General features: G+C 32.2%; 56 protein-coding genes and 1 tRNA gene (2 of these 57 cut by a window edge). 18 read left to right on the forward strand and 39 right to left on the reverse strand.

Going from position 1 to position 57,671, the window contains the following annotated elements; translation table 11 throughout:
* The 5 genes from N4A35_02875 to N4A35_02895 all read right to left on the reverse strand — a co-directional run.
* Positions 1-1,710, reverse strand: partial view of a hypothetical protein gene (locus N4A35_02875; GenBank protein MCT4580335.1) — the 5' portion only. 603 nt of this gene lie to the left of the window's left edge; 1,710 of the gene's 2,313 nt are visible here — the first part of the coding sequence; it begins with the start codon at positions 1,708-1,710; its stop codon lies off the left edge, out of view.
* Between the two features lie 5 nt (positions 1,711-1,715).
* Positions 1,716-1,982, reverse strand: coding sequence for an ATP-binding protein (locus N4A35_02880; GenBank protein ID MCT4580336.1), 267 nt, complete (start codon positions 1,980-1,982; stop codon positions 1,716-1,718).
* 709 nt (positions 1,983-2,691) lie between these two features.
* Positions 2,692-3,477, reverse strand: coding sequence for an SDR family NAD(P)-dependent oxidoreductase (locus N4A35_02885; GenBank protein ID MCT4580337.1), 786 nt, complete (start codon positions 3,475-3,477; stop codon positions 2,692-2,694).
* 110 nt (positions 3,478-3,587) lie between these two features.
* Complete coding sequence (locus N4A35_02890; GenBank protein MCT4580338.1) at positions 3,588-4,550, reverse strand: 2OG-Fe(II) oxygenase; 963 nt, start codon at positions 4,548-4,550, stop codon at positions 3,588-3,590.
* 9 nt (positions 4,551-4,559) lie between these two features.
* Positions 4,560-5,408, reverse strand: a complete 849-nt coding sequence (locus N4A35_02895) for a DUF4437 domain-containing protein (GenBank protein MCT4580339.1) — start codon at positions 5,406-5,408, stop codon at positions 4,560-4,562.
* Between the two features lie 151 nt (positions 5,409-5,559).
* Here N4A35_02895 and N4A35_02900 point away from each other — a divergent pair, with 151 nt between their 5' ends.
* Positions 5,560-6,441 (forward strand): AraC family transcriptional regulator, encoded by an 882-nt coding sequence (locus N4A35_02900; GenBank protein ID MCT4580340.1) that lies wholly within the window; start codon positions 5,560-5,562, stop codon positions 6,439-6,441.
* 1 nt (position 6,442) lies between these two features.
* On the opposite strand, the gene N4A35_02905 is transcribed toward N4A35_02900, so the two are convergent.
* From N4A35_02905 to priA, 9 genes are all read right to left on the reverse strand, one after another.
* Positions 6,443-6,880: an FKBP-type peptidyl-prolyl cis-trans isomerase gene (locus N4A35_02905; protein MCT4580341.1), complete on the reverse strand. Its 438-nt coding sequence runs from the start codon at positions 6,878-6,880 to the stop codon at positions 6,443-6,445.
* Between the two features lie 11 nt (positions 6,881-6,891).
* Entirely contained in the window at positions 6,892-8,115 is a 1,224-nt protein-coding gene (locus tag N4A35_02910; GenBank protein ID MCT4580342.1) for an alpha/beta hydrolase, read from the reverse strand.
* Between the two features lie 4 nt (positions 8,116-8,119).
* Positions 8,120-9,091 (reverse strand): deoxyhypusine synthase family protein, encoded by a 972-nt coding sequence (locus tag N4A35_02915; GenBank protein MCT4580343.1) that lies wholly within the window; start codon positions 9,089-9,091, stop codon positions 8,120-8,122.
* Between the two features lie 6 nt (positions 9,092-9,097).
* Positions 9,098-10,675: a DUF4836 family protein gene (locus tag N4A35_02920; protein MCT4580344.1), complete on the reverse strand. Its 1,578-nt coding sequence runs from the start codon at positions 10,673-10,675 to the stop codon at positions 9,098-9,100.
* Between the two features lie 159 nt (positions 10,676-10,834).
* Entirely contained in the window at positions 10,835-11,434 is a 600-nt protein-coding gene (locus N4A35_02925; protein ID MCT4580345.1) for an alpha-ketoglutarate-dependent dioxygenase AlkB, read from the reverse strand.
* On the reverse strand, positions 11,434-12,279 hold the full coding sequence (locus N4A35_02930; protein MCT4580346.1) for a methylated-DNA--[protein]-cysteine S-methyltransferase: 846 nt from the start codon (positions 12,277-12,279) through the stop codon (positions 11,434-11,436). The genes N4A35_02925 and N4A35_02930 overlap by 1 nt, the downstream gene beginning before the upstream one ends.
* Positions 12,280-12,329: 50 nt before the next feature.
* Positions 12,330-13,010 carry a hypothetical protein gene (locus N4A35_02935; protein MCT4580347.1) on the reverse strand — a complete coding sequence of 227 codons (681 nt, stop codon included), beginning with the start codon at positions 13,008-13,010 and terminating at the stop codon, positions 12,330-12,332.
* Positions 13,011-13,559, reverse strand: coding sequence for a GNAT family N-acetyltransferase (locus N4A35_02940; protein ID MCT4580348.1), 549 nt, complete (start codon positions 13,557-13,559; stop codon positions 13,011-13,013).
* Positions 13,560-13,564: 5 nt separating this feature from the next.
* Positions 13,565-16,042: a primosomal protein N' gene (priA, locus tag N4A35_02945; protein MCT4580349.1), complete on the reverse strand. Its 2,478-nt coding sequence runs from the start codon at positions 16,040-16,042 to the stop codon at positions 13,565-13,567.
* Between the two features lie 170 nt (positions 16,043-16,212).
* Here priA and N4A35_02950 point away from each other — a divergent pair, with 170 nt between their 5' ends.
* The gene (locus N4A35_02950) at positions 16,213-18,060 is read left to right on the forward strand and encodes a tetratricopeptide repeat protein (protein ID MCT4580350.1); all 1,848 of its coding nucleotides are present in this window, start codon (positions 16,213-16,215) and stop codon (positions 18,058-18,060) included.
* Here N4A35_02950 and N4A35_02955 read toward each other — a convergent pair.
* Positions 18,049-19,833: a patatin-like phospholipase family protein gene (locus N4A35_02955; GenBank protein ID MCT4580351.1), complete on the reverse strand. Its 1,785-nt coding sequence runs from the start codon at positions 19,831-19,833 to the stop codon at positions 18,049-18,051. The two genes, N4A35_02950 and N4A35_02955, sit on opposite strands and share 12 nt — an antisense overlap.
* 88 nt (positions 19,834-19,921) lie before the next feature.
* Between N4A35_02955 and N4A35_02960 the strand changes: the two genes are divergently transcribed.
* Genes N4A35_02960 through arsB form a run of 5 tightly spaced genes read left to right on the forward strand, consistent with a single transcriptional unit; the run spans position 19,922 to position 23,385 of the window.
* Entirely contained in the window at positions 19,922-20,800 is an 879-nt protein-coding gene (locus N4A35_02960) for a phosphatidylserine decarboxylase (protein MCT4580352.1), read from the forward strand.
* 60 nt (positions 20,801-20,860) lie between these two features.
* Entirely contained in the window at positions 20,861-21,196 is a 336-nt protein-coding gene (locus N4A35_02965; GenBank protein MCT4580353.1) for a metalloregulator ArsR/SmtB family transcription factor, read from the forward strand.
* A 56-nt stretch (positions 21,197-21,252) separates the two neighbouring features.
* The gene (locus N4A35_02970; protein ID MCT4580354.1) at positions 21,253-21,717 is read left to right on the forward strand and encodes a DUF6428 family protein; all 465 of its coding nucleotides are present in this window, start codon (positions 21,253-21,255) and stop codon (positions 21,715-21,717) included.
* A gap of 10 nt (positions 21,718-21,727) precedes the next feature.
* Positions 21,728-22,339 carry a protein-tyrosine-phosphatase gene (locus N4A35_02975; protein MCT4580355.1) on the forward strand — a complete coding sequence of 204 codons (612 nt, stop codon included), beginning with the start codon at positions 21,728-21,730 and terminating at the stop codon, positions 22,337-22,339.
* The gene (gene arsB, locus N4A35_02980; GenBank protein ID MCT4580356.1) at positions 22,336-23,385 is read left to right on the forward strand and encodes an ACR3 family arsenite efflux transporter; all 1,050 of its coding nucleotides are present in this window, start codon (positions 22,336-22,338) and stop codon (positions 23,383-23,385) included. Before N4A35_02975 ends, arsB begins: the two co-directional genes overlap by 4 nt.
* A gap of 12 nt (positions 23,386-23,397) precedes the next feature.
* Here arsB and N4A35_02985 read toward each other — a convergent pair whose 3' ends face one another.
* The 6 genes from N4A35_02985 to N4A35_03010 form a co-directional block, all read right to left on the reverse strand.
* Entirely contained in the window at positions 23,398-25,716 is a 2,319-nt protein-coding gene (locus tag N4A35_02985) for a PKD domain-containing protein (protein MCT4580357.1), read from the reverse strand.
* Between the two features lie 123 nt (positions 25,717-25,839).
* Positions 25,840-26,874 carry a hypothetical protein gene (locus N4A35_02990; protein ID MCT4580358.1) on the reverse strand — a complete coding sequence of 345 codons (1,035 nt, stop codon included), beginning with the start codon at positions 26,872-26,874 and terminating at the stop codon, positions 25,840-25,842.
* Between the two features lie 99 nt (positions 26,875-26,973).
* The gene (locus N4A35_02995; GenBank protein ID MCT4580359.1) at positions 26,974-27,753 is read right to left on the reverse strand and encodes an SDR family oxidoreductase; all 780 of its coding nucleotides are present in this window, start codon (positions 27,751-27,753) and stop codon (positions 26,974-26,976) included.
* A 12-nt stretch (positions 27,754-27,765) separates the two neighbouring features.
* Positions 27,766-28,827 carry an NAD-dependent epimerase/dehydratase family protein gene (locus N4A35_03000; GenBank protein MCT4580360.1) on the reverse strand — a complete coding sequence of 354 codons (1,062 nt, stop codon included), beginning with the start codon at positions 28,825-28,827 and terminating at the stop codon, positions 27,766-27,768.
* A 91-nt stretch (positions 28,828-28,918) separates the two neighbouring features.
* The gene (locus N4A35_03005; protein MCT4580361.1) at positions 28,919-30,514 is read right to left on the reverse strand and encodes a hypothetical protein; all 1,596 of its coding nucleotides are present in this window, start codon (positions 30,512-30,514) and stop codon (positions 28,919-28,921) included.
* 89 nt (positions 30,515-30,603) lie between these two features.
* Positions 30,604-31,575, reverse strand: a complete 972-nt coding sequence (locus N4A35_03010; protein ID MCT4580362.1) for a helix-turn-helix transcriptional regulator — start codon at positions 31,573-31,575, stop codon at positions 30,604-30,606.
* A gap of 44 nt (positions 31,576-31,619) precedes the next feature.
* Here N4A35_03010 and N4A35_03015 point away from each other — a divergent pair, with 44 nt between their 5' ends.
* Positions 31,620-32,063, forward strand: coding sequence for a redoxin domain-containing protein (locus N4A35_03015; GenBank protein MCT4580363.1), 444 nt, complete (start codon positions 31,620-31,622; stop codon positions 32,061-32,063).
* A 33-nt stretch (positions 32,064-32,096) separates the two neighbouring features.
* Here the strand turns inward: N4A35_03015 and N4A35_03020 are convergent, their stop codons facing one another.
* The 3 genes from N4A35_03020 to N4A35_03030 all read right to left on the reverse strand — a co-directional run bounded on the left by N4A35_03020 (position 32,097) and on the right by N4A35_03030 (position 37,416).
* The gene (locus N4A35_03020; protein ID MCT4580364.1) at positions 32,097-33,146 is read right to left on the reverse strand and encodes a hypothetical protein; all 1,050 of its coding nucleotides are present in this window, start codon (positions 33,144-33,146) and stop codon (positions 32,097-32,099) included.
* A 41-nt stretch (positions 33,147-33,187) separates the two neighbouring features.
* Positions 33,188-34,927: an ABC transporter ATP-binding protein/permease gene (locus N4A35_03025; protein MCT4580365.1), complete on the reverse strand. Its 1,740-nt coding sequence runs from the start codon at positions 34,925-34,927 to the stop codon at positions 33,188-33,190.
* A 116-nt stretch (positions 34,928-35,043) separates the two neighbouring features.
* Positions 35,044-37,416 (reverse strand): TonB-dependent receptor family protein, encoded by a 2,373-nt coding sequence (locus N4A35_03030; GenBank protein MCT4580366.1) that lies wholly within the window; start codon positions 37,414-37,416, stop codon positions 35,044-35,046.
* A 195-nt stretch (positions 37,417-37,611) separates the two neighbouring features.
* Here N4A35_03030 and N4A35_03035 point away from each other — a divergent pair, with 195 nt between their 5' ends.
* Together N4A35_03035 and N4A35_03040 are read left to right on the forward strand one after the other, a co-directional pair.
* A complete protein-coding gene (locus N4A35_03035; protein ID MCT4580367.1) occupies positions 37,612-38,625 on the forward strand; it encodes a histidine kinase in 1,014 nt (337 codons plus the stop codon).
* 1 nt (position 38,626) lies between these two features.
* Complete coding sequence (locus N4A35_03040) at positions 38,627-39,304, forward strand: response regulator transcription factor (GenBank protein ID MCT4580368.1); 678 nt, start codon at positions 38,627-38,629, stop codon at positions 39,302-39,304.
* A 13-nt stretch (positions 39,305-39,317) separates the two neighbouring features.
* Here N4A35_03040 and N4A35_03045 read toward each other — a convergent pair whose 3' ends face one another.
* Complete coding sequence (locus tag N4A35_03045) at positions 39,318-39,944, reverse strand: XRE family transcriptional regulator (GenBank protein ID MCT4580369.1); 627 nt, start codon at positions 39,942-39,944, stop codon at positions 39,318-39,320.
* 98 nt (positions 39,945-40,042) lie between these two features.
* On the opposite strand from N4A35_03045, the gene N4A35_03050 reads away from it, so the two are divergent.
* Positions 40,043-40,321, forward strand: a complete 279-nt coding sequence (locus tag N4A35_03050; GenBank protein MCT4580370.1) for a hypothetical protein — start codon at positions 40,043-40,045, stop codon at positions 40,319-40,321.
* 104 nt (positions 40,322-40,425) lie between these two features.
* On the forward strand, positions 40,426-40,644 hold the full coding sequence (locus tag N4A35_03055; protein ID MCT4580371.1) for a hypothetical protein: 219 nt from the start codon (positions 40,426-40,428) through the stop codon (positions 40,642-40,644).
* Positions 40,645-40,657: 13 nt separating this feature from the next.
* Here the strand turns inward: N4A35_03055 and N4A35_03060 are convergent, their stop codons facing one another.
* From N4A35_03060 to N4A35_03090, 7 genes are all read right to left on the reverse strand, one after another.
* The gene (locus N4A35_03060; protein MCT4580372.1) at positions 40,658-41,287 is read right to left on the reverse strand and encodes a hypothetical protein; all 630 of its coding nucleotides are present in this window, start codon (positions 41,285-41,287) and stop codon (positions 40,658-40,660) included.
* A 2-nt stretch (positions 41,288-41,289) separates the two neighbouring features.
* The gene (locus tag N4A35_03065) at positions 41,290-42,237 is read right to left on the reverse strand and encodes an L-histidine N(alpha)-methyltransferase (protein MCT4580373.1); all 948 of its coding nucleotides are present in this window, start codon (positions 42,235-42,237) and stop codon (positions 41,290-41,292) included.
* Positions 42,234-43,385, reverse strand: a complete 1,152-nt coding sequence (egtB, locus tag N4A35_03070) for an ergothioneine biosynthesis protein EgtB (protein MCT4580374.1) — start codon at positions 43,383-43,385, stop codon at positions 42,234-42,236. Before egtB ends, N4A35_03065 begins: the two co-directional genes overlap by 4 nt.
* Before the next feature lie 6 nt (positions 43,386-43,391).
* Entirely contained in the window at positions 43,392-44,162 is a 771-nt protein-coding gene (locus tag N4A35_03075) for a hypothetical protein (GenBank protein MCT4580375.1), read from the reverse strand.
* A gap of 158 nt (positions 44,163-44,320) precedes the next feature.
* Positions 44,321-44,725, reverse strand: coding sequence for a hypothetical protein (locus tag N4A35_03080; protein ID MCT4580376.1), 405 nt, complete (start codon positions 44,723-44,725; stop codon positions 44,321-44,323).
* Between the two features lie 104 nt (positions 44,726-44,829).
* Entirely contained in the window at positions 44,830-45,693 is an 864-nt protein-coding gene (locus N4A35_03085) for an AraC family transcriptional regulator (protein ID MCT4580377.1), read from the reverse strand.
* 91 nt (positions 45,694-45,784) lie between these two features.
* The gene (locus N4A35_03090) at positions 45,785-46,633 is read right to left on the reverse strand and encodes a hypothetical protein (GenBank protein MCT4580378.1); all 849 of its coding nucleotides are present in this window, start codon (positions 46,631-46,633) and stop codon (positions 45,785-45,787) included.
* 183 nt (positions 46,634-46,816) lie between these two features.
* Between N4A35_03090 and N4A35_03095 the strand changes: the two genes are divergently transcribed.
* Genes N4A35_03095 through N4A35_03105 form a run of 3 tightly spaced genes read left to right on the forward strand, consistent with a single transcriptional unit; the run spans position 46,817 to position 49,200 of the window.
* Positions 46,817-47,767 (forward strand): SDR family oxidoreductase, encoded by a 951-nt coding sequence (locus N4A35_03095; GenBank protein ID MCT4580379.1) that lies wholly within the window; start codon positions 46,817-46,819, stop codon positions 47,765-47,767.
* Positions 47,768-47,777: 10 nt separating this feature from the next.
* Positions 47,778-48,281, forward strand: a complete 504-nt coding sequence (locus N4A35_03100) for a hypothetical protein (protein MCT4580380.1) — start codon at positions 47,778-47,780, stop codon at positions 48,279-48,281.
* Between the two features lie 7 nt (positions 48,282-48,288).
* Positions 48,289-49,200: a helix-turn-helix transcriptional regulator gene (locus tag N4A35_03105; protein ID MCT4580381.1), complete on the forward strand. Its 912-nt coding sequence runs from the start codon at positions 48,289-48,291 to the stop codon at positions 49,198-49,200.
* Here N4A35_03105 and N4A35_03110 read toward each other — a convergent pair whose 3' ends face one another.
* From N4A35_03110 to N4A35_03125, 4 genes are all read right to left on the reverse strand, one after another.
* Entirely contained in the window at positions 49,201-50,853 is a 1,653-nt protein-coding gene (locus tag N4A35_03110; GenBank protein MCT4580382.1) for a beta-lactamase family protein, read from the reverse strand. It abuts the gene before it with no gap.
* Positions 50,854-50,946: 93 nt separating this feature from the next.
* Complete coding sequence (locus tag N4A35_03115; GenBank protein MCT4580383.1) at positions 50,947-51,630, reverse strand: LytTR family DNA-binding domain-containing protein; 684 nt, start codon at positions 51,628-51,630, stop codon at positions 50,947-50,949.
* Positions 51,627-52,628: a histidine kinase gene (locus N4A35_03120; GenBank protein ID MCT4580384.1), complete on the reverse strand. Its 1,002-nt coding sequence runs from the start codon at positions 52,626-52,628 to the stop codon at positions 51,627-51,629. The genes N4A35_03115 and N4A35_03120 overlap by 4 nt, the downstream gene beginning before the upstream one ends.
* A 331-nt stretch (positions 52,629-52,959) precedes the next feature.
* Positions 52,960-53,035 (reverse strand) — tRNA-His (locus N4A35_03125).
* 493 nt (positions 53,036-53,528) lie between these two features.
* Here N4A35_03125 and N4A35_03130 point away from each other — a divergent pair.
* Positions 53,529-54,656 (forward strand): hypothetical protein, encoded by a 1,128-nt coding sequence (locus tag N4A35_03130; GenBank protein ID MCT4580385.1) that lies wholly within the window; start codon positions 53,529-53,531, stop codon positions 54,654-54,656.
* A 7-nt stretch (positions 54,657-54,663) separates the two neighbouring features.
* On the opposite strand, the gene N4A35_03135 is transcribed toward N4A35_03130, so the two are convergent.
* From N4A35_03135 to N4A35_03145, 3 genes are read right to left on the reverse strand one after another with little or no spacing between them, the layout of a single operon-like run.
* Positions 54,664-55,455 (reverse strand): MBL fold metallo-hydrolase, encoded by a 792-nt coding sequence (locus N4A35_03135; protein MCT4580386.1) that lies wholly within the window; start codon positions 55,453-55,455, stop codon positions 54,664-54,666.
* 2 nt (positions 55,456-55,457) lie between these two features.
* A complete protein-coding gene (locus tag N4A35_03140) occupies positions 55,458-55,712 on the reverse strand; it encodes a hypothetical protein (protein MCT4580387.1) in 255 nt (84 codons plus the stop codon).
* A gap of 3 nt (positions 55,713-55,715) precedes the next feature.
* A complete protein-coding gene (locus N4A35_03145) occupies positions 55,716-56,249 on the reverse strand; it encodes a GNAT family N-acetyltransferase (GenBank protein ID MCT4580388.1) in 534 nt (177 codons plus the stop codon).
* An 89-nt stretch (positions 56,250-56,338) separates the two neighbouring features.
* Here N4A35_03145 and N4A35_03150 point away from each other — a divergent pair, with 89 nt between their 5' ends.
* Positions 56,339-56,971, forward strand: coding sequence for a tetratricopeptide repeat protein (locus N4A35_03150; GenBank protein ID MCT4580389.1), 633 nt, complete (start codon positions 56,339-56,341; stop codon positions 56,969-56,971).
* 18 nt (positions 56,972-56,989) lie between these two features.
* Positions 56,990-57,671, forward strand: partial view of a PD-(D/E)XK nuclease family protein gene (locus N4A35_03155; protein MCT4580390.1) — the beginning only. It continues 2,093 nt past the right edge of the window; 682 of the gene's 2,775 nt are visible here — the first part of the coding sequence; its start codon is at positions 56,990-56,992; its stop codon lies beyond the right edge, outside the window.

Here is a 57,671-nt window from a genome sequence, read left to right on the forward strand (position 1 = left end):
AACTTCAACTGTTTCTATTTCAATGATTGATTCCTCAGGAGATTTTAACTCTAGTAATTGGTTATAATTGCCATAAACAAAATTAGTTGACGTGTACCCAATTGGATTGTCATTTGACTTTGATTTCTTTATATTCTCTTCAAAATCATTTTTTATATCTATCGCATCTAATTTACTGAATCTGTGAATTCTTCCTCGATCCAGCATATGACGTGATGAACCATCAGATAAATTAAATTTCAAGCAATAACTATAATCTCTAAACTCCTTATTATCTCCATTCCAAAGAATCATTTTGTTCTTTTCATTAAGAGAGTTTGATTCTCTCAACTGATTCATCATACCTTGGCCCTTCATCATTAATCTCGCCCATTCTTTATAATCAAACTCCTTTAAATACTCACCTCTATTATCTTCAGGTGTTTTAGTTGTTCCCAATACTCTATCCAAAACGCGAACGCACTTTGGATGAACAGCGCCTAAAGCTGGTCTTGTATCTAAATCATCTATTTCAACTATAATACTATTGTTTGGATTCAAGGCCTTATCACAATGCAAACATTTTAAAAGGTCGTGATTTTGTTCTTGAAGATTGATTAGATATTTTCTGTGAAGTTCTGCGGCTACAGTTTCTTCTGCAGTTTCAATTCCATTAGCAGGAATAATTGTTATTTTCTCCTTGGTTAATTTTTCCTCGTTCTCTTTTATGTAGCGCTCAATCCCTGAAAATGTTGCTGCTCTGCTTAAGATAGTCCATGTCTCATCCGTTCCGTGTAATAGAATTTTATTTCCTTTAAATTTGTGTTTAATCTTTCCGTCATCTGTAAATCTATACAGTTCCATTATTAGATAGTTTGTGTCCAGTTCTTGAAGTTCGACAAGTAAAATTTCTTTGGCAACAGGGAAATTCCCCTCCTGAATTACCTCGGTTTTAAATAGTTCTTCTAATTCTGCATTATTATTTGGTATCGTTTCTTTCTCCTGATTTTTATAACGACTTAGAATTTCATCTAACCCCTTTTTATTAATTGATTGCCTATTTCTTGCATATTCAAGAGAGTTTGCAATCATCATTTTCCAAATTAGATTTGCATCAACTAACTGTTGGCTTTTTAACAAAATAATTGCTACTCTTTCATCTGCTCTACCCTGTTCTATATCAATGATGCTTATGTAAATTTTCTTAGTGAAATTAATAAAGTCTGCATCACTGGAAGGTTTACCATTAATTTCACTAAATATGGTCTTGAACATACTTTTATATTTTGTAAAAGTATCTTTCTCTGATTTATTCAGAGGGTTTATTATGAAATTCGTATCATTAAGTCTAACAGATTCAATTATTTTTAATAATTCTTGTGAAATAACTCTAGAGCTTTGAGGAGAAGTCGCAAGAACATAATATGAATTTTTACCTCCATCCAATGAGAATTGAACCAGAAATTGTTTAATTGTTTTGAATAAATCGGAATTTTTCCCTATTTGAAAAGACAAAGACCGTTTTATTTGTAAGAAAATTGTCTTTGTTTTACATAGAATTTTTAAATCATCAATAGGGTCATCCGTTTCAAAATGTACACTTTCTATTAGGAGCTCATCATTTATTCCGAAAATTTGTGATAAATCAAAATCTGTAAATTGAGCTATTAAAGCTAATGAAGCAATTCTTTGTTGGTAATTAATCCCTGAATTTGTAGCTGATCCTCCCATAATTATTAAGTGTTTTTCAATTCCAAATCTTTACCATTAGAATCTTCTACTGCAACATTAATTTCACCTCCAGCTAAATTTGGATGTAAAACATTCTTGAGCTTAGAGTTTTTTTCTGAATTTTTATAAATTGCAGACATTAAAAAATATAGAATTGTTGTTTTACCAGTACCTCTACCTCCCATTATACAGTTCAACTTATTTGAAAAATCTATTTTGATATCTTCAAAGAAATTAGCATTCTGAATTTCTATATACATTATATATTTCACTTATAATCTTATTTATCCCAAAGATATTTTTTTTAACATTTTACAGTTCAGAAAAATCTACATGATATTTCTTGTTATTCCATTCCGCACAGATTATGCTTCCCTTCTAAGTCGTTGCATAAAAAGCATTCAATTATCTTTAGTAAAATAAGTTTTGGTTAATAAAACTTTTAAAAGAAAAATCAGCAAATAAAACTATTGATTTTAGCAAAGCAAAATAACAACAGACACATCAAAAATACACAATATTTAAACTCTAATCACTTACTCAGTATTTAACATAAATAAATAAGACTAAAGACTGAATCGCTGTTTTTTCTCTTAATTCTATTAGGTAATAAATTATGTTTTTCTAAAAAAGGATTAGGTAACCTATTATCTAGTGTAATTATTAAATAAAATAACTTATTAACTTTATACATCATAATCAATAAAAACAAAGGATTCTTGCTAAGTTTTGAAACTAAGTTCATTCCATTTTAATTTATTAAAAAAGTAGGGTTCCATTTTTTAATAAATTTTACTTTTGTTGAATTATGGCTTTTTTAATTATATTGAATCCATTAAATAAAATAACTACCACAAAAAGAAAACTTTATTGTAAAGATTCTAAGATAACTAATCAAAAAGCTAAAAGAATTATTTAACCGCTAAGAAAAAAAATACGACCAAATATTCATCGTTGATATTTGGTCGTAATTTAAGACCACTATAATTTCAAAATTTTAGCAGTAACAGCTATAAGCTCTTGAATTTTAAAATTATCATAAGCATCTGTATGTGCTTTACCAAAAACTCCCTGATCATTGTCAAAGTAAACTCCTGACTGATTTTGATGTTTAGGGTTAATTGCTAAATCAACTAAAATGTCAGCTCCTTTATCAGCTGGTGACCAATGATGTCCATAAGCTTCCTTAACCATATTGGTGTTTAATAAGGATCCTGGATTGACAGCAATAAATTGAATAGCTGGGTATTTTTTAGCCATAGCAAATGTCCACATGGTTAAAGCCAATTTACTTTGTGCATAAGCCTCATTAGTTGATAAACTTTCATGTCCTTTTAATGCTGCTAACGACACTGAAACTTGTGCTGCCGAACTTAAATTAATAACACGTGTCGATTTAGTTTTTTGTAATAATTCTATCAAACTATTCGTTAACAAGACTGGCGATAAATAGTTTACAGTCAGTCGAATATCAACAGTTCTATCTATATTGCTTTTAAACACTCCTGCATTATTAATTAACACATCTAATTGTGGGATTTCATTGATTGACTTTGCAAATTCTTTTACAGTTTCTAAATCAGACAAATCAGCTACAAAACCATTAATTTTATCATTATTAGACTGTGTCTTAATTTCTTGAATAACAGTTTCTAATTTATCCTTATTTCTTCCATGTAAGTAAATCTGATGTCCTTCTTTGGCTAGTTTTAAGGCGGCCAACTTCCCTATTCCATCCGTACTTCCTGTGATTAATATGCTTTTCATCTGTTAATATTTCTTTTAATTTTACTAGTTTACATTTACACCTTTTAAAAGGTGTTGAATAGTTTTCAATCAGGTGCTAATTATTGCAATTTATTCTATTTTACCCCAATTTAAAACGGTGCAGAAGTATCTTTTGGACTTTCAGGTAAACTCCAACGTTGTTGAGCAGTAATGTTTTCTGGTTTAATTACCTCTAATAAATTATTACCTAAGTTTCCATAGCTACTATCACCTCCTCGTGGAATTTGCATGTGATCTCCATAAAGCCACATAACCAAATTGCTACGTTGACCACTGGTAATTGGATGTGTTGCGTGAGGCACATTCCCCCTGTGAATGAAAGCCCTACCCGATTCAAATTTAGTTTGTATTGTTTGGTCTGTGTTTTTATCGTAAAAATCAACCTGTGAACCAGTAAACTCTTCATCTGGTAAATTGATGTTGATATTTAAGGTAGCAGCCGAGGCATCTGTATGCGCATGTAAATCTTTGTCTTTATCAGGATTATACTGAATTGAAAACCCAAAGGTTTGATTATCGTAACCATAAGTACCTAATAATAAACGAGCAATTGGACGCATATAACGGTCTATAATATTGTTATAAAACGTTTGAAAACCAGGATCTGCTAGATATCCTTCAGAACGTGGGTCTAGTAACATACCATAACGATTTAATTGTATTCCATAAGGAGCACGTGTAGGAATTTCTGATTTTACAAGTTCTTCTAAATAATTGCGAAATACTCCTAAACGTTCAGGATCAAAAAACTGAACTGCATAAACTCCAGGGATAATTTCTTCCCATAAATCTGCAACGGCATTTTCTTTTTCAGGGTTTTCCCATGCCTCATTAATCGCTTTCTGTAACTGTGAGTCAAGAAGTGTTTCATCTGGAATTAACAAATTGTCTTTGTTTTCTATTTCCCATTCTTTCCATGCCTCTTCGAGTAATTTTCTATTGCTATTCCAAAACTGTGAGACAGATGCTTCACGTCTTAGTGAAGCTTCACGCGATGGTAATATAAGCTCACGAGTTTTTGCGAGAGCATTATTCTTGGTTATTGTTTTCATGATTTAATTTTAATTTGAGAAGACTTTATAATTACCATTCGTTCTGATGTAAATTAAACTTTCAGCACTTGAATTAATTATATGACTAGCTATTCCTTTAGAAGTAAAACTTGAACCTGGTTTTAATTGGTATTGAATGGAATCATTTGGTATCTGATACTGTAATTCTTCAGTTATTACAACTCCCCTAAAAATACTACCCTCACTATAAATTGTTCCATTATATCCTTTAGGAAGCTTTAATAATGTACCATAAAGACTATCTTTTGTATGTGTTTCCCATAAATATGAAATCTTAGCAGCACCTTTAAGGTTTGAAAGATTTTGTTCTGATAACCAAACTAGATTGGTGATATCGACATTTATAGGCTTTTCACTTGATTCGAAAGCTTCACTTACAGGCTTAACTAAATACGGGCTATTTTCTATTTCGATATAAGCTATGTTTTCTTCTCCTTTTGCAGCTGTGATGTGTTGCTGTCCTTTTGGCTGTGTCCAATAAGAGCCCTTTGGCATCCACATTGCTTGAGCCGACGAATCATCATTATGAACAAGACCTTTTATTACAATTCCTCGATAACTCACATTATGAATATGGGGAGGCGATGAAAAACCATCAATGAATTTTACTAAAAACCCTGTAGGTTCAGCCCCTTTCCTATTTCCCCATATTGTTCCAGCTAATGGACTTTTTTTTCCTCTGGCTGGATTTAACATTTCCCAACGAATATCTTTTGCTAATTTAACTTCATTAGTTACAGGTTGAGTTTCTAAAACTTTTTGCTGGTTACTTTTTTCTTCATTTGAACAAGAAGATAGTATCATTAAAGCAAAGCAAGAGATTATAATTTTATTCATTATTCTAATATTTAATACTACAAAGTTAGCTGTAATAGACTTGTATGAATTGTACATCTACGGGATAATGATGTATAAAAAAAGGTTTTGAAGTGATCTTTTAACTTAATATTCTATTTTTGACGGAAATAAAACCCTAAAGTGATATAAAATGCAAGTTTTAGAGACAAAAAAACCTTTTGAAATACAAGAAATCAAACTCAATGAATGGAAACAGAGACCTGCTAAAAATAATTTTTTTGAACTGGTATTAATAAAGGAAGGCGAAGGAACGCAATGTATTAATTACAATCATTATGAATATCAGAAAGGCAGTATCTTTTTATTACCTCCTTTAAATTGTCATTCTTTCAATATTGGATCGCCTACTTCATTTGTATTTCTAAAGTTTACAGCAGATTTTTTTAAGAATACTTCTCAAACCTTTGAAACTGATGAATGGTTTAGAGAGGCTTCATATATTCTTTCGAATTATAATCAATTACCTGGAGATATCATTAAAAGTGATTTGGATAAAAGTTATATTGAACGTTTGATCATAATGATTTTGGAAGAGGCTAAAAATTATGAGCCGAATTCGATAACATTAATAAAAAGTTTGATGTCTAGCATTTTAGAAATACTTATCCGAAATATAAAAAAAGGGGCGTTATATGAAGTCCCACAGCAAGCGACTGATAGTAAAATCAACCAAATGTTATTGTATATCAATGATCATATAAACAACAATGATTCTTTGAAAATTGAAAGTATAGCTGAAACGTTTTTAATGTCTCCCACTTATGTTAGTGAGTATTTTAAAAAACAAGTAAAGATTTCACTTCGAGAATATATTATTAAAGCTAAACTTAAACTCGTTGAAATTCGTTTAATCAATTCTGATTACACACTTAGCGAAATTGCTGATGAATTGAACTTTACTGACGTCAGTCATTTGTCCAAAACATTTAAAAAGTATACAGGAGTCTCCCTATCTGAGTTTCGAAAGAAAGGAGAATATATGCTTTTAAAAAGAGGAAGTTGTGCTCTATAGCTCATTCTATCAAATGCACATCAAAAATCAAAACTGAATTAGCAGGAACTCCTGGTTGAGCGTTTCTTCCATAACCTAAAGCTGATGGAATTAATAGCATTCCTTTTCCTCCAGGTTTAAAATAAGGAATTCCTTCTTGCCAACCTTCTATTACTGAAGTCAGAGAGAAAGTAATACCAGTGGTATCTGACTCATCAAAAACTGAATCATCAGAAAAATAGCCTTTATAAGCAACGGTCACTGTTGAGTTATTAGTAGGGTGCGCTCCTACTCCAACTTCGTCAATAATATAATAAAGTCCAGATTCAGTTTTTGTAGCATTTAACCCATACTTGGCGATATAACTCGTAATAATATCATCATCTATTTGGGCTTGTTTCTTTTTCTTATTACAAGAAAGTAATCCAACTAACAGAAGTAAATAGATTATTGGTTTCATTGGAATTTAATTTAATGATTAATGACAATTGGAACAGCTGTTTCAGGAGATTTAAAAATATAAACTCCATTCTTATAGTTCGAAACATCTAGTGAAATAATGTTATGATAGGTCTGAACCAAAATTCCATAAATACTATACACCTGAACTGTTTTCAAAGTTTTGGAAAAGTGTAAAATTGATTTTACTGGATTGGGATAAACTGTAAAATCATTCTTTTGTTCAATAATCGAAACCGCTCCTTGGCAATATACTGCTCTTAAGTTTTGTGTAGCACTACAAGGAAACTGATATTTACTTTCAGGATATACAACCATTGGGGAATCAGATTGTTCTATGGCTTTTAGACCTCCTGGCATTGTAATTTGATTGCTACTGCCATTACCTAGAGCAACAGTTTTTCCCGCAGAACTTCCATTAAAGGTATAATCTGCTAAAGCATCAATAAAACGATAATATGCATAATAATCGTAGGCATCAAAAGCATTGGATGTATTAGGAACAATATGATCTGCAAGGTAACTGTATCCATTTATTGTATCACCTTTTAAGGTTAAAAAGTCTTTTTCTGCTATAGGAATGTTTATTGAAGAAAAGATATCGATGGCCATTCGATGGTCATTGGTTTCATCATCGTCAAAAACTTCAATCAATAACTTTGTATCTGATGGGAAATTTTGTAATTCTGTTTGACTAATATTAAAGGAATACCATTGGGCTAAAGCATAGATAAACCGACCATTTTGTCCCCAATTATCTTCAGTGAAACATTGGTATGCATTTCCAAAAGAGGCTCCACCTCCAAATGAATGCCCCATAAAACCAACTTGTGTAGTATCAATAATATTGGAATAATCTCTAGCTGCTTTTCGAAAGCCTTCTAAAAGGTTAGTATAACGTTCCGAAACAGTTGAGCCAACAGTTTTATAGGGAACATAAACTATTGCATACCCTTTTTTGGCAACAAACTCCAACATTCCTGCAATTGCACTTGAATTATTTCCACCATATGCATGGCTATAGAAAATTGTCGGTACTTGGGAAGTCACATCAGTTGGATAGTGAATTTCAATATTCTTTGTTAAAAAGTTGGGGTTAGCAAATGAAATCGTCCCAACAGTATGCGTCCCATCAGCACCATAACCAGTAGTTGGTTTTGATATATTTGGGTCACTGTACTGACTAAAAAGCCAATCAACGGTTACCATACAAAGCAGCAACAATTTAATCTTCATCCAACTACATTTCTAATAAATAAGCAAAAATCAAAGGAGCCACGATTGTTGCATCTGATTCAATAATAAACTTAGGGGTATCTAGATCCAATTTGCCCCAAGTTATCTTTTCATTGGGAACTGCTCCTGAATAACTTCCATAACTTGTTGTAGAATCTGAAATTTGACAAAAATAACTCCAAAAAGGAGTATCCGTTAATTCCATGTCTTGATAAAGCATAGGTACAACACAAATTGGAAAATCTCCTGCTATCCCTCCTCCTATTTGAAAAAAGCCTGTTCCAGTTTTTGAATTTTGAGTATACCAATCTGCTAAATAAGCCATATACTCTACTCCAGATTTCATTGTACTGGGTTTCAACTTCCCTTTCATGACATAAGAGGTAAATATATTGCCTAAAGTAGAATCTTCCCACCCAGGAACTACAATTGGAAGTTTTTTTTCAGCAGCTGCATACATCCAAGAATCTTTCAATGGAATTTCATAATATTCTTCCAATACACCTGACAATAGTAATTGGTATAAAAATTCGTGAGGGAAATAGCGTTCCCCTTTAGCTTCAGCTTCTTTCCAAATCTTATAAATATGCTGTTGTAGCCTCCTAAAAGCTTCTTCTTCTGGAATACAAGTATCTGTTACACGATTTAACCCTTTCTCTAATAAATCCCATTCATCTTGTGGAGTTAAATCTCTATAATTAGGAACTCTTTTATAGTGTGAATGCGCCACTAAATTCATCACATCTTCCTCTAAATTAGCTCCAGTACAGGAAATAAAATGAACTTTATCCTGACGAATCATTTCGGCAAATATTTTACCCAGTTCTGCTGTGCTCATTGCTCCTGCTAAAGACACTAGCATTTTATTACCCTTTTCTAATTGTTCCTGATAACCTTTAGCCGCATCAACCAATGCTGCAGCATTGAAATGTAAAAAATACTTTTCTATAAAGTTTGAAATTGGTTTTTCTACCATAATAGACTAGTCTAGTTTTTCTAACTTATCAAAATTTTCATCTAATGTTTGAATAATCACTTTTAAGCTGTTTTGCTCTTTATCTCGTATTTTTAAACTAAGATTGGTTTTGTTTTTATTTGATAATTTATAATCAATTGACTCTGACAATTGTAATAATACTTTCATCAATTCATTTTCAGCAGTTGTTTGCTCTCGTTCAATTGATTCCCTGATTCCCTTTGATAATTTAGTTTCATCAAGCAACAGATTAATGTATAACCCATTATCGTCAATAGCTGAAGCTATCGGACTATCAGCAAGATTATTACTCACACTTTCGCCAGCTTTAAATGCTTTGATAACTGCTTCTTTGTTACTCAATAAACATACTGAAGAATTAAAAGCCAAATAAGCATTTTCCTTAGCTCCAGTTTTGATTTGATAATAGCCAGATTTTTCTTCAAAAGCTTCTGCTGGTATGATTGACATTAGTTCTTCTAAAAGCTCCTTATCTTTTATATCAAAAACTAACGCCACCGATGGTTTGATATCGTACGAAGCATTTGAGCCTTCAATATTAGATACAACAAACGCAATACTTCCTTCCATATTTTCAAGGAACTCTTGTGGTGTTACTTTACTCATATTCCCCATCGAAACCATTCTGTTGTCTTTAATTCTTTCAAATAATTCAGAGGGATTAATCGACAAAGCAATTAAACCTAAATTATCCTCAGAAAAGTGCGCTAAAATTGCTGTATTAAAATTGTCAGCTAAAACCTTGTTTTCATCTATTAACTCTTCAATAGATTGATTCCCTTTAAATGAAGCATCTAAATCTACTTGTCCTTCATCAAACGTTAAATAGAAAGAAAGATAGTTATCTGAAGCTATAATTTGATATTCTTCTTCAAACTCTTTAAACTCTATTTCGTCTTTAAATAAATTTGAAGATACCCACAAGCTTATATCTTTTTTTTCCTTGTAAAAACTTTTAAACCCATCCTCTTTAATCAATTGATTTTCTGGAGTTAAACCAAATAAATATTCCATTTTAGCTTGAAGACTCTTTTCATCTCCACGATAACTTTCCTCAGCTAGAATTAACAGTTTTTCTTTATCCCATGCAAAAGCAGTTCGTTTATCTGTCAAAGTATATTTATAGTTACCAGCATCTTTAATTTCATAGGCAGCACCTGATACCTCTAAAAATTCATTCATAAAATCAGTTAAAGCCTCTTCTTGAATAACGCTAAGTGCCATCCCAAAATAACGTTCTTCGTTTTCGTCCTCATCCAAATAAAAAGAAAACCAATCTTTTTCATAGTTTAATCCAATTGAAAGTGGCTTTTCAAAAATTCGATCAATCAGTTTAATTTCTTCCTTTTTTAAATCTTTTCGATGACTTCTGACTTTTTGAACTGTTTCCAATTGATTAGCATTAAACAAGTCGCCTTTATTAATGAGTTCAGGAATATTATAAACAGTAACTAAATTAGCTTCTTTCGGAAGTACGGAAATATTCTCTGGAGCTTTAGTACAAGAGGTAATCAAGAGTATAGACAAGCTAATAAATAGTGTTAAATTAATCAGTCTTTTCATTTTATTTTTAGGTTTTATTTTCAAGTTTACAAAGCAAAACTAATTGCTATTTATTCGATACAAACCTACTATTATTTTAGAAATAATAGTTTAGACATCATACGGAATTACTAACAATACAATTAACTTATTAGAGAACAAAATTGGATTCATTTTTTATTACAGCACAATTGTTCTAAAAGTCAAATTGATTCTTGGAGACTTTACATGTGTTGTAGGTGGTAAACGGTGCAACCAATAGGTTTGAGTAACACCTTTCATGACTAATAAACTACCATGTTCTAAGAGTAGCTTCACTTTTTCGTTGGTTTTCTTATGTTTAAAACTAAAATAGCGTTGAGCTCCAAAAGTTAAGGATGCTATTGTTGTATTTTTACCTAATGCTTTTTCATCATCACTATGCCATGCCATTCCTTCATTTCCAGTTGGGTAAAGATTGAGTAAACAAGAATTAAATTGACAATTTAATTTTTGCTCAACAATCGTCTTTAAATCAAGTAATTCCTTAGTCCATGGCAACCCATATTTAGTCGTTCCAGAATAGCGATAAGCAAACGCTTTGTCTCCATACCAAGCTACTTTTCTGGCTGTAACAATATGTTTGTTAAATAATATAGCTTCATCATTTTTCCATGGAATATTTGAGCGTAAATATTGATAATAACGTTGAGCTTGTTCAACAGAAACTATTCTACCGTAATAGTTGACAGTCCCATTATAGGGCAAAAGGTTGGTATTTTCATCAGAAAACAAATCCATTATTCGTGTTTTTTTGATAATTCCCAGGCTAATAAAGCTTGTTTCCTTGTTAGCCCCCACATATACCCTCCTAACTTCCCTGAAGTTTGAATTACTCTGTGGCAGGGAATCAACAAAGCAACAGGGTTTTTCCCAATTGCAGTTCCAATAGCTCTTGAAGCTTTAGGACGTTCTATTTCGTTAGCAATGTTTTGATAGGTAGACAATTCTCCTTGCGGTATTTTTAATAGAGATTCCCAAACCTTTAATTGAAAATCAGAACCTTTTAAATGTAATTTAAGCGCTGTTATTTCTGACCATTCTTGAGTATAAATCGCTCTAGCCTTACGATGAAATACTGTTTCTTGCTCTAGCAATTGAGCTTTTGAAAAATGTTGCTTTAGCAATGCTATTCCTTCTAATTTTGTAGCGATAAAATGCATAAAACAAACACCTTTATGTGTAGAAGCTATCAACATTAATCCAAATTGGGACTCAAAAAAACTATAATCAATTTTCAAGTTTTGACCATCATTTTTATATTCTGCAGGAGTCATTCCCTCTATTTTGATAAACAAATCATGCAATCGACTAGTGCTCGAAAAACCCGATTCAAAGCTAGTGTCAAATAAGGTTAAAGCCTCCTCTTTTAAAAGATATTTAGCATAGTTTAGAGTGACATATCTTAAAAATTGTTTAGGACTAACGCCTACCCACTCTTTAAACAACCGTTGAAAATGATAGGGACTTAAATTAACATAAGCTGCTAGCTCTTCTAAAGAAGGTTGTTGCTGATGGTTTTGATTTATATAAGCTATGACCTTAGCTATTCTCTTGTAGTTGATATCTTGCTGTTCTGCATTCATTGTTTCAAATCTAAGGTATAATTACCTTTGAAAAAATCCGTTTCTTGCTTTTATTTTTTAACTGCTCTATGCAATTTTATTATATCCGTTATATGAGTATAAACAACCACAGGAACAATTAAAGCAGGCAATAATACATACGGAGGATATTCCAATGCTTTATTCGGTTGATCAAAGGCAAATTGTTGAAATGGTAATTCAGCCGATAAAATACCATTGATTAAAATAAACAGCACTAAACCTAAACCAATCCAATTCCAAATCAATAATATTTTATTAGCTATTTTCTGTTTAGCATACAACCAACTCATCAATGGAGCTGTTAAACCAGCTATAATATCAAAATTTCGTCCTTCGAATGTCATCAGTTCGGGGATCATTTGATATTGAAATAAATAGAACAAACAAATTTCAACAGGGACTCTAACAACATGAGACAACGTACTGATTTTAAGGTTTCTGCCCTGTATTATTGCTTCTTTTTGTTTAGGCAACAAACCATAAACAATGGCAAGCGTTGATGGAACCAATACAAATGTGAAATGTGGAGGAAAATCATCTGTATCGTGATAAAACCCAGTAAATGCGATGAGCAATTGTAATAAACTACCAATAATCAAAAGTAACACTGCTTTTTTAGCATTTTTATTTGCTAAATGAAAGAATACAATTGTTATAATTGCTGTACATAAAAACAATGCATTGATAGTATATGGTAGCCCTTCTATCATTTATTTAATATTTTGAAAAGCTTGTTGGGTTAACTGCCAACGTTTTACTTTTTGTCTAAAATTAATTGAGCCTGGAATTGTACTATATTCTTCGATTAATGAAAAACCTAATTTTTCTAACGTTTTATTTGGCGCAGGATTATAAGCATAGGGTTCACAAATCAATTCTTGTAAGTTAAACTTTTGAAAATAGTTAGCTATTGATAATTTTAATAATTCAAGCCCAATTCCTTTTTGTCTATTGGCTTTTTCCCAAATGTGTAAATGCATTTTAGCAGTTTTCCCAAAGTTTATCTCATTAATGTTCGAATGGCCAATTGGTTTACCATCCAGCAACCAAATCAATGCGTAGGACTCCTTAACTTTAATGGGGAGACTTATTTGTTCAGTTAAGTATTTAGTCAACTTTTCTTCTGTAGGTACCTTTTCTAAGTCAACTCCCATAGCAATTAAGTGTTCAGGAGAAGATCTTAACCAATATTGAATGATCAGTGGAATTTCTTTTTCAGTTAATTCTTGTATCCTTATTGAATTATTCTTAACGCTCATTTTCTTTATACTGGATCTACATCAATTTTAACACGTACAGCTTTATAAGCGGAGTTCACTTGCCTTAAATCGGCTATTTTTTCCAAGATATAATCTTTCACTTGTTTAGTAGAAGCTTGGCGTTCATACTTTACTGTAACAACTTTATTGTAGACATTTTTAATTCTCGGTATTGCTCCATATTCAGGGCCTAAAACTCGATTCCCCAATTTCCCTCTTAAAGACTTAGCAAAAACATTACTTGCATCATCGACAACTTGTTTATCACGATGTCTTACCGTTAGGCGAATAATTCGATAATATGGAGGGTATTGAAAGTTCGAACGCTCATACAATTCTTGTGTATACATGCCTTCATAATCATTTTGCATCACTCTTTGGATAATCCAATGATCCGGGTTATGTGTTTGAATAATTACTTTCCCTCTCTTCTTGTTTCTTCCTGCTCTACCACTTACCTGAGCCATCAATTGATAAGCTCTTTCAAAAGCTCTATAATCTGGATAAAACAACATGTCATCAGCATTCAAAACACCTACTAAAGAAACATTATCAAAATCTAACCCTTTGGTGACCATCTGCGTCCCTACCAATATATTGATTTTACGTTGCTCAAAGTCACTAATGATATTTTGATAAGCATGTTTTGAACGTGTTGTATCTAAGTCCATACGTTGAATGACAACTTTAGGCCCTAAATGAACAGCCAACTCCTCCTCTATTTTTTCGGTCCCAAAACCTACCATTTTGATATCAGAACTACCGCACGCACCACATTTATTGGGCGGTCTCAATGTATAGCCACAATAATGACAACTCAATAGTTGAGTATACTTATGGTAAGTTAAACTTACATCGCACTGTGTACACATAGGAATCCAACCACAATCTTCACACATCCATTTGGGAGCATATCCTCTTCTATTCTGGAATAAAATAATTTGTTCCCCTCGTTTTAGTACTTCTTTCATCTCTTCCATTAAAAAGGCTGAAAAAATACCATACATTTCTTTTTTACGCTTAGCCTTTGCTATATCAGCACATTGAATTTCGGGTAATTGCACTCCTCCAAAGCGCTTTTTCATTTCTACTAAGCCAAAATTTCCTTCCCTGGCATTCCACATGGTTTCAATTGCTGGAGTAGCAGAGCCTAATAACACGTCTGATTTAAATGCTCTAGCTAACATTACAGCAGTATCTCTAGCGTTATACCTTGGTGCAGGGTCATGTTGCTTAAATGATGATTCATGTTCTTCATCAACAATGATTAGTCCTAGATTTTTAAAAGGTAAAAACACCGCTGAACGAGCGCCTAGAATCACATCATATTGGTGCAATTTATCGTTAAGAACTGCATTCCAAATCTCAACGCGTTCATGTGGAGAAAACTTTGAGTGATAAACTCCTATTCGATCCCCAAAATACTTTTTTAATCGGGTTATAATTTGGGTCGTTAAGGCTATTTCTGGCAATAAATACAATACTGTTTGTCCTTTAGCAATATATTTATTCATCAATTCTACGTATACTTCCGTTTTACCACTTCCTGTTACTCCATGTAACAAACAAACCGGTTTTTCTAAAAAGCTTGCTTCTATTTCACTTAATGCTCGATGTTGATCTTCGGTTAATTGCTTAACTTCTATTCGATCACCTTCATACTTTTTTAATCGACCTACTTCAACCTCATATTCTTGAAGAATTTGTTTATCGTATAAACTTTTAATAATCGCAGAGGACACTCCTGACTCTTGCAGTAAATCAGCTTTCTTTACTTCATTTTTCACCCCAAAATGATTACTCACTTGAAGATATTTTAATAACAGTTCTTGTTGTTTTACTGCTCGTTTTAGCCCGTCGAAGATTTCTTGTAATTGTTCTTCAACTTGAATTGAATGATGTAAGGTTACATACTTTTCTTTTTTCGGTTTGTATACAGCTTTGATTTCCTCTTCAACAACGATTACCCCTTTATCTATTAAACGCTTAACAATTGGATAAACTGTTTTTCTATCAATTATTTGTGCTATCTCAGCAAGATCTAAAGTCCCTCTAATTGACAAGGCATCTTGAATGATATACTCATTATCTGTAAGTTGAACTGCTTCGCTTTCTTGATAATTATCATTGAGTAAGACTTTTGTTTCACTAGCTAATTTAAAACTACTTGGTAATGCGGCAGTCATTACCTCACCAATATTACACATATAATAATTAGCTATCCATTCCCACAATTTTAATTGAATTTCAGTAACAATAGGAATATCATCTAAAATATAGTCCAGCAGTTTGGTGGTATAAGGAGGGATATTTTCATGCACCTTTCTTATTATTGCTGTATGCAATTTATTACGCCCAAAAGGAACAATAATACGTACACCAGGTTGAACAAACTCATTTAGTTCATAAGGAACTCTGTATGTGTATAGATTGGGAACTGATAAGGGCACAATCGCATCAACAAACAAGGTTTTTCTCTCCATTCTATTTAATTCTCTAAAAACGAGTACAAGGTACAATGAAGGTTGGTCAACTCGAAATTAATTGTAACTTTTTTCTCGTTTCCGTCAAAAAAAGAGACAAAAAATAAATTGTTAACATTTTTAACACAATAAGCTTTCAAATTTCATTGCTAACCACTAGTTTTACTCGCATGCCAACGGATCAAATAGAACAACTACTTTCAGAGATTAGGGAAAGCCCTGAAAATATCAACACGATATTGGCCATTGCTATTGATCTTTTTTTACAAGTTAAACAAGATGAAATCGCTGAATTAATCTTAAAAGCTGTTCCTGTTTTTGAAGAAATAGAACACACTAATGACCTCAGTTATTACATTTCTATTTTTGAAGCATTAGATTTAATCCATTCAGGTAATTATTTTTTAGCTTTAGATAAATTAAATGGTACACTTGTTAGTACAGCAAAAGATGAGAATATAGTTGCAGAAGCTGTTGTATATTGTTTAAACGGTATTTGTTATAGAAGTATTGGAGAGCATGCTTTTTCTTTATTTTATCACCTCAGATCCAATGAACTGATTGAATATAACACTGCTTTTATAAAAGTAAGGCTAATAAACATTTATCAGATTGGTGAGCTACACACCGAAGAGGGCGATTATGAAGCAGCGATAGAGTTTTTGATGAACACGATCAAAACAGCTAAAAAGACAACAGATACAGACCCTATAAAATTTAGAACATACAGTGGTTTGACCAATGTTTTTATTAAGAAAAATAAACTAAGAGAAGCCGAACAATGCCTTTCTCATCAACGTTTATTTATGGGAAAAAACTTAGTCAATCAATCACGATATTATTCCGACAAAGCCCTTTTCCTTCAAGCCTCTTCCGCTTACCAAGAAGCTATTTCTTTTGAGTTAAAGAGTTTAAACATACGAGAAAAGCTGGAGAAACATGATGCTAAAGTAAGTTGTTATATTTCTCTAGGAAAAAGTTATTTTAAAATAAAAGCTTATGACAAAGCCATTGAATACGCCGAAAAAGGTTTGGAGTTAAGCATTCTCAATAATACCAAAAACAAAGTGCTACTTTGTCATCAATTGATGGCCTCTATTTATAAAGCAATTGATAAGAAAGATATTGCTTTTTACCATTTAGAAGAATACGTTACATTAGCCGACCGAATCAAACAAGAAGAAAGAAGACTCAACAACGAAATCAAACAACGCATACTCTCTACTCAAAAAATCATGTTTGAAGAGTCATTAAAAGAATTATCTTCAAGTATAAGATATGCAGAACGAATTCAGAGGGCCATGTTGCAACCAACAGAGAACCTTAAATCTGTATTACCAGAATCTCTTATCTTTTTTAAACCTCATAGCGTCGTAAGTGGTGATTTTTATTGGTTTGGAAATGTAGATGGAAAAACAGTCATTGCCGTTGGTGATTGTACTGGGCATGGTGTACCTGCTGGTATGCTGACAATGAAAGGGCACGGGATTCTGACAGGGATTGTCTCAGATAGTAAAATAACTCAACCAGATGAAATTTTAAATGTATTAGCGGAGAAGTTTTACCAGGATTTAGACTATGAAAACTCTAAGGTTGAAGATGGTATGGATATTAGTATTTGTACAATTGATCAGGAAAATCAGAGCATTTTATTTGCTGGAGCTAGAAGTCCATTATTAATTATTGACAATCACCAAGCAACTAAAATACATGGAGACAGAATTAGTATTGGAGGAGCTTTAAAACAAGAAAAGTTTACCTGCCATAAAATAACCATTTCTAAAACAGCGAATTATTTTATGTATACAGATGGTTACACGGATCAATTTGGTGGAGAGAAAAACAAAAAGTTTAAAAACCCAAATTTTGTTCGTTTACTTCTTGAAACTTATGGACATGGTGCAAACTATCACCTCAATAAGATAGAAGAAACATTTATGAATTGGAGAGGTTTAAATCAAAGAAAATTAACTCCTCAAACTGATGATGTTTTAATTATTGGCTTTTCAATCCAGTAACTCTCGATCTTCTAAATCTTTAATAATCATTTGATTTAGCATCTTATATATTTTCTTTACATAAAGAATCTTAATAATCTTACGCATTAATTTCTTATTTTTAGAAGTATTTTTTTCTTCTTTTAAAGACAGGTTGAGATGGTCAATTACAGCTCTTATCCTTGTCTTAATTTCCTTTTCATAAGGTTTTAATAAAGTAGAAGATACTTTAGGCCTTTTTATTTTTGAAAAGTAGGTGTCGTCATCCTCCAAGATCGCTATATCTGGAACAATAGGCAGTACAGGAATCTTAATCGTTGTCCCTGCTTTACTGATTTTATGATAACGTAAAAATTTTTCTTTTGCTTGAGGAAATTGGTTCCAAATCGAACGAATATTATCATAATTAATGCCTACTTCATCTGATTTATTGACGGGAAAAAAGTATTTATACCTTAAAAAGTTTCTGGCATTTTCTCTTCCTAATTGATAATCGTGTTCTCTAAATTTTCTAGAAAGTATCCCACCAAAAGCTTTTAAGCTTGATGTTGCTAAAACTTTAGCATCTGGAATAGGTTTACCATTTTTGACACGTTGTGTAGGAAAAATCTCTCCAATAACAAAATCACCTATATTCTGATTGGTGATTTCATCTCTTTTTGTCTTGTTCCCTCCCCATAAAGTAGTGATGATATCTTGTGCAAAGGGCAGCATTTTCCACCTTGGAGCATAATGATCTTTTTGGGTATCATAACGATTAGGATAAGGGTCTATTTGAATCAACCCAAAAGTGTTGTCATGTATTGCTGTTCTTTTTGACCTCAATTCTGCTATAATTTGACCTATTGGAGCATTATTCATCGCTCCTCCATCAACGGTCAATGACTCAAACTGATCATTAACATGTTTAAAGACATTTTCCCAATCGGTTAAATCTTCAGCTAAAACAGCTTTTTCTCCTATTTTAATATTTTGATAACGACTAAGGATACTTTTTTTTACTGAGGCTAACACCAAATCCTTTGAGAATAATTCATTACTAAACATTCTTGGACTTAATCCAATAGGGAAAGCTCCAGTCGCTTGGGTTGCAACTTTTATTTTTTCAACACTTTCTTCAAGGAAGGGGTTAAACCAAATGTAAGCTGAAGTTTTATTTTGTTTGGAATGTGAATGATTTTTATTAATGTTGAAGAATGAGAAAAAGCTGTGTTCATAGGTTACATAATCTAATGATTCAACATCATCTTCTTCTGTCTTATCTTCACTTTTAACTCTTCTGTAACTCGTATATTCTGACCCCAAATCTAAACTCAACGGAACACCATTGAGTAAAGCATGAGATAATATTACGCTGAAATCCTTTGATAGATATGGTGGTAATCCCATTACTGACTCTTGAAAATTTCCAGACAATTCAAAAGCCCTTTTTGTAATGTTATCAATGAATTGACTATTCAATAAAGACGGTACTCTTTTTAACTTAGTAATATCAGTACTATCTAACGCCTTACTCAAGGTCTTTTGGTTATTATCATCATCCAGGTTAACCCATGCATCATACAACAATTCTTGCTTACCAAATAATTGTAGCAAAAGCATGATAGACGACATCCCTCCTGCTGAAGTCCCTCCTACGGTAGAAAGTTCAATATAAGGATTAGGAATATTTTCGTTATCTTTTTGAACCTCCCATTGATTCAATACTTCTATAATATAATCGATTGCTCCTGCTGTATATGCACCAGACGTAACTGCTCCTGGCATACATACTCCTAATTGAAACTTTTTCATTTGTTGGTCGTCTAAATTTAATGTCCTAAAGTTAATTAACCAGATTTAAATATTTCTATATCATCAAAAAAAATAACTTTGCACTCGTATGAAGATCAAATACATTGATAGAGCATCTGGAGATACAAAAACAGAACATCCACCAGCTGAAGGATTGTTAAAGTTTTTATATGATAATCCTTTTGGTAAGACTTTAGCTCTTCCACTTATTAAAAGAAAGCTTTTATCCGAAATCTATGGTCGAAGAATGGATGCTAAAACTTCAATAAAAAAAATAAAACCTTTTGTTGAAGATCTAAATATTGACATGACTGAATCTTTACTCAAAATAGATCAATTTAGCTCTTTCAATGATTTTTTTTATCGAAAACTAAAACCAGAATCCCGTCCTATTGGTGATGGTTTTGTTTCTCCTGGAGATGGTAGACTACTTGCTTTTGAAAATATTGACTCCATTCACTCTTTTTTTGTGAAAGGTCGAAAATTTACATTATCTGAATTTTTGCAAGATCATAAATTGGCAAAAAAATATGAGGGAGGAACACTAATTATACTTCGCCTAGCTCCCAATGATTATCATCGCTTTCATTTTCCTTTTGATGGGACACCTTCTGAGGTTACTAAAATTAAAGGAAGCTATTTTTCAGTATCTCCCTACGCCTTAGCCAATAATTTTACAACAGTTTTTTGTGAGAATAAACGTGAGTTCTGCACATTAACAACAAAAGAGAAAGGAGACTTGTTATTAGTACCTATTGGTGCTACCATGGTGGGAAGTATTATCGAAACTTATCGTCCCAATGCCTCCTTAAAAAAAGGAGCTGAAATGGGGTATTTTGCTTTTGGAGGGTCTACAGTTGTCGTTCTTGCCGAAGCAGGAAAACTTACGATAGATCAAGATATATTGACTAATACCGCCAACCAAATAGAAACTTTTGTTAAAATGGGTGAAAAGATTGGTTCATAAAAAATAGGACTATTTCTTTGTTCTTTTTTTAATTAATCGTAATATTGCAATATAATTATTATGGGATTAACAAAAACAAATCTTTTTACTGACGAGCAAAACAACATTGCTGTACTTGCTAAAGCTTTTGGCCACCCAGCCAGAGTAGCTATACTTCAACACTTATTAAAGGCAAATGCTTGTATCAACTCCGACTTAGTCAATGAACTAGGCTTAGCACAAGCCACAATTAGTCAACATTTAAAAGAATTGAAGAACCTTGGTATCATACAAGGAACTGTTGAAGGTGTTTCTATGAGTTACTGTATTAATTCTGAAAAATGGAAAACGATAAAAGAAACCTTTAATAACCTATTTGATCAACTGATCTGTTGTGACGATAATAATTGTTGCTAAAAAAATTTAAAACAAATCATCGCAATATTGCAATAATATAATAAAAATAATTCACTATGAAATTATCAGAATTTAAATCGCTATTAAAATTACAGGACAAGATTGAAATTGAATTACCTAATGGAGAACTTGTTCCTAGGCATTTTCACGTAACAGAAGTAGGCCAAATTAACAAACGTTTTATTGATTGTGGAGGGACACTAAGAAATGAAAGTGTTGTCAACTTCCAACTATGGGAAGCTAATGATTATGATCATCGCCTTCACCCTCAAAAGCTTGTCAATATTATAGAGTTATCTGAAACTCAATTGGGCTTAACAGATGAAGAAATTGAGGTAGAATACCAAGGTATTACTATCGAAAAATATGGGATTTCTTTTGATGGTAACCGTTTTATTTTAACTTCAAAAGCAACGGATTGTCTAGCAAAAGATAATTGCGGAATTCCTGTAGAAAAAATAAAAAAACCATTAGCTTCAATTACTAATAACTCATGTACGCCAGATTCTGGATGTTGCTAAAAAATAAATTATGACAGATCAACTTCAAGCAATTATTTCGAAATTAGATTTAAAAAATATTGCTAATACAAGAAAGAAAGAACTTCAAGTTTTAATTGACTACATTGACTCTAAAACAACTATAAATGAGAGCGTTAATTTAAATTTCATTTGCACTCACAACTCTAGAAGAAGTCAATTCTCTCAACTGTGGGCGCAAGTTGCTGCAAATTATTTTGGTGTTCCAGTAAATAGTTATTCTGGTGGAGTTGAAGTAACAGCTTTTAATAATAGAGCTGTAGCATCTATTATTCGAATGGGTTTTGATGTTATAAAAGATCGTACAGCGAATAACCCTATTTATAGCGTTAAATGGGGCTCCTCTTCTACTCCATTGAAGCTATTCTCGAAGTTGTTTGACGATGACAGTAATCCGGTTTCAAATTTTGCTGCGATAATGACATGTTCTCATGCTGATGAGAACTGCCCATTTATCCCTGGTGCGGAAGCAAGAATCCCTATTAGATACGAAGATCCTAAAGCATTTGACAATACATCATTAGAATCTAAAATGTATGATCAACGTTCGATAGAAATTGCTACAGAGCTATTTTATGTCTTCTCTAAGATCAAAAAACAATGAATAAAATGCCTAAAAAAATCGCGAGGTTTGAAAAATACTTAACACTATGGGTTAGTTTATGTATTCTGTTGGGCATTTTATTGGGGAATTTCTTTGAACCTGCATTTGTGAATTTAAGCAATTGGAATATTGGTTCAATAAATATTCCTGTAGCAATACTGGTTTGGTTGATGATTTATCCAATGATGGTTCAAATAGATTTTTCATCGATTAAAAACATTTCTAAAAACCTTAAAGGATTGTGGATTACGCTAACAATAAATTGGTTAGTAAAGCCTTTTACAATGGCTTTCTTTGCTTACTCTTTCTTTTATTTTCTTTATCAAACCTGGATTACACCTGAAGAAGCAGAGCAGTATTTAGCAGGCGCTATATTATTGGGAGCTGCACCATGTACAGCTATGGTTTTTGTATGGTCATACCTCACTGATGGAGATGCCAACTATACCCTAGTTCAAGTTTCAGTAAATGACCTTATTTTACTCGTTGCCTTTATTCCTATAATAGCATTCTTGTTCGATGTTTTTGAAATCACGATTAATGATTCTATAGGTTTGCCCTATAAAACACTCCTATCTTCTATATTAATATTTGTTGTATTTCCATTAGTCACTGGATACATTTCCAATCGTTTTTTAATTAAAACAAAAGGAATTACATGGTTTAAGTCGATATTTCTAAAACGGCTAAAACCACTTTCAGTAATAGCTTTATTGTCGACCCTTATATTTATTTTTGCGTTTCAAGGTCATACAATATTAGCGCAGCCTCTAACCATTTTATTGATCGCCATTCCCTTAACTGTTCAAACATATTTTATTTTCTTCTTAACTTGGGGATTAGGAAAATATTTTAATTTAAAGCATAGCATCTGCGCTCCTTCAGCAATGATTGGTGCAAGTAATTTCTTTGAACTTGCTGTTGCAATTGCAATTTCCTTATTTGGCCTAAATTCTGGGGCTTCTTTAGCCACAGTAGTAGGAATACTCATAGAAGTCCCAATTATGTTGTCGCTGGTTAAACTAGCCAATAATTGGAAATATTAATTCATTGATAAACTACCTAAACAAGGAAAAATGTCCAAAATAATCCTCTTTACCATTATCATATAAATTTTTGATAGTAATTTTCCATGAGTATACACCATCTTGAACAAGTCTACCTTTATATTTACCATCCCAACCCACATTGGGTGTATCCGTCATAAATAACAAATCTCCCCAGCGGTTAAAGATTTGAAACGAATAATCATTAGGATCAAACCCTGCTTTCATAACTGGGACATAGATATCATTGTGACCATTAGCATCTGGAGTAAAAGCATTGGGAACATAAAACAATAATCGATCAAGAACCTCTATCTCATTTTTAGTTGAATCAGCACAGCCAATTTCATTCTCAACAATAAGTGTTACTTGGTAACTTCCAGGTTCGCTAAATGGAAAACTATGAGATGGATTTTCCTCTACACTATTCTCTCCATCTCCAAAATTCCAATAACTTGAAAAAGTATTGGTCGAAACATTATTAAAATCAACATGTGGTTCATCAATAAAAATATGTTGAGGAGTTGAAGTAAAACTGGCTACTGGCCACTCATGTACCTCTATTAAATCCGCAAGTTCTATACTCGAAACACATAAATCATCATTGATAATCATCAGGGAAACATCATAATTCCCCCCTGTCTCATATACTGTGTTAACATTTCCACAGTCTAGAACTTCTACATTACCTAAATTCCAAAAGCAGGAACTATTATAAAGGTTAGTACTTAAATTCAAAAAATTAACTGCTAAAGGAGGACACCCAACAGTAGTTGATGGCTGGAAATTTACTGTAGGATATTCTACTACTGCTATTGAAACTTTTGCAGTATCGAAAACGCATGGTTCTGGTGCTTCAACAATATAATTAAAAGTATAAACTTCTGAATTGAGGTTATTAGCTGAAAAAACACCATTATTTAATTGCCCTGAGAGCATCATTGAAGTTTCAGTCCATAGACCATTAGGAGTTGCTCCAACTTCTAGTAAATCATTTAAAATAACTTGATCTGTAGCACCATTACAGCTTCTTAATAAAGAGTCTTTTCCTGCATTAGGCTGGTTATTGACGATCACTTCAATCAAAGCGGTATCGGCAGGGCATTCTTGACCGTTAACAACAAATAAAAATTGATACATCCCTGGAGCACAATTACCAACAGCTAATACTCCAGTATTCAAGTCAAATTGTCCAGATACAGGTGCTATTTCAGACCACTCCCCATTTGTGTTTACACTCAACAAATTATTCAAATCAACTTCGTTTTCACTATTACAAGAAGCTACGATATTATTATCTCCTGCATTGGGAGAAAATCCTGCTTCTGTAACATTAATCTGACGAACAAATTGAGCACACCCCTCTAATGTAACAGTAACACTATAAATACCAGCTTGGCTTACATCTATTGTTGGCGTAACACTCCCATTATTCCATAAATAGCTCGCCCCATCAATGACTTGTCCAATCGTTATATTTTGCCCTTGGCAAATAATAGTATCATACATATCATAATTTATTGACGAAACAGAAATATTATCAATAGTTCCAGTAGGTCCCGCCTCTTGGTCATAAGCCATTCCGTTAATATTATTGGGGTTCGATTGATTATTTCCACCGGGGGTAAACCCAGCGTTTATTCCTTGAAAATCTTGTATGGGAATCCAATTTCCATTGTTTCCCAAATCACGATAGCAAACTGAAATCTCACCTTGTCCTCCATTTGCTTTAACATCAACAAATACACTATATCTGCACCACTCTGGTGGCCTAGTTGTTACAGCGACTATAGCACCTGAAGCATTATGAAGCCTCAAGTTCTGTTCAGAGGTGCTTAACCCAAAACTTTGTTCATTTGCGTCAACTGAGGAACAGCCATTTGAAAAATTACCATCATTGTTTTGATCATACCCCAAAAAGAAAGATTTTCCCCATAGGTTTCCTGAGAAGTCAAACTCAACGACTAAATATTCTGCACCTAAAAATGTTGGTAGCGCCCATGACAAATCATTGACTCTACTAGCATAGCCATGTTGACTTCCAAAGCTCCAGTTAACACATGACAACGCTTTTGATCCTACATAACTACCTGAATTCGTTGTTGAATTTACAATTGGTCCCAATTCAGTTCCTTGAACTGGCGGACATACATTTCCATTATTCACAGTTGAATGACTACTTTCTACAACCCAATTATCTTGACCATGAATAGGTCCTAGCGTCAAACTTTCAAAATCATAAGTTGAAGTGACCAGTTGACTTGAAATTGGGGTAGTAAAAAACAACTGAGAGATAAACAGACAACATAATTTATCTATCGATTTTTTCATACTAAAAGCATGACGCAAGTAAAACTTGACAAGTTGCTTAAACTTTAGTACTACAAAGCTTTATCCTTGTACAAAAGCTAGAGCAAAAAAAGACTAGATAAAAGTAGTTTTTAAATGCTACCCCTACATCAAGATTCCTCTTTTAGATTGAATTGCTGGAGGTAATTCTGTTTCTCCTAACATTTCTCTTAAATCAATTTCAATTGTTCTACTAAGTGCCAACATAGGAATATCATTGGCCATTCCTTGAAAAGGGTTTTCAGAATAGTCTCCAACCAATTCCATCATAATATAGACCCAACCAATTAATGCTGTAATTGGAACGGATAGCCACAATGCTAACTCTCCAACTTTTAATAGTTCTGGCATCATACTAAATGGTAGAAAAAAGATAAAAATTCCAACAAATACTCTACTTAAGTTAGCATACTGTCTAGGTAAAGGAAACTTTTTAATACGTTCTGCTTTTCCTTGATGTATATAAAAATCATAAAGCGTTTTAGACATATCCATGTGACGAAAATCATCTATTACAGCCGCTTGTCTCAAGTCTCTTAAGTGACGAGACTGTTCATTAATAATTTGAGTTGCTGTATTTTTATGCTTTAATAAACGTTCGTATTCTTCTTCAGATAAATATTTGTCTAGGCTTGCTTCTGTTACTTCATCAACAACTAATCCAATCCCATATTTTTCTCGATAAAGCTGTGCTACTTTTCTAACCCCTCCGCGTTGATTAATATGTTCCCAAGGTGTTGTTTGTAAGAGTTGATTTCTCAATGCATATAACCAAGCTATATGTCTATAAATCAACTTCTTTTTAATTGATGCGATTTCTTTTTCTGATAAATGATCTTCGTTAAAGTTGTTGGTAATATATCCATCGACTTGCATTCCCCAAGCACGACTACTATTGACAATGGCGCCCCAAATTTTACGAGCTTCCCACATTCTATCATAAGCTTGATTATTCTTAAAACCAACAAAAAAAGCTACAGCTGTACCAATTACTGAAGTTGGCAACCAAGGGATTACAAAATCTAAAACTTTATAATCATATAAAGCAGCTACTATCCCTGAAAAAGCCATTAACCATATCATGTGAAACCATGACATTTTTAGTGTTCTAAAAAAACCTAAACTTCTTCTTTCTATCATATTTTTAATTAAAAAATTAAGACTCCAAAACTAAACATTTATCCATGAATAAAAAAAAGCACTTATTTTAAGTGCTTTTTCATCTTTTTGATGCATATTTTATTTTACTTCTTGCATTTTTCTCATTTGTTTTAACAGCATTTTCTTTGGCGTCAATGGAATCATGTTCATCATCATTTTTTGACCAAATGTAACCCCTGAAATAATATCTAGTTTACCCGACAACATACCATAATAGCCATCTAAAGCAACACTTTTTGCTGAAAATGTTTTATTAAACAACTCCGTTTTATCCATCCCAGATGTTTTTGCAAATTCCGTTTCTGTTGCTCCTGGCATTAAATTGGACACTGTAACATTGGTATCATGTAATTCTTCAGCTAAACCATTACTTAAAAAGGTCACATAAGCTTTGGTTGCAAAATATACTGCCTGTAATGGTCCTGGCATTAATGATGCAGTTGAAGAAGTATTTAAGATTTTTCCACTATTTTTTGCTACAAAATCAGGTAAAAACTGATAAATCATTTCTGACAATGCAATCATATTTAGTTGCATCATTTGATGTTGTCTCTCCCAAGATAACTCATGGTATTTCCCTCTTAAACCGAAACCTGCATTATTGATTAAATAATCAACCGTTACGCCAGCTGCTTTAACATCATCATAAATTTCTTTTGCAATTCCTGGCTGACTTAAATCTTTTACTAAAGTCATTACTGTTATACCGTGTTTATCTTCCAACTCAGCTTTTAAGGCATTCAATTTTTCTTCTCTTCGAGCTATAATAATTAAATCTCCTCCTTTTTCAGCATGAATTTTAGCTAATTCTTTACCTATTCCACTACTTGCTCCAGTGATTAATGCTACTTTTTTCATTGTTCTCATTTTTTATTTGATGATTCCTTCATCGATTAGCATTTGAAAAGAATCTTCCATCGTTTTTTTCATAGGTAAGAATTCTATCCCTAATTCTTTCTTAATTTTAGAGTTGTCAGCTTTCCATGGAATATTGACATTGTTTCTAATGAATTTACGGGTAAACAATTTATTAACCATTGGTCCAAAAATCATTAACATCCATTTGGGTAAAGCTTTTTTAGGTATTGGATATTTGTCACCATATTTAGCTGCCAAAGTCAACCCCATTTCAACAAAATCGGTATTGTGAGCAGAAGTGATATAACGACCATGTGCTGCTGGAGTATAACCAGCTTTAAAATGTGCCTCAGCGACATCTCTCACATCAACTAGACCTAACCCCATTTTTGGTGCTCCCATTTTCATTTGCCCATCTCCCATCATTTTCAAAATATTCATCGACTCAGAAGTTGTTTGATTAGGATTTAGAGATGGCCCCATAACTAAACTCATGTTGATGGTTATTAAATCCCATTTACTTTGAGCTTTTGCGATTTCCCAAGCTTTCTTTTCTGCCAATGTTTTGGAATAAGCATAAGGTTGATAAGTTAATGATGCTGTAGTATTCCATACTTTCTCTGTAAGGACACCTCCTGGTGCATTTACTGCATCAATAGCATCAGTATATATTGCTACACAACTACTTGTAACTACAACACGTTTCACAGAATCAACTTCATTCGCTGAATTTAAAACATTAGCCGTTCCATTTTCTGCTGGTTCTATTAATTCTTTTTGTGGGTCTTTTACGCTTGTGATAAAAGGCGAAGCTGTATGATATACTAATTCACAGCCCTCCATAGCCTCTTGATAAGCTCCAGGCGTTAATAAATCAGCTTTAAATAACTTTAACGCTCCAGGTGCATTTTGTGCGATTTGTTTTAAGTGCCCAACTTTTTTATCATTCTCAGGACTTCTCACAGCAGCATGAACAGTGATTCCTTCTTCTAATAATTGTTTAACAACCCAACTTGCAACATAACCGTTGGCTCCTGTTACTAATACTGGTTTTGTTTTATCTATGTTTACCATAATGTTTTTATTTTCTACAAATTTAGGTCAAGTAAACATTAAATATAAAACACTAATTACAGATTGTCTAACATTATTTACGGAAAAACATTTAAAAATCTGGTTTTAACCACCTGTTATATAAACTAGTACTAATAATTTTAGATAAACCTCTCCAACTAGGTTTGAACACATAATTAGAAACATTAAGTGCTAGTTTAAAAAATGCGTTTTTATTGGTTCTCAATAAATGATGAATAGACATAAACTGGTCAACTAAAATTGATTTTTCTACTTGACTTATACCGTAAATATTTGAAAAATTTTGATCTAAAGCCGCTTCTGTCCTATGGTTTGAAGTAGAAAAATAAGGGTTCAACAACAATAAAGGTAAGATAGAATTTACTGCGATATTTCTATATTTTATCTTTTCAATGCTTCGATTTAGCACATGTTCAAACCTTAGTTTAGTTGCATCATCAATAATAAACATACATCCTAAGTCTCCGTGTAAGTTTTCGTTACAATACATCACTGCTTCTTCAAGAAACTCTTCGGGGTTGGGAGCTGTATTTAATGTTGTTTCATTTAAAAATTGGAAAAAGGCTTCATGCTGATGACTATAGTCTACTTCATCACTATTGGTTTGGGTAAAGATAAAATCACTGTATTTATATTTACCAAATTCAGGATGAAGAACCTCTGTTTGATTGATATGTGCTAAAAACTCTTGTCGAGAATCTAATGAAGAAGGGTAATAAGTTCCTGCAGCAGGAGTAGTATTCGTAATTGCTTTTTTTAACTCCATTAAAAACAAATGTCTTTGTTTCCATTTTTTACAAGTTATAATTGTTTGTGGCCTACCACATGTTGCTCCTCCATTAAGTTTTGCTACTGTAGCTATTTCATTGGTCTGATGCTGTATTTCTTCCAGTGACCAAGGTTTAATCCCTGGAACAATAATTACAGGATTATTTCCTCCTGTTTGTGCTACCACAGTAATATTAGAATGCTTTTTTATTGTCGTAGCTGTATTTTCACTTCCATGAAAGTATATTTGATGCAAATCATTTAATTGAATTAATTGTTCTTCTTCATCTACATCACAATAAGACAATACTTTTGCCTGATTTATTGGTTTAAACACTTTTTTCCAAATTCTTTCTATCCCCTCATTGAGTCGATGTGGTTTATGAATAACTGCTTTGTTTTCAAGAAATATTGCTTTTAAGATTTCTAAGTTCGCACTCGTACTTCCAGAACTAATTATTGCTATAACTCCAGGAGATTTATCGAGGGGATTAATCTGTTGGGGTTGGCCTTTTACATGGAGATAAAAAGCTTGTGTAGCAGTTAATATCCTGTCTTTAAAATTTAATGGTCTAATTCTTACCCTACAATTAAAGTCATCTAATTTTGAGACCAAAAACGGTTGGGGCATAAAATCTTTTAATAAAGTTTTATAAAGATTAATCAATGCGTTGATTAAATAATCTACGGGGGCCATTGTTGCTAAATAAGATTCAGGACTAAAATAGAGTTGCTCTCCCATTAATCCATTTTTCAATCGATTTTCTTCATGGGCTAATTCTTTTTTGTAAGTCTGTAAATTACGCCTTACCTCCTCTAATAATCTTATTTTGTATAGAGGAGACAGGGTAATCCATTTGTTGGGGGTTAGGTAGTCAAATGCATCATTTGGTTTCATGATATTTCGGGGTATTTATGTCTTTTTCATACACTAAAGGTAATATTAAACTCCCTTTAATAACATAATAAATATCATATTTAAAACTGCTAATTGTAATGTTTAGCCCTAAATGCATTAGGTGTCTCTCCTGTTTTCTTCTTAAATAAACGGCTAAAGTAATGTGGGTAGTTAAAACCTAAATTAAAAGCTATTTCACTTACATTATCATTCGAATTCAACAATTGGGTTTTAGCCAAATTAACAATATAATCGTCTACGTGCTCTTTGGTGTTTTTTCCTGTTTCTTTTTTTAATAAATCACTTAAATAATTAGCAGATAAATTAACCTCTTCGGCAAAATATTTAGTTGATGGGAGTCCAGTTTCTAATTGTTTTTCTTCTTGGTAATACTTTTTCAGAGCCTGTTCAACTTTACTTACTACATCTGAATTACTGTTGGCACGTGTGATGAATTGACGTTCGTAAAAACGTTTAGAATAATTCAACAACAATTGCAGATTAGAAACTAATAATTCTTGACTATGTTTATCAATATTTTCACCCAATTCGAATTCTATATTTTTTACACAGTCTATTAATATTTTTTCTTCTTTATGTGATAAATGTAATGCTTCATGTACAGCATAATCGAAAAAAGAGTAGCGATCTATTTCCTTTCCTAAAGGAAAATTACGAATCAAATCAGGATGAAAAAATAATACAAAGCCATAACTACTATCTACAGATTCAGTGACAGTCAACACTTGATTTGGAGCTAAAAATCGCAATACTCCCTCTTCAAAGTCGTATTGGTTTCGACCATATTGCATTCCACAATCTCCATCTTTTAGAATTATATAATATAAATTAGATACTGTTTTAACATTAAGATACTCCTTTCTATAATTAAAGACTTTTGCATCAACGACTCCAATTAAAGGATGCTGGGGTTTTCCTAAACCTAGTACATTAAAAACTGCTGTTACAGAATTGAAGTATATTATATCATCATTTTTCATCATTCTTGTATAGAAATTAAGTTCAAAGTTAATTTTTAATTCATTGTTTATGTAACACATATCACTTATTTCATAGCACAAATTACTAATTTTGCATCATGAATATGAAGCAGTTTAAACGATTAGATAGTATTCTTGTTAAAAATTTTAACGGAAAGACAGTAAATCTGTTAGAAAAGCACACCAACACTCCTCTTCTATTAATCATCTATAATAATCAATGTTTAGGTTGTACTGGGAGAGCTATTCCGCTTGCATATGAATATCAGCAACAATATGATCGACTGCAAGTTATCGGAATTCATAGCAACTTTAACACGAATAAAGTAACTGAACAAGATATCAAAAGTATTTTCACGATAGACGAACTTCCTTTCCCTATTTATATAGATGAGGACCATCAAGTGTTTGATCAGTTTAACTCAGAAGGTACTCCACAATGGATTTTAATTACTTCAAAAGGGATGCTTTACCGTTCAATATTTGGTTCTCAATTAAATGTTCAGAACCGGTTAAGTTATGCCATTGAAGATTTAATGCATCAATAAAAAAAGCTTCCAATATTTTGGAAGCTTTTTTATTTACATTTGAATACTGTTTTTATTTTCGAATGGCTCAGGTATATTTTGAGTTTCTTCATCTATAATTTGAAGAATATCTCTTGTGATTCCTCTCGAAATATTAGAAATTGGAACATCATTAGGCGATCCTTCAAAAGGATTCTCTCCTGCTAAGCCAATTCTTAACATGGTATTAAACACCCAAATAACTATTACAGTAAATGGAATATTTAACCATACAAAGTATTTCCCTATAAAAGAACTTCCCTCTAATATGTCTGCACCCATTGTTGCAAAAGCAGGAATAATTGCCATAGGTAGTAACCACATAAAGATATGCACAAAATGGTAGCCTATACTTCCATATTGTTTAGGGTATGGAAAGTTTTTAATTCGTTCAGACTTACCTTGCAAAGCTGTTAACTCTTGGAGTAACTCTTGAAGTTTTAACAAACTAAAATCCCAAAGTTTTTTTTCGTTTGTCAATTTTCTTAAATGTTGAGATTGGAGACTAATAATTGCATTCGGTTTATTATCCTTAGTCATTACATATTCAAATTCACTTTCTGATAAGTATGGTTTAAGCTCCTCTTCTATTGGCGTTGTATACTCTGGGACGTTATATTCGAAATTAGACTTCTTTCCTATTGCTTGATAGGTAGCTTCCCATTCTTTTTTAGTTCGCATTGCATATCTCAATGCTGTCAACCAAGCGATATGACGATTGGTGATTATTTTTAGCTCAGCTGATTCATCTTTTAAAGCTTCAGTCCTATGCATATAGAAGCTATCTTTTACAGTGATAATTAATGTTCTAGATGTATTTACGATTCCTCCCCAAATTTTTCGCGCTTCCCATATTCTATCATAAGCAGCATTGTTTTGAAACCCTACAATAAAAGCTACAGCAGTACCAATTAAAGCTACAGGAGACAAAGGTACTTGCAACCATTTGACATCAAAAACCTCATACAAAGCGGTAATTACTGCAGTGTATGCGATAAAAAATAGAATCTCGCGTTTAGTCCAAATAATAACGCTTTTAAATGAAAACCTTCTTTGTATATACATTGTTTAATCTTTTAAGTAAAAGTAATAATTAATTTGATATCTTAAATTCGACTTTGATAAGTGTACAATTCATAATATCTTCCTTTAGCTTCTAGTAATTCTTCATGCTTCCCTGACTCTTTTATATTTCCATCTTCAATAACTAAAATTTGGTCAGCTTGACGTATGGTACTTAAACGATGTGCAATGACAAATGTCGTCCTGTTTTTCATTAATACATCTAAACTCTTTTGTATAAAAGTTTCACTTTCTGTATCCAGGTTTGAAGTCGCTTCATCTAGAATAATAATTTTGGGATCGGCCAATAAAGCCCTAGCTATAGAAATTCGTTGCTTCTGCCCTCCAGAAAGCTTTACTCCTCTTTCTCCAATAACCGTGTCTAACCCTTCTTCAAATCGATCAGTAAACTCATCTACATAAGCACCTTTTACGGCTTCCATTAATTGATCTTCAGTAGCATTAGGTCTAGGGAATAATATATTCTCTCTAATGGTTCCTTCAAAGAGAAAATCATCTTGTAATACCACTCCTAAATGTTGACGATAACTAGCTAAATTTACTGTTTCTAAATCAATTCCATCTAATAAGACCTTTCCTTGATTGGGTGCTAAAAATGTCGCGACTAAACCTGCAATAGTTGATTTACCAGAACCAGAAGATCCTACCAAAGCGGTAACGCTTCCTGCTGGAGCAGAGAAATTAATTCCATGAAGCACTTCTTTATTAGATTCATAGCTAAAATAAACATCTTTAAATTCAAGTTCACCTTTTAATTCCTGAATAACCTTCGTTCTTACTTCGGGATTATTCTCTTCTTCCATTTCCATGAGTTCTTGCGTACGATCTAGTCCAGCTAAAGCTTCAGTTAACTGACTTCCTATATTCCCCATTTGTACGATAGGAACAATCATAAATCCTAAGACTCCAATAAAAGCTAAAAAGTCACCTGCTGTTAATGTTCCTCCAGCCATAAAATAGCCCCCTATTCCCATAATTCCTGCTGAGGCAAGCCCTAAAAGTAATGTAGCAGAACTTTGAATAAAGGCATTAGCTGTTAAACTTTTTTTGATGTTTAAAAACAACTGTTCTACTCCTTTTTCAAAAGTTTTACTTTCTTGTTCTTCGGCATTAAAAGCCTTAATAACTCTAACTCCATTTAACGTTTCGGTTAGTCGTCCTGTTACTTCAGCATTGATTTTTCCTCTTACTCTAAAAATTGGGCGGATATAACCAAAAGCTTTTAGGGCGACTAATGCAAATACTGAAATTGGCAGTAAAACAAACAGTGTCATCCAGGGGTTAATACTAATCAGAATCGCAAAAGCCCCTATTGCAGTAAGGGAACCTCCAATTAATTGAACAAATCCAGTTCCAACTAAATTACGTACACCTTCAACATCGTTCATTACTCTTGAAACTAAACCTCCTGACTTATTGTCATCAAAAAAATGGACTGGTAATCTTAATAGCTTTTTGGCAACTTTCACTCTCAAAATTGAAATCATGTGTTGTGCTTCTACACTCAGAAGCCTTGTTAAAGCAAAGGATGTAGATGCTTGAACAACTAGAGCACCACAAACTACAATGAGCAAATTAACCAATAAATCCATGTCCTTATTAGGGACTACTTCATCAATCAAAATCTTACTCGCATAAGGTGTAATCAACCCTACAATACTTCTAATAATAATCAATATTAATCCTATTGATAAATATTTCCTTCTGGGCCAAATAAATGTTTTAAACGCCCACGAAAAGGATACTTTCTTTTTTTCAGTCATAAATGACCTATGACTAAGATTGAGCCAAAATAAAATCTCTGTCTATATGACAGATTGTATCCTTATAACAAACTTATAATCTCCGGAATCCAATCTTCTTAAAATAAGAATAAAAATTAAAATCTTTTTTGCCCAGAAAACTCCATAGCTTCCCCTTTTCCAAATCCAAAACTTAGCCCAAAAGTAATGTAACGACCTCTCATACTATAAACATATCGATCAAAGCTAGTTTGATTGGATTTAAATTCTCTAAACCTTGAAGCGAAGACATCACGAACACTTAAATTTGCATTTAACTTCCCTTTCAACATCTTTTTTCGTACTCCTATGTTCATATAAGCATTATCACTATATTCTCCTTGAACAGTTTGATAACTAGAATTATAGTTTCCAGCAACTTCTAAGGTAATATTTCCTTTGAGTTTAACCTTGGTTGATAATCTTGAGTACCATTTATCACCATTAAAATCGAAACTTACATTTTGATAATTTCCTCTTCTTATAAATTCGTTATAATTAAATTCCCCAACAAAAGTAATCCACTTTATTGGCGTATATTTTGCATTAAGCTCAATACCTGTGGAATTATTTGTTCCAATATTTTCTGGTTGAGTAATGGTCACATTATTTTGAAAGTCAATAATTCTTTCAATTACGTCTGCTGTTCTCAAATGAAACACTCCAATATTGAATGAAACTTTATCGAAACTGTAAATCGTATTGATTTCAAATGAGTTAGAATATTCCGGAGTTAGATTTGGATTACCAGTCGATAAGTTAAAATTATCTCTAAAAGAGTTAAAAGGATTTAAATCCCACAAACGAGGACGATAAATTCGTTTAGTATATCCAGCTTGTACCGAAGCTACTTTATTTATTTTATAGGAAGTATGTACACTAGGAAACAAATTGGTATAATTTCTACTATTTGACTCGTTTGTATTCACTAATCGGGTATCTAAATCAGTGTTCTCAGCCCTTAATCCCCCTTTAAGTCCCCATTTATCTGTTTCATAGGCCAATGTACTGTATAGCCCTAGTACCTTTTGGTTAAAGTTAAAGGTGTTATTAAAATCTGTATTAGCTATCCATGAATTAGCTATAAAATCTGTAACCTCATATTGATTATAGACATTGTCTATTATATATTGAGTTCCTGTTTCGAAAGTAGTCTTTTTTGAAAACGGGTGTATATAATCTAATTTAAAAGTATATTCATTTTCTTTAAAATCTGTATTTGCCTTTTGTAAATCATCTTCAGTCAATGTATTGGTATAGCTATTGGTAAAATCTGACGTTTTCTTTTTACTAAATGAATTTCCTGTTGCACTAAATAATAAATTTTGTTCTTTATTTTTCTTGAACTCTTTTTTGTACTGTAATTCATATTCCCATTTAGGATTCGTAGCTCTAGTTAGCTCAGTCCTGTTCCATTCTGGGGTTACATTAATTGGTAATGCTGAGTAATAATAATCTTGAGATGAATTTTCTAATTCATCTTCAAATGCATAATGCCCGGATATTGTTAAAACATTACGCTTATTGAAATGGTAATCCATTCCTAATATTAAATTGAAAAATGTTTCATTTTTATCACTTTCCCCAATAGAAGTAAGTGTTGTATCACTCAAATTATTACGATTGTTGGATTGGGTGTTATTGAGCATTGTTCTTTTACCTATTCCGAGCTGACTGAATAGATTTAATTTTTCTGTTCTTTTATTTAAGCTAAATCCTAAGCTATGATTGTTGGGAATACCTGTATTTATGGTCACAGAGCCATTTAGTCCTTTTTTTTCAGATTTTTTTAAGACTATATTAATAATCCCGGAAGTCCCCTCAGCATCATACTTTGCTGATGGATTAGTTATGACTTCCACTTTTTCAATCATATCGGCAGTGATACTACCTAATGCATTTCCTTCTTCACTTGCCAACACTGAGGGTTTTCCATTAATTAATATTTGAACTCCTTGATTCCCTCTAAGGCTAATTTGACCTTCTATATTGACATTAACAGAAGGTACATTGTTTAAAACTTCAAGAGCACTAGCTCCTGTACTGGTTAGATCTTTCCCTACATTAAAAACTTTTTTATCCAATCTAAAAACGGTTTGAGATTGTTCTGCTTCCACAAACACTTCATCTAACATGTCATTATCTTCATACAAGACAATTGTTCCTAAATTAATTTGATCATTTTCTACTACAAAAGTATTTAATTGTTGTGTTTCAAATCCAATAAACTTAAATTCAAAATAGACTTGAGTAGCTTCAATTGTCTCTCTAAACTTCCCCTCATTATCTGTGGTTGTTCCTGATTTCATTTCATATGTTAAAGAATCCTTTATTAATACGGTACAAAATGGAACAGGTGATTTTGTTGCATTATCAATAACATTTCCAGTGACTATAATTTTATTTTTTTGAGCTAAAACATGAAAACTAAATACAATAGCAATAATCAACAAAAAATAATTTTTCTTCATGACAAACAGTTAAATTACACTACAATTATCTCTTTTTATTTAAAGAATAAAAAAAATAAGCCTATAAACGACATTTATAAGTGTATCAACACCAAGTCACTTTTTGAAAATTACGATTAGTGCTGTTTATACTTGTTTTTTTGTCGTTTAAAGACGACTTTCATTCATGCTTTAATTTTACGTTATATTTGGTTTATGATCGCTTCAAAAAAACACCTTAACGAGTGGCTATTTCAACTCTTTGTAATTTCAGTGCTCTTTATCTTATTTTCTTTTGATAAATATGATAATTCAGGGTTTGAGTTAAGAAAACTTTATTTTTTTATTTCTTATGCCATCTATGCGCTAATTATTGGATACGTACTTTTGCCAAAATTCTTATTCAAAAAGAAATATGGTGCATTTATAATCTCAATATTAATCGTTTTTTCAGCAGCATATTATCTTGAAGAATTCGTTTTAGAAAAAATATTTTATCACGATAAAAGAGGTCAATATGTTTCAGGTGTTCTAGTCACATTATTACAAATATTTCCAATTGTAATAACTATGGTAAGCTTTAAACTTGTATGGGATGCTTCGAAAAAACAAATAGAATTTGAACAATTAAAAACCATAGCAAAGGAACATGAACTCTTGTATTTAAAAGCGCAAATTCATCCTCATTTTTTATTCAATCACCTAAACAATCTCTATGCACACGCTATTGAAGAATCTAAAAAGACACCATCTATTATCCTAGAATTATCATCTGTATTAAGATACATGCTTTATGACTGCAAAGAAAATTTTGTTTCACTATCTGATGAAGTAACACATTTAAAACACTATGTAGTTTTAAACGAATTACAGATAGAGGGGCGTGGTCAAGTAATATTCAATACTCAGATTAACAATGAAAATTATACGATAGCTCCATTGATTTTAAACGTTTTTGTCGAAAATGCATTCAAACACTCTACCTCAAGTCTAGATCAAACTATTCATATTTTTATTGACGTTAAAGTAGACCAAGATGGAAAGCTTTATTTTAGCTGTAAAAATAGCTACTCTCCTACCACTAATGCTCAAGGGCTACCAAGAGGTATTGGATTAGAAAATGTTAAAAAACGATTAGAAATGATTTACCCAAATAAACACCTACTTTCCATTTCTGCATCAAATAATGAGTATAATGTGAATCTAGAAATCCAATTAAATAAATTATAGTATGAGAACCTGTATCATCATTGAAGATCAACCGCCAGCTCAGAGAATACTAAAAAAGTATATTCAAGAAATTGATACATTTGAATTAAAGGGTACTTTTTCAAATGCTATTGATGCGCTAAATTTCATTAAAAAAACACCTGTCGACTTAATTTTTTTAGACATTCATTTACCTAAAATATCAGGAATTGATTTTTTACAAAGAATTAGCCAATCAATACCTATAATTTTAACTACAGCTTTTCCTGATTATGCGATTAAAAGCTATGAGTTTAATGTTGTTGATTATTTATTAAAACCTTTTTCTTTTCAACGTTTTACCCAAGCTTTAGCTAAAGTTCCACAAGAAAATGATGTAAATACACCAAAAAAAAGCTTCTATTTTAAATCGAGATATGATTTAATAAAACTCGATGAAGACCACATTCTCTATATTAAATCAGATACCGACTTTACAAATATCTTTACGAGTGAAAAAAAGTACTATAGCAATGAAATACTTAAACAGTGGCTTTTTAAATTGGGAGAAGCCTTTTGCCAGGTGCATAAATCATATATCGTTAATACTAATCATATCTTAAAAATAAGGGGAAACGACATTTTCTTAAACGACAATTCAACTATTCCTATTGGTCGTGCATACAAAGAAAAATTTATCAAAAAATATGTTAGAGATTAGTTTTATACACTTACTATAACATCTTCTTTAAAACTTCCTGAACAGTAAACATTTTTATGATTTTGCTTTTAGGTAAATCGATATCATCATACGCACTGTTGTAGGAATGTAAAATAACTTTCGATTCATCTTTATGCTTTTTAATAACCTTTACTAAACGATAATCTTCTGTAACTACAACATAAACACATCCATAGAAAATTACAGAGATGTCTTTGACTTCCTTTATAGCAATTTTATCTCCTCCCTCAATATTCGGACTCATGCTATTTCCTATGACTGGCAGAATAAAATCTGCTGAACTATCTGGAATAACATAACTTGCTGTTGGTTCCAATAATGCATTATCTAACCAAAAAGGTAACTCATTAGAAGTGATGTCAACTTCTCCAAAGTATGGAATTACAGCTACATCAGAACTTAAAGAATTATTTTTAGTACTATTTTGCTCATCAAAATAACTAACAATATCTACATCTAAGACTTTATTTATTGCATCAATGTATTTGTTGGGAATAGACTTTCTATTCAACCAAACACTAACACGAGTTCTAGGTAAATTGAGTTGTTCTTCCAACTCTTTTTGTGAGATCCTCTTCTCAAGCAATAATCGTTTGAATTTGTGGGTATCAATATTCATAGTAAGAATATATTACGTCAAATTTGGAATCTTTTGTAATTTTCATTACTTTTGATTACACATTTTTTTACGTCTAACACTACAAATATAATAGAAAAATGACTACTCCACACCATTACAAGTACAATATTTTAGAACTCCTCAATGAGCTATCTGTAAAGCAAAACAAGATGGCCAAAAAAGTATTACCCTTAGCGCTTAAGATTAGTAAACGTACATTTGAATTATACTGCTATATCAAAATAGGTGAACGCAATAACATCTCACCTGATAAGCTACAAATTATAGCGCAGTATTTCAATTGCAAAGTTGACGATTTATTAAATGAGAAAGTACCTCCAATAAATTATGAACTTCTATTAGAAGAAAGTAAATAAAGACTATTTTATTCTTCAAAAAAAGAAAAACACCATAACCTCATGGCAATATGCCATAAAGCGTGAAAAAATGTACAAAATTAATTACCCCAATAACAACTACAATGAGAAAAATTTTCCCTATAGAAGAGCTAGGAGTTTTACTAAAAACACAAGAACTAGTTCACAAAGTTTACCCCACAAAAAGTATCAAAATTTCAATAGAAATTTTGTCACTTCCGAAAGATACTATTATTGCTTTTTTTGAATATGAAAACCCTAATATGCTATTTATCTTTGCTCAGCAATACGAATTTCTAAAGCATTATTCATCACTTAAATAAGCTTCCATTTTTTTCAACAACAAGCTTGTACTTGAATTCTTGCCATATCAAACACCTTAGTGTTTTGATGATCTAAAACAATAGAGAGTTCAGTACAAGCTATTACTACTGTTGTATAAGCAGCATATTTATTCATTAGTTTATTTAAACGTTTAATGATAGATGCTGATGCCTTTCGTTGGTAAATCAGTTTTCTACAGTTGTCAATAAACTCTTTTTCTTTTGGATCTGGAAAAGTACAATGAATTTTATGTTCTTTTAATGCATTAGTCAAATAGCCTTCTTGCATCGTATAACTTGATCCAAAAATTACCACCTCATGAATCGTTTCTATTTGAAGGGCTTTTATGGTCAATTGAACTGGATGCAATAAAGAAAAGGGAAGTTCTGTTGTTGTAAATAACTCATCTAGTGTCTCATGGATCGTTATATTTGGTACCAAAAGATGCGTAATATTTTTTATTGGTTTTAGATACAACAACAATAATTGTTTTAGTTCTTCAGACGGACGAGGTAATAAATTATTTAAACGTTCAAAATCAGTAGGAAATACTGGTAAATTAACCTTTTGTTCTCTTGCTAGCTTTAAGTACAATTGAGTAGAATCCTCAGACATCCCTAAAATTCCTATTTTCTTGTTCATTACTACTGTTTTTCAAAAATATAATTCGAAAAGTAACCTTTACGATCAGTTAATTTTCCCGTAATTTTCCATGCAGTATTAGCTGTTATTTTTTTTAAGATAGCATCATTATACTTTCTAGAAATTTCAGTATGTATTTTTTCATTAGCTTCAAATTGAATCACTAAATCTAGCGCTTTAATTGTTACTGTTTGTTGTTGAAGACTTTGGATGGAACTTTTTGCCACTCCAATTTCTTCGTCATACTCAGGAGAATGTTTGAATTTTGACAGATCAAAATTGGCATCAAACTCACGATTGATTCGTTCCAATAAATTCAAATTAAAAGCACTCGTTACTCCATTTGCATCATTGTAAGCTGGTAAAACAATGTTTTTACTTTTCTTAAGGTCAACGCCTAAAACTAGCTGATCTCCTGTAGATAAGTTATCGGCCAACCTTTGTAAAAAAACATTAGCTACGCCATCTTCCATATTTCCTATATTAGAACCTAGAAAAAACAGCACTTTAGGATAGTCTGATTTTTTTAAATCATGGAGAATTTGAAAGTAATCTCCTTTTTTGGGATAAATTGTTGTTTGAGCTAGCTGGGTAGCTACCGTTTCCTTAATCTGATCTAATGCTTTTTGAGAAATATCTATTGGGATATATTGATACTGATACTGTTCGTTTTCTAAAACTTTTAAGAACTCAATTGTTTTATAACCATCTCCAGCTCCAAGCTCAATCAATTCAAATGGAGTTGATTTTTTTATTTTTAATTGCTGAATAATAGCTCTTGATCGCAATTGAAAAATTTCTAATTCAGCATTGGTTAAATAATATTCAGGTTGCTTCATGATTTCGGAAAACAATGAAGAACCTCTTTGATCATAAAAGTACTTAGATGGAATTCTTTTAGGAGATTGACTAAATCCCTCTTTAACATCTTTGGCAAAAACTTGATTCATTTTACTAATCTTATTCCGGTGAACTGCCATCTCTCGTTGGCATGAAAAAAATTACGATAACTTACCCTACTGTGATTAGGAGAAGTTGCTATTGAAGCTCCTCTAAGAACCATTTGGTTCACCATAAATTTACCATTATACTCTCCTATTGCACCTTCTGCTTTTTTATATTTTGGGTAAGGCAAATAAGCACTGTTCGTCCATTCCCAACGTTTTCCCCAATTGAACTGCTTAGCAGCTACTTCCCATTCAAACTCGGTTGGGAGCCGCATCCTTTTCCATTCAGCAAAAGCCATTGCTTCATAAAAACTAATATGCTTCAAAATATGTTGAGGGTTGATTTGCTCAAAACCTTTTAAGGTATAAGAGCACCAATCCCCTTTAACTTTATGCCAATACAAGGGAGCCTCTATTTTATTCTTTTGGACCCAACTCCACCCTTCATCTAACCAAAGATTAAAATCAGTATACCCTCCAGCTTCTATAAATTCTATATATTCTCCATTAGTAACCAATTGTTGAGCTATTTCAAACTCATGTAAGAACACTTTGTGCACCCCCAATTCATTATCATAACAAAAATCAGATCCTTTATACCCTATTTCATATATCCCCTCAGCGATTTTTATTTGACCCGAAGTTTCATTTAATTCATGATCCAATAGTAAAGTATTCGTATCGTAAACTGGAAATAAAGGATTCTGCCCAAACATATATTTAATATCAGTCAATAATAATTCTTGATGTTGTTGTTCATGGTTTAATCCTAAAGTAATAAGCTGCTCTATTTCAGCTGCAACTTCCTCTTTTAAAAACAGTTGCATTGCTTCATCTACATGTTTACGATAAGTATATACTTCATCGACTGTTGGTCGAGATAAATTCCCTCGATTGGCTCGTAAAACCCTATCCCCAGCGTTATTATAATAACTATTAAATAAATAAGGAAAATCAATATTATAAACTTGATAATCTTTTAAATAAGGCGCTAATATAAAAGTCTCAAAAAACCAAGTTGTATGTGCCAGATGCCATTTTGCAGGACTTGCAAATTCAACTACTTGAACAACATAATCCTCAGGCTTTAATGGCTTACACAGCAACTCTGTGTATTTGCGTATTTCCTGATACTGCTTTATTAAATTCATAAATTATTAAAACTTTCCTGTATTTGCCCATTCACTTCTTGGAGGAATAGGTTCCATATTATCCCAATGTTCGACTATTTTACCATTTTCGACTCTAAAGATATCAAATATACATATTTCTTCCATGTTATGTATTACTTTTGAAAAAGCTACAACATAGTTCCCTTGTCCCATTACTTTGAAAACAAAATCATAATTAAAATCTTCGTTTTTTATAAAACTTTCAAGATTTTCAAAACCACTAGAACGATTGGCATTGTGCTCAATAAACTGTTCCTTTGAAATATATTCCCCTAAGTTCTTAGCATTTCTGTTTTGAAAAACATCAGTTAAATACATTCTCACTAGCGCTTTATTTTCAGCTGTTTTTTCATGGTCTTCAATTTTAAACTCTCCAAAGATTACATCATTTCCCGTTTTGGTCTCTCCAATCTCTCGATAAGGAGCTATGACATCCCAATGTTCAACTATTTTATCATTTTCATCGGTATTAAAAAGATCAGTAGTAATCCATTTAGCAGCCCCATTATCTATATCTTGGAATACGTGTACAAAAACATAATTTCCATCTTCAATTGCCCTAATAATTTGAATATCACGTTCGTTTGTTCGTTCTAAAAACCCTTTAAAAAAGCTTTTAAAACCTTCCGTACCATCTGCAACACCTGTACTGTGTTGAGTATAGCGACTTCCAGTATAGATATCGACAACATCTACATTTCCTTCCTTAATTCCTTTGAGGTAAAGTCCTTTAGCATTTTCTAATTTTTTACTCATAATTATTCTTTTAATTAAACATTATTTAATATTACTCATTATCAATTATTTACCCTAAAAATCCAGGTTCAACTTTTACTATATCCAACTAAAGTTTATCAAATTTGTTTCACATTACTGATGTAACTGCGATATCCATTATCCCGCTTTTTTTTGAATTACTCAGGTAATATTACTTGCCTAATTTTGGCTTTTTGAAAGTGTACCATTTTACCTCTTATAATGGCACTTCCATATAGAATGTTTTGGTCATAATTAATCAATAAAGTGACATAATCACCATAGCCTTTTTCGAACCATGAAACAAAGTGTTCATTGTTTTCTGTTTTCATATAATTGTATGGAAACTTCCCCCACCACTTGTTTGGTTTTCCTCCTGTTCTATATTGATAACTCATCCCTCCTTTTTCAAATTTAACCGCATATTCATTTCCTCCTGAATAAGTATAGTGCATTTCAACACCCTCCAGATTTTCAGGGACTTTTATATTATTTTGATTGGATGAATTTTTACACGAATATGCAAAAATGACAAAAGTAAATAGATAGAAAAAAACTTTCATAGCTTCTTGTTTTTTAATGATTAATATTCACAACAAAACTACAAAGCCTTCCTGTTTTAATAAAGGTAAAAGAATAGTGAAAAATGGTAAAAATAAAACCAAGACTATAAGTTCACCTTATAAGCTTTGGGAGATATTTGGGTGTGTTTTTTAAAAAACTTTGTAAAATTAGTGACTTCATCGAACCCCGCATCAAAGGCTATTTCTTTTAAACTCTTGGAAGTACTCTGAATAGCACGTTTGATTTCCAATAAAACATATTGATCAATAAAATGTTTTGAAGTATTGAGTGTAAAGCTTTGAACTATTTGATTTAAGTGTTTTGTAGAAATTGATAACATTTCTGCATAGTCTTTAACATTACGTGTTTTTTTATAGTGATTTTCAACCAAGGTTTTAAACTCAAAAAACAAAGCATAATGCGTTTTATTACTATCGCTCCAATCAATAATACTAGAAAGCTGCTCTATCTTCATTAAATACAACTCCATTAGCTTTGCAATAATATTTTTCTGAGCAATAGACTCTTCTTTATTTAACTCTTCAGAGAATAAGTCTAGAAACAATGGATTAAAAGAACAATTTTGTATTAAAGGTTGAGAAATATGGTAGTTGTATAAATGTGAAATCAACTGTATTGAAGATTTTGAGAAATATTTTAACACAAAATCTTCAGTAAAAAGAATCAAATAGCCTTTATAACCTAACTGACCACGAAAAGCATGAACCTGACCTTTAGCAACCTTAACAATATCGCCGGCTTGGATATTATAATTCTTAAGATCCACTTGATGAATACCAGCACCTTCTGTTACAACTAACAATGCATAAAAATCAATACGATGGGGTTGTTTAGGATTGTGATTAGGAATCTCTCCTATCCTAGCAAATAAACTATCCAATTCCAAGAACTCTATATCAGTTGCATTCTTACTACTATTAAAAGCTATATTTGGAATATTATTCAAAAGGTGCAATATGATACTATTTATGGCCTAAAGGTAAGAAGTTTTTAATAAGCACTAAGAATTTAAACCAATAGTTTAAAACATTACTCAACTAACCTTTTATTCGAGTGCCTAAAGTCATCTCATAGTTGACATCTAATGTCATTGGAACCCCTTTATTGATCATAAAGTTCAACACATTTTGTTGATGTATATTCAATTTACTCTCTTGCCCAGCAAATTGAATTGCCCACACTTGATGAATATACTCGTTAACAGCTGTAACCTTGTCGTAATTTCCATTTTCCTCCTTATTTTGTTGGGAAATATCATAGGTTCCTGCATTGATATCAGCATCCATATTAGCTCTTAATAATCCACCTTCCTTAAAGCTAAAATCAGCATCATATCGATTATAAGCTTCAGTTATTGTATGAAAGACTTCTTCCCATAATGCATTAAAATTATTTGGCCTCCACGTTGAAGAATTAAGCTGATTCAATGTCCACCCTTTACCACTATATGTTTTTATATATGGCCATTTATTTGTTTGCATTGCCATTGCATATAGTCCTTTGTTTTCTAATGCCTTGGCTACAGAAACCTTATTAACAAAACGTTTATGACCAGAAACGAATAACATGTTTTCTTTAAGGCTATGGAGTAAAGCTACTTTGTCATCATCTACTACACCATCCATATCTTGGTCAAGAAAATTACTAAAAAGTGTTACTGAATGTTCAAAAACCTCTTTAGCTGTAACATCACTCGACGTCTCATTTGCATTGGGTTTTTGGTTGCTCGAAACAATATAAAACCCATCTATTTCATGAACATAAGCACACCTACTTTTTAAATAAGGTTCTAATTCCGTAATCCTTTTTTCTTTAGAGCAAGAAGAGATAAACAATCCTATAACGGTACTAACCATCAATAAAGCTACTTTTTGACTTACAATCATTTTTCACTGTTTTTTGTTATACAGTATTATGAACGATAAAAAACTCTAGATATTTTAAGGTTTATTTTATTTCCAACTATTTATTCTTTAACAAAACCAAAATGTATACATGAAACGAAAATGCGTATAAGAGCTCTCCTTTGTTGTCTATCTACCTTTGTGGTAAACAATTTAAAACAAATAATCATGAGTAATCAATTTGGTAAACAAGGATGGACGCCTGAAAGAATCAGTAATTTAAAAGGAAAAACTTACGTTATAACAGGTACTACAAGTGGAACAGGCTACGAAGCAGCAAGAATATTATTATCTAAAGGAGCCAAAGTTGTGATGCTTAATCGCAACCCTAAAAAGTCCGAAGATACTATAACAATGTTAAAACAAACACTCGGAAATAACATTGATGTATCTGCTATTAAAATGGACTTAGGAGAACAAAACTCTGTAAAAAAAGCTGCTCAAGAAGTTTTAAATACCGTTTCAAAAATCGATGCTTTACTTTGTAATGCAGCAATTGCTCAAACCCCAAAACATTCGTTAACTGTAGATGGTTGGGAAGCTCAAATGGGCGTAAATTATTTCGGTCATTTCACCCTTCAAGGATTACTATTCCCCTTAATTGAACAATCGAACGGACGTATTGTAACAGTGGGTAGTATGGGCTATGATATGGGGATCAAAGCGATAAAGTTTGATGACTTAAATTGGGAAAAAGATTACACGCCTAATGACGCCTATAGCCAGAGTAAATTAGCGCAAATCATGTCTATGTACGAATTAAACGATAGGTTAAAAAAAGCTGGAAAAACTACTGTAAAAGCATATGCTTGTCATCCTGGCTCATCTAGAACATCTCTTATCTCAACCAACGGTAGTTTTATGATGAAACTAATTTTTGGAATTATGAAAATGACCCCTTTAACACAAACTGCTGAAAGAGGAGCTTATCCAGAATTGATGTGTGCTACTGAACCCAATTTGGATGTAGAACGTTTTTATGGCCCAACTGGTAGAAGCAATTGGGTTGGCCCTGTAGGTGCACATGAAATAAAACCTCATGCCAAAGATAAAACTGCAATGAAAAAACTCTGGGAATTATCTGAAAAAGAAACAGGAGTTATCTGGGCTATATAATTTAAGAGCAATGACTATTTTAAAAACTTCAATAGAATGGGCTAAAGATGAAATCTTCTCCTCATGGGTTTTTATCTTGTTTGGGCTTTTATTTTTAATTGCTTCTATTGGTTTTTGGCAATTAGGTAAAACGGAAATTGCTAAAGCTTTTATTGCTCCAATGCTAATCGCTGGCTCAATACTTCTAGTCGCAGGAGTCAGTTTTTACTTCTCCAACAAGTCTAGACTTATCAATTTTGAAACTGCCTACCAAACCAATCCAGTTGCCTTTGTAAATACTGAAATTGAACACACTGAAAAAACAATGAGAGCGTATGAAAAAATAGCTTTCAAAGTTTTCCCTATTATCATAGGAATTGGGGCACTAATCTTAGTTTTCATAGATTCATCAACATGGAGAGCAATTATTATGACTATCTTAGGATTATTAATGCTTATTCTATTGATTGACAGCCATGCCCACGCTCGACTAAAAGCATACCATAAACAACTACAACAAGAACAAAATATTTAAACCAACAATGGAACATTTTAAAACACTTTCAGCATATTTCGATTACATGCAATTACCACGACCTGAACATCCAATGTTTAGTATAATGTCTGCAACTGGAAATAGTTTCCTGCCCTGTCCAAGAGTGAGCTCCCCTCCTATTACCAACGACTGTTATACCATTAGTTTAAAGAAAATTGTTAGTGGAACATTAAATTATGGACGAACAAAATATGATTTCACAAATGGGGTTATGTTCTTTATCGCACCTAGACAAGTTTTACAATGGCAAAGCAATGCTGTATTTGAACAAAAAGGTTTTTCCATCAATTTTCATAAAGACTTTATAAAAGGTACTGAACTGGCTGAGCAAATTAAAAAATATGGTTTTTTCTCCTATTCAGCTAACGAAGCATTACACCTCTCTCCTAAAGAAGAAAAGCAATTAGAATCTATTGTTGAAAATATTGAGTTAGAATACCACAACAATCATGATGTGTTCAGTAAGGATATCATTATTTCGCAATTATCAACACTTTTAAAGTATGCCAATCGTTTTTATGAACGTCAATTTATAAATAGAAAAGAACTGTCAAATGACTTGCTGGAACAGTTTAATTCTCAATTAGAAAGCTATTTCCAATCCGGCCAACTACAAGAAAATGGAATTCCATCTATCGAAGACCTTGCAGAACAACTCTCTGTAACACAACGTTATTTAAGCGACACCCTAAAAAAAGAAACAGGCAGAACAACTACAGAACACCTTCAATTATTTTTAATAGATGAAGCAAAAAACATGTTATTAAAACCTAATAAAAGTATTGCTGATGTCGCTTATGAACTAGGCTTTGAATACCCTCAATATTTCTCCCGTTTATTTAAGAAGAAAGAAGGGGTAAGTCCTAGTAAATATATTGAACTATATAAGTTGAATTAACTATTCACAGACAACTTTTTGAAACCATACATTTTCGACTCTATTCATATCAATAAAAAAACCAGTAATCGTTCCGTTATTATCTCTAGCATACCTCGCTATTGCCATACCTGACCAATCAATAAGATCTCTTTTTAAGATGTTAACCGGAAAACTTCCATGCCTACTATGATCCCCTATTAAATGACCATTCTGAATTTTTATTTCATAAAATGTCTCTAGTTCTTGACTATAAAACCTACCTAAATAGCCCCGTTTTTCTTTTTCAGTTAATGGTCTGTTGTCGTATGCTTCAAAGACCTCTATTCCTCTATTCCCATCTTGAACAATCATTTTTTTCTGCTCTCCATATTCGAACTGAACAATTACTTGTGCTTTAATCCCTCCTATCACAAATTCATTGTCATTGGTCTGCACTAGCTGTGATTTTATTCCATTATCTCGTAAGTACCATAACGTATCATTTTCGTAGTAAATTTTTCGTGGATAGTTTTTCTTGGTATTCCAATAATCACCAACTACTTTTTTAGCATTTTCAACATCTAGAGGTAATGGTTTTAAGGCAATGGGCTTCTCTCTTTTGGGGCTTTTATTTTTTAGTAATAACTTCAAAAGTTCCATTTGCTTTTGTTGAACAGTATAAGCAATAAAATTAGTCAACAGTACGATAGTCATTTCCTCTTCAGGATAGTACTCAGCATAAGAAAGAAAACCTGGAATTCCTCCTGAATGCTGTATTCTTTTATTACCAAAAAACTCATCAACAAGTACACCAAAAGCATACTTATTTAATTCACCATTATTGAGTGTATCTGTAGTTTGTAATAGTTCAAACGCCTTTTCCCATCCTTTGGCTGGTTGCTGAAAATTACTCATCCAAATAGTTAAATCCTCCGCTGTTGTGTAGGTATTAGAAGCTCCTATATTCAAACTTATATTTTCAGCTAATAAGAATTGGTTTTGCCCCATCTGATTATAAGGTGTTGCCACTTTAGAATTAGCATTAGTATTGGTTTCATCTATAAAAGTATGCTTCATATTCAAAGGTTCAAAAACATTGGTTTTCATCCATAATTGAAAGGGTTCTTGTGTAATATGCTCTACAAGTTTAGCCAGCAAAACATAATTGGAGTTAGCATACATAAACTGTTCACCTGGAGAAAAATTCAAACTGTTTTGTTTACAGAGATAATGATAATCATCTTCGGTTGTGATCGCATCTCCATCTCTCCAACCGGCTAATGCAAATAACTCTGGAGTACTTCTAAATCCACTTGTATGGTGTAATAAATGACGAATGGTAATTATTTGTTCAAACTCCTGTAGTTCAGGCAGGTATTTTCGAATATCATCATCAAAAGAAAGTTTATTTTCCAGGTAAAGCTTTACAACTCCCATAGCTGTAAATTGCTTAGAAGTTGAGCCGATATTAAATACCGTCTCGTTAGCATTGGGAACCTGATACTTTACATTTGCTTTTCCATAAGCTTTAGAACAGAGTAATTCTCCTTTTTTCTTAATCATTAGTACACCTCCTGGATGTCCTTCTTGATTCCATTCTTTAAAAATTTGATCAATTTTTAGTTCTAATTTTTGACTATAACTTATGGACACTAGAACAAGTGCAAAGGCTCCTACTACTATTTTTTTCATGATGATTTGATTTTTCTTTCAAATAAATCATGAAACAGCTGATACAACAAGTTTAAATCTGTAACCTCTGGAAAGTAATCGGTGAAATCAAAACTAACCTTTTAACTGCTTTATAAAACGATGAAAATCGTCTTTGTAAGATGCTGAAATTGGAATTCTTTCTTGTCGGATCATCAGGCTATTTCGCTCAACAATATCAATTTGATCAATTGCTACCAAATAGGATTTATGTACCCGATGGAACTTTAGTTTAGGAAGTAATTGCTGAAACGCTTTAAAAGTCTGTAAAGTCATCACTTTTTTGTTAGTAACGGTATGTATTCTTCTGTAATCTCCCATTCCTTCAATGTATAGAATGTCATCCAGATACACTTTTTCTAATTGGTATCCCGATTGAACAAAGATATGATTCGCAGGTTCATTATTTACACTCTCAAACTTGTTAATGGCTTGTAGAAAACGCTTATAGGTAAAGGGTTTTAAAAGGTAATCCAATACATTTAACTCATACCCCTTAATCGCATATTCTTCATAGGCTGTTGTAAAAATAACTTTGCTTTTTATATCAGCTGATTCAAGCAGTTCAATCCCTGTTAATTCATCCATCTGTATATCTAAAAAGATAAGATCAACCTGACTATATAAAAGAAATTGAAGCGCTTCATTGGCATTTTCAAAGCTTCCCACTAACTCTAAAGCAGGAGTTTTTAGGACATACGACTTTGTTCTTTTTAATGCCAAGGGTTCATCTTCTACTATGATACACGATATTTTCATAATGGCAATTTCAAGTTTACAATATAACGATTCTCAAGAACAGTCCTGTTTAAATCATAACTATTTCCATAGAGCAATTGAAGTCTATCTTCAACCAGTTGATTTCCTATTCCTTTTGGAGTTTTACCCTGATCATTAACTTTATTGATACAAGTAAAATTCACCCACTCATCTTCTATCAGTATGTTAATTTCAATACTGTTTCTCTTTTTATTGGAAGCATGTTTAAATGCATTTTCAATAAAAGGGATAAAAAGCATTGGTGGTATTTCTTTAAACGCTGGATTTCCTTGAATGGTTAATTGAACATAATCTTTATTACTTGTTCGAAGTTTTTGCAGTTCAAGATATTCTTTAATGTAGTTTAATTCATCACTCAAATTAATAAGGGAATGAGATGATTTATAAAGGTAGAACCTTAAAATCGAAGAAAGTTTTATGATGTATTCAGATGCTTTTTCACTATCAGTCTCAATCAATACATCAATGTTATTGATGGTGTTAAACAAAAAGTGAGGATCCAATTTGAGTTTAATCATTTCTAACTCCAACAACTGTGTCTTTTTTCCCAATTCCTCTTTCTCTTTAAGGTCTGTAAACCAAGAAATAAAACTATGCAATACAAAACCTATAAAAGCATTAAATCCATTTAAAAAGAAACTGATTAAACCTACTTCCAAAAATGCTTCTTGTAATCCAACAATATTGTGAGCTAATGTAAGAGCCATCAAACAAGAAAAAGTTATTAATAGACTTGAATACAGCCATAACTTTAATTTTCCGGTCTTTTTAATGTATAAATGAAATAAGAAAAAATAGGAACCATAAAACGAAATAATGGATGGAATTAGTACATAACCAATCATTAAAGTCGAAAAATCAACTGTTGATGGTCCTGCTGTCGAATTTAAGTTTGAAGCAACATATAAAACCACAATTAATATGAGCAAGAGCAACCAGTATCCTATATGTAGCAGTGCGTTATAAATCTTTTTCATAATAATTGGTTTCCATATTCTCTTTTAGCAAAGAGTAGTTTTTATATGACAATATTAAGCATATAATGACCAATTGTATGTCTTTTTATGTTTTTTTGTTTTCTGATGGTTTTACTTTTAGTATACCATAAATAAGAAAACTTGCTGCAATGAAAATTATGTATTTAAAAAACTATTTTAAACAATCTTTACTTGAAAGAGTGAGCCTAAAAGTAAAACTCATTTCGTTTTCTTTTTTAATATTTCTAGAATTCTCCTACAGAATAGTACTTCTAATACTTAGGCTTAAAAACAAAAAAAGCCCGATAAAAATTATCGAGCTTTTGCTTTTGGGTGGAAGATGGGATTCGAACCCACGGCCCCTGGAACCACAAACCAGTGCTCTAACCAACTGAGCTACATCCACCATTTTGCGAGGGCAAATATATAACGTTTTATATTTCTACACAAGAAAAAATCTAAAAAAATATTGAATTATTTTAGGTCAAAGGTCTTGCATGCTCGTAAGTATATCTTTTCTAGCGCTTTATGATAATGTGGTTCAGCTTTTTTTATTAATAACGTTACCCCTTGCTTTATTAAACGATAAATTAAGCGTATGATTTTATAGAGCATTCGAAAAATATATCGCACACTTTTAAAGAAATATACCAAAATAATAATAGCATATTTCTCCACAACCTCCATATATTTTCTCTGATTATCCACTTAATATTTTACTTAATTAAATATTGACCTGTTTTGTTATATGCAAGTATACTATCAATAAATACAATGGTTTCAATTATTAAGTAAAAGTTAAAACTCAAGTAAAACCTTAAGTTAACCACTTAAAAACAACTTAATTTTTACTTAAGTATTTTATTGAGTTACTTAATTTTTTACTTAACTTTGTATAGCATGCTTAAATACAGCTTTATAGAACATCCGCTTTATTACCTCTTACGCACATTGGACACGCTTATTCCGAATGTGCAAAAAGCCTATGTCCTATTTGCTGATAACTCAAAAAAAATAAACTTCTATAGTTATACTGAAAAAGAAAAACTCGACTTAAGAAATAAAAAGCACCTGATTCAAAAAACAAGAGCTGAAAAAAGAAACACTTCTTGGATGCGTACTGATATGCTAGAATTTATTCACGATGGAAAGCGTAAGAATAAAATTCAACAGCTGTCATTAACTGATGAAAATGAGAACAACATCCTGTGCTTAAAATTTATTTCTCCTTATGACGATTTATATGATGTATTGTATATTGAATTAAATCAATCCAATCTTTTACAATTTGTTAAAGAGGGTAAAGAATTCACCACAAGTGAAAAGGCTTTGGTTGCAACTATTCTATACAATGCTATCAAATCGCGTATTGAAACAGAATACAAAAATTTAAATACACATGCTTTAATTATAAATAGCTTTAGTAATCAACAATCAAAGATTCGTGGTTCGTTTGAAGAAAATGAACGTTTAAAACGAAACTATGAACAAACATTTAATTACTTCTTAAATGCTATAGCAAAAGAAATTAAACAAAAAGAGCAAATTAGATTGGACTACTCTCCTACTTGTATTTCTTATATTGCTACACTAACAAGTAATTTAGATGTTATTCGCGCCTCTATTTTAAGAGCTGTTGCTATTGCTCAAAATTTACACTTAGGACAACTAAAACAATTGACTTTAGAACCTGAACACATTGAAATTGTTCAACCTAAAGAAACGCAAGCTAAAACGGGGTATTATAACAAACACCAAAATGTGATTGACATGCTCGATAAGTATGAAGTGGCTGCTATTGAATTAAGTGAAAAAGGAATGAAAGTTAATGGAGCTAATGTTGCTCAGCAATGTACACCAAGTATAACACCTGCTGCAATTTCTTTTAACCTAAAAAAATATGCTCATGTAATTTTATTATTGATTGAAAAACATGATACCAAATGGAACACCATTAAAAATCAGTTTAAACCTTTAATGAATATTATTGAAAAACATAAAGGCGATTCAAAAAGTAAAATTGCTTAGTTTTCGATTACTTTTTCCCAATTGTAAAATCTATTTGTAGACCATCATAAGCTATTGCTACATTTGAAGGTAATAGCTTTGATGTTTCTTCATGTTTCCCCATCAAATGACTGATATGAGTTAAGTACGCTTGTTTAGGTTGGATTCTGTTGATAATCGCTATGGCTTCATCTAACGTAAAATGACTAATATGTTTTTCTTTTCGTAAAGCATTTAACACTAATACATCAACTCCTTTTAGTTTATCCAATTCTTTCTCTTCAATATAATTGGCATCTGTGATATAGGCGAAATTCTCTATTCTATATCCTAAAACGGGTAATTTATAATGCATAACTTCAATAGGAATAATCGTATTTCCAAGCACTTGGATTGGTTCATCCTTCGTAATGATATTTGCATTGATTTGAGGAATACCTGGATACTTGAACTTTGGGTCAAACACATAATGAAATTCTCTAGCCAGACCTTTATACACCCCTTCAGTGCAATAGATTTCCATTGGTTTTTTACTTCTAAAATTAAATGCCCTTACATCATCTAATCCTGCTATATGATCTTTGTGCTCATGGGTAAATAAAATCGCATCCAACTCCATTACTTTTTCTCGTAACATCTGTTGCCTAAAGTCTGGGCCAGCATCTACATTAATGTTTCCAGTACTTGTTTCTATTAAAATTGAAGAACGTAACCTCTTATCTTTAGCGTCTTCTGAAATACAAACCTCACATTGACAAGTAATAACAGGTACCCCTTGCGATGTTCCTGTCCCTAAAAATGTTACTGATTTCAACCCCATCTCTATCCTATCTTTATTTTAGTTGTTTTGATTTCATTGATTATTGTAGCAAAATCTGATGCCGAAACAGTTTCCCACCTCGCCTCTCTATTTTCTAACATATCTTGAATTAACAATTGTTCAGGAAATTGACTCGCTTCTACTTCAGAGACAGCATATTTACTTCCTATAACTTTAATTTCCTCAAAATGTTTTGCTGAGTGAATCACAAAATAGGTGGCTATATTCTTATACTTACGATATTGTGGAAAATTCATAAATCAATCAGTATTTTTATTAATCTTATAAAAGTTTACAAGTATATCCTTATATGTTATTGATTCCCAAAATAAACACATCTTATTTTTAAGTGCTACTTTTTGAGAAGCGATATTATCAATATGGATAACTGAAAACAATTTATCTTCTATATTGTTTTCAAAAGCATAATTTTTGCATTTAACAGCAGCTTCTGTAGCATAGCCTTTTCCCCAATATTTCGGTAAAATGGAATACCCTACCTCCAAAAACTCTTTCCCGTCTTTTTCTTGTATCAATAAACCAGATTGACCAATCATTTCTCCAGTATATTTATCTTCTAGCACGTTCATCCCTCCAAGATTATTTTCATAACGATGAAAAGCTTTATCAAACCAATGCTGACACAATTCGCTAGGTGATTTAGTTGGATCCAACCCTAAAAACTTGGCAGCTTCTTCTTTAAAAAACAACGGTAACCAATCGTTAAAATCAGCTGGTTCTAATAACCTAAAGTGCAATCGCTCTGTTTCCTCTCCTGTTAATAGATAGTTCATACCTCCTAAAAATAAGCAATAGAATTGAATTCTTAAAGAAAATTAATATTAGTAAATCATTAAATCAGCTATTTCTTGTATTTTTGGGTATGAATCTTCAAGAACAAATTACTAAGGCCAAAATTGCTATTCAGGAACAACAATTCGACCAAGCGATTGACTTATTAACTGCTGCATTGGCTGTATACCCTGATAATCCCAATTTATATTCAGAAAGAGGTGTTGCTCATTTTCATGCTAAACATAACTTAAAAGCATTAGCCGATATGGATAAAGCTGTTGAATTGGAACCACTTAACAGTTACCGTTACTCAAGTAGAGCTTTTGTAAAAGGTGCTTGCAGAATGACACAAGAAGCTATTGCCGACTATGAAAAATGTATTGAATTAGACCCTGAAGACTCGATTGCATACAACAACCTTGGTTTATTGCAAGAACAATTGGGTTGGCAAAAACAAGCTGAGGATAATTTCGATAAGGCCGACACTTTAGAGGGAGTGCTAAAAGATCGTAAAATTGCTATTCCTGAATCTGAACAAAAAACAGCAGAAGATAAAACACAAGAAAGAACTAAAGAAAGCGCTAAAGCGGAAAAAAGTATTGAGGATGTTGAGGAAATAACACCGACAAAAATGGAGGTTGCTAAAGCTGTATTCACGCAGAAAAGCGTGTTTAAAGAATTTATCGAATTCATCAAAAACGGATTTAAACTTAAAGAATAATACGACACCTTACTACTCATGACTACTTTTTTAAAACAAATTGCTGACGACCTCATTGAGCACTACACTACTGAAGAGTTTCGAAATATTCTTTTAATCGTCCCATCAAAACGTGTAGGTCTGCATTTAAAAAAAGAACTTTCAATACGTTTAAAAAAAACTTTTTGGTCTCCACAAATCAAAAGCATCGATGAATTTTTAGTCGAAAAACATCCTTTAGGCGTAATTGACAACATTTCAATCCACTTTGAATTATACCAAGCTTATGCTAACCTTTTTGAAAGCGAAGAAACTTTTGATTCTTTTCAATCTTGGTCAAGTCAAATTATCAATGACTTTAACGAGATTGATCGCTACCTGTTGGACCATAAAGCTGTATTTAGCAACCTAAAAGACATCAAAGAAATAGAACAATGGAGTTTTAATTCTACAGAGCTAAGTGAAAACCAGAGTAAGTTTTTGGTGTTTTGGGAGAAACTTGGAGAACTCTATGAAAATTTCACCAACCAGTTACAGGCAAAACAACTTGCAACTTCTGCGCGAATTTATCGTGAAATAGCTAGTCAACCTCAAAAGTATTTAAACGAACTTCCTTACCAAAAAATCTATATTATTGGTTTTAATGCTCTCTCTAAAAGTGAAGAAGAAATCTTTAAATACCTCTACCAAACATCTAAGGCAAAACTATTTTGGGATACTG

The organism is Flavobacteriales bacterium (assembly GCA_025210295.1).
GTDB lineage: Bacteria > Bacteroidota > Bacteroidia > Flavobacteriales_D > Parvicellaceae > S010-51.

Coding starts and splice junctions, on each gene's coding strand:
- N4A35_02960 (MCT4580352.1), top strand. CDS start 19,922: ATGAAGATCAAATACATTGATAGAGCATCTGGAGATACAAAAACAGAA.
- N4A35_03150 (MCT4580389.1), top strand. CDS start 56,339: ATGAATCTTCAAGAACAAATTACTAAGGCCAAAATTGCTATTCAGGAA.
- N4A35_02995 (MCT4580359.1), bottom strand. CDS start 27,753: ATGAAAAAAGTAGCATTAATCACTGGAGCAAGTAGTGGAATAGGTAAA.
- N4A35_03065 (MCT4580373.1), bottom strand. CDS start 42,237: ATGAATCAAGTTTTTGCCAAAGATGTTAAAGAGGGATTTAGTCAATCT.
- N4A35_02885 (MCT4580337.1), bottom strand. CDS start 3,477: ATGAAAAGCATATTAATCACAGGAAGTACGGATGGAATAGGGAAGTTG.
- egtB (MCT4580374.1), bottom strand. CDS start 43,385: ATGAATTTAATAAAGCAGTATCAGGAAATACGCAAATACACAGAGTTG.
- N4A35_03015 (MCT4580363.1), top strand. CDS start 31,620: ATGAAGCAGTTTAAACGATTAGATAGTATTCTTGTTAAAAATTTTAAC.
- N4A35_02990 (MCT4580358.1), bottom strand. CDS start 26,874: ATGATAGAAAGAAGAAGTTTAGGTTTTTTTAGAACACTAAAAATGTCA.
- N4A35_03040 (MCT4580368.1), top strand. CDS start 38,627: ATGAGAACCTGTATCATCATTGAAGATCAACCGCCAGCTCAGAGAATA.
- N4A35_02965 (MCT4580353.1), top strand. CDS start 20,861: ATGGGATTAACAAAAACAAATCTTTTTACTGACGAGCAAAACAACATT.
- N4A35_02915 (MCT4580343.1), bottom strand. CDS start 9,091: ATGGTAGAAAAACCAATTTCAAACTTTATAGAAAAGTATTTTTTACAT.
- N4A35_02920 (MCT4580344.1), bottom strand. CDS start 10,675: ATGAAAAGACTGATTAATTTAACACTATTTATTAGCTTGTCTATACTC.
- N4A35_03105 (MCT4580381.1), top strand. CDS start 48,289: ATGGAACATTTTAAAACACTTTCAGCATATTTCGATTACATGCAATTA.
- N4A35_03110 (MCT4580382.1), bottom strand. CDS start 50,853: ATGAAAAAAATAGTAGTAGGAGCCTTTGCACTTGTTCTAGTGTCCATA.
- N4A35_03060 (MCT4580372.1), bottom strand. CDS start 41,287: ATGAACAAGAAAATAGGAATTTTAGGGATGTCTGAGGATTCTACTCAA.
- N4A35_03120 (MCT4580384.1), bottom strand. CDS start 52,628: ATGAAAAAGATTTATAACGCACTGCTACATATAGGATACTGGTTGCTC.
- N4A35_03140 (MCT4580387.1), bottom strand. CDS start 55,712: ATGAATTTTCCACAATATCGTAAGTATAAGAATATAGCCACCTATTTT.
- N4A35_03145 (MCT4580388.1), bottom strand. CDS start 56,249: ATGAACTATCTATTAACAGGAGAGGAAACAGAGCGATTGCACTTTAGG.
- N4A35_03080 (MCT4580376.1), bottom strand. CDS start 44,725: ATGAAAGTTTTTTTCTATCTATTTACTTTTGTCATTTTTGCATATTCG.
- N4A35_03005 (MCT4580361.1), bottom strand. CDS start 30,514: ATGAAACCAAATGATGCATTTGACTACCTAACCCCCAACAAATGGATT.
- N4A35_02985 (MCT4580357.1), bottom strand. CDS start 25,716: ATGAAAAAATCGATAGATAAATTATGTTGTCTGTTTATCTCTCAGTTG.
- N4A35_02900 (MCT4580340.1), top strand. CDS start 5,560: ATGCAAGTTTTAGAGACAAAAAAACCTTTTGAAATACAAGAAATCAAA.
- N4A35_03030 (MCT4580366.1), bottom strand. CDS start 37,416: ATGAAGAAAAATTATTTTTTGTTGATTATTGCTATTGTATTTAGTTTT.
- N4A35_02905 (MCT4580341.1), bottom strand. CDS start 6,880: ATGAAACCAATAATCTATTTACTTCTGTTAGTTGGATTACTTTCTTGT.
- N4A35_02975 (MCT4580355.1), top strand. CDS start 21,728: ATGACAGATCAACTTCAAGCAATTATTTCGAAATTAGATTTAAAAAAT.
- N4A35_03135 (MCT4580386.1), bottom strand. CDS start 55,455: ATGGGGTTGAAATCAGTAACATTTTTAGGGACAGGAACATCGCAAGGG.
- N4A35_03075 (MCT4580375.1), bottom strand. CDS start 44,162: ATGAGTAAAAAATTAGAAAATGCTAAAGGACTTTACCTCAAAGGAATT.
- N4A35_03055 (MCT4580371.1), top strand. CDS start 40,426: ATGAGAAAAATTTTCCCTATAGAAGAGCTAGGAGTTTTACTAAAAACA.
- N4A35_02955 (MCT4580351.1), bottom strand. CDS start 19,833: ATGAAAAAGTTTCAATTAGGAGTATGTATGCCAGGAGCAGTTACGTCT.
- N4A35_03025 (MCT4580365.1), bottom strand. CDS start 34,927: ATGACTGAAAAAAAGAAAGTATCCTTTTCGTGGGCGTTTAAAACATTT.
- N4A35_03130 (MCT4580385.1), top strand. CDS start 53,529: ATGCTTAAATACAGCTTTATAGAACATCCGCTTTATTACCTCTTACGC.
- N4A35_02910 (MCT4580342.1), bottom strand. CDS start 8,115: ATGAAGATTAAATTGTTGCTGCTTTGTATGGTAACCGTTGATTGGCTT.
- N4A35_02935 (MCT4580347.1), bottom strand. CDS start 13,010: ATGATAGAAGGGCTACCATATACTATCAATGCATTGTTTTTATGTACA.
- N4A35_03090 (MCT4580378.1), bottom strand. CDS start 46,633: ATGATTGTAAGTCAAAAAGTAGCTTTATTGATGGTTAGTACCGTTATA.
- arsB (MCT4580356.1), top strand. CDS start 22,336: ATGAATAAAATGCCTAAAAAAATCGCGAGGTTTGAAAAATACTTAACA.
- N4A35_03010 (MCT4580362.1), bottom strand. CDS start 31,575: ATGTGTTACATAAACAATGAATTAAAAATTAACTTTGAACTTAATTTC.
- N4A35_03100 (MCT4580380.1), top strand. CDS start 47,778: ATGACTATTTTAAAAACTTCAATAGAATGGGCTAAAGATGAAATCTTC.
- N4A35_02970 (MCT4580354.1), top strand. CDS start 21,253: ATGAAATTATCAGAATTTAAATCGCTATTAAAATTACAGGACAAGATT.
- N4A35_02930 (MCT4580346.1), bottom strand. CDS start 12,279: ATGAATGCAGAACAGCAAGATATCAACTACAAGAGAATAGCTAAGGTC.
- N4A35_02940 (MCT4580348.1), bottom strand. CDS start 13,559: ATGAGCGTTAAGAATAATTCAATAAGGATACAAGAATTAACTGAAAAA.
- N4A35_03115 (MCT4580383.1), bottom strand. CDS start 51,630: ATGAAAATATCGTGTATCATAGTAGAAGATGAACCCTTGGCATTAAAA.
- N4A35_02925 (MCT4580345.1), bottom strand. CDS start 11,434: ATGGATTTGTTTTCTGATGAAAATACCAACCTTTTGCCCTATAATGGG.
- N4A35_03000 (MCT4580360.1), bottom strand. CDS start 28,827: ATGGTAAACATAGATAAAACAAAACCAGTATTAGTAACAGGAGCCAAC.
- N4A35_03020 (MCT4580364.1), bottom strand. CDS start 33,146: ATGTATATACAAAGAAGGTTTTCATTTAAAAGCGTTATTATTTGGACT.
- N4A35_02950 (MCT4580350.1), top strand. CDS start 16,213: ATGCCAACGGATCAAATAGAACAACTACTTTCAGAGATTAGGGAAAGC.
- N4A35_02890 (MCT4580338.1), bottom strand. CDS start 4,550: ATGAAAACAATAACCAAGAATAATGCTCTCGCAAAAACTCGTGAGCTT.
- N4A35_02895 (MCT4580339.1), bottom strand. CDS start 5,408: ATGAATAAAATTATAATCTCTTGCTTTGCTTTAATGATACTATCTTCT.
- N4A35_03045 (MCT4580369.1), bottom strand. CDS start 39,944: ATGAATATTGATACCCACAAATTCAAACGATTATTGCTTGAGAAGAGG.
- N4A35_03035 (MCT4580367.1), top strand. CDS start 37,612: ATGATCGCTTCAAAAAAACACCTTAACGAGTGGCTATTTCAACTCTTT.
- N4A35_03050 (MCT4580370.1), top strand. CDS start 40,043: ATGACTACTCCACACCATTACAAGTACAATATTTTAGAACTCCTCAAT.
- priA (MCT4580349.1), bottom strand. CDS start 16,042: ATGGAGAGAAAAACCTTGTTTGTTGATGCGATTGTGCCCTTATCAGTT.